Annotated in this window: 53 protein-coding genes, 1 other RNA gene and 1 pseudogene (1 of these 55 only partly in view); 17 read left to right on the top strand and 38 right to left on the bottom strand. The window is 69.8% G+C overall.

Going from position 1 to position 55,632, the window contains the following annotated elements:
• A protein-coding gene (locus tag PIJ49_RS10350; RefSeq protein ID WP_066654048.1) for a proteasome assembly chaperone family protein crosses the window boundary here: on the bottom strand, window positions 1-763 show its 5' portion. It extends 170 nt beyond the left edge of the window; the window shows 763 of its 933 coding nt (coding positions 1-763); it begins with the start codon at window positions 761-763; its stop codon lies beyond the left edge, outside the window.
• A 75-nt stretch (window positions 764-838) separates the two neighbouring features.
• Between PIJ49_RS10350 and PIJ49_RS10345 the strand changes: the two genes are divergently transcribed.
• The 3 genes from PIJ49_RS10345 to sucB all read left to right on the top strand — a co-directional run bounded on the left by PIJ49_RS10345 (window position 839) and on the right by sucB (window position 5,399).
• The gene (locus PIJ49_RS10345) at window positions 839-2,320 is read left to right on the top strand and encodes a leucyl aminopeptidase (protein WP_251161043.1); all 1,482 of its coding nucleotides are present in this window, start codon (window positions 839-841) and stop codon (window positions 2,318-2,320) included.
• A 153-nt stretch (window positions 2,321-2,473) separates the two neighbouring features.
• Window positions 2,474-3,847: a dihydrolipoyl dehydrogenase gene (lpdA, locus tag PIJ49_RS10340; RefSeq protein WP_271826543.1), complete on the top strand. Its 1,374-nt coding sequence runs from the start codon at window positions 2,474-2,476 to the stop codon at window positions 3,845-3,847.
• 73 nt (window positions 3,848-3,920) lie between these two features.
• Window positions 3,921-5,399 carry a 2-oxoglutarate dehydrogenase, E2 component, dihydrolipoamide succinyltransferase gene (gene sucB / locus PIJ49_RS10335; RefSeq protein ID WP_271826542.1) on the top strand — a complete coding sequence of 493 codons (1,479 nt, stop codon included), beginning with the start codon at window positions 3,921-3,923 and terminating at the stop codon, window positions 5,397-5,399.
• A 152-nt stretch (window positions 5,400-5,551) separates the two neighbouring features.
• On the opposite strand, the gene PIJ49_RS10330 is transcribed toward sucB, so the two are convergent.
• On the bottom strand, window positions 5,552-6,490 hold the full coding sequence (locus PIJ49_RS10330; protein ID WP_271826541.1) for a hypothetical protein: 939 nt from the start codon (window positions 6,488-6,490) through the stop codon (window positions 5,552-5,554).
• A gap of 127 nt (window positions 6,491-6,617) precedes the next feature.
• On the opposite strand from PIJ49_RS10330, the gene PIJ49_RS10325 reads away from it, so the two are divergent.
• Entirely contained in the window at window positions 6,618-7,331 is a 714-nt protein-coding gene (locus PIJ49_RS10325; protein WP_058728606.1) for a DUF4191 family protein, read from the top strand.
• Window positions 7,332-7,694: 363 nt separating this feature from the next.
• On the opposite strand, the gene PIJ49_RS10320 is transcribed toward PIJ49_RS10325, so the two are convergent.
• On the bottom strand, window positions 7,695-8,165 hold the full coding sequence (locus PIJ49_RS10320) for an RDD family protein (RefSeq protein WP_271826540.1): 471 nt from the start codon (window positions 8,163-8,165) through the stop codon (window positions 7,695-7,697).
• Between the two features lie 141 nt (window positions 8,166-8,306).
• Between PIJ49_RS10320 and glnA (PIJ49_RS10315) the strand changes: the two genes are divergently transcribed.
• Window positions 8,307-9,731 (top strand): type I glutamate--ammonia ligase, encoded by a 1,425-nt coding sequence (gene glnA / locus PIJ49_RS10315; RefSeq protein ID WP_111225920.1) that lies wholly within the window; start codon window positions 8,307-8,309, stop codon window positions 9,729-9,731.
• Window positions 9,732-10,076: 345 nt separating this feature from the next.
• Here the strand turns inward: glnA (PIJ49_RS10315) and PIJ49_RS10310 are convergent, their stop codons facing one another.
• From PIJ49_RS10310 to PIJ49_RS10285, 6 genes are all read right to left on the bottom strand, one after another.
• Window positions 10,077-11,501 carry a UDP-glucose dehydrogenase family protein gene (locus PIJ49_RS10310; RefSeq protein ID WP_271826539.1) on the bottom strand — a complete coding sequence of 475 codons (1,425 nt, stop codon included), beginning with the start codon at window positions 11,499-11,501 and terminating at the stop codon, window positions 10,077-10,079.
• On the bottom strand, window positions 11,498-13,072 hold the full coding sequence (locus PIJ49_RS10305; protein WP_271826538.1) for a glycoside hydrolase family 26 protein: 1,575 nt from the start codon (window positions 13,070-13,072) through the stop codon (window positions 11,498-11,500). Before PIJ49_RS10305 ends, PIJ49_RS10310 begins: the two co-directional genes overlap by 4 nt.
• Entirely contained in the window at window positions 13,065-14,666 is a 1,602-nt protein-coding gene (locus PIJ49_RS10300; protein WP_271826537.1) for a glycosyltransferase family 2 protein, read from the bottom strand. The genes PIJ49_RS10305 and PIJ49_RS10300 overlap by 8 nt, the downstream gene beginning before the upstream one ends.
• A gap of 503 nt (window positions 14,667-15,169) precedes the next feature.
• Window positions 15,170-18,142, bottom strand: coding sequence for a bifunctional [glutamine synthetase] adenylyltransferase/[glutamine synthetase]-adenylyl-L-tyrosine phosphorylase (locus tag PIJ49_RS10295; protein WP_271826536.1), 2,973 nt, complete (start codon window positions 18,140-18,142; stop codon window positions 15,170-15,172).
• Between the two features lie 21 nt (window positions 18,143-18,163).
• Window positions 18,164-19,501 carry a type I glutamate--ammonia ligase gene (gene glnA, locus PIJ49_RS10290; RefSeq protein ID WP_066654028.1) on the bottom strand — a complete coding sequence of 446 codons (1,338 nt, stop codon included), beginning with the start codon at window positions 19,499-19,501 and terminating at the stop codon, window positions 18,164-18,166.
• Between the two features lie 36 nt (window positions 19,502-19,537).
• A complete protein-coding gene (locus PIJ49_RS10285) occupies window positions 19,538-19,717 on the bottom strand; it encodes an SPOR domain-containing protein (RefSeq protein ID WP_066654026.1) in 180 nt (59 codons plus the stop codon).
• A gap of 633 nt (window positions 19,718-20,350) precedes the next feature.
• Between PIJ49_RS10285 and map the strand changes: the two genes are divergently transcribed.
• The 3 genes from map to rnpB all read left to right on the top strand — a co-directional run bounded on the left by map (window position 20,351) and on the right by rnpB (window position 22,594).
• Window positions 20,351-21,214 (top strand): type I methionyl aminopeptidase, encoded by an 864-nt coding sequence (gene map, locus PIJ49_RS10280; RefSeq protein WP_066658125.1) that lies wholly within the window; start codon window positions 20,351-20,353, stop codon window positions 21,212-21,214.
• A gap of 28 nt (window positions 21,215-21,242) precedes the next feature.
• Window positions 21,243-21,992: a polyphosphate--glucose phosphotransferase gene (ppgK, locus tag PIJ49_RS10275; protein ID WP_066654024.1), complete on the top strand. Its 750-nt coding sequence runs from the start codon at window positions 21,243-21,245 to the stop codon at window positions 21,990-21,992.
• A 247-nt stretch (window positions 21,993-22,239) separates the two neighbouring features.
• Window positions 22,240-22,594, top strand: an RNA gene (gene rnpB, locus PIJ49_RS10270) — RNase P RNA component class A.
• Between the two features lie 100 nt (window positions 22,595-22,694).
• On the opposite strand, the gene PIJ49_RS10265 is transcribed toward rnpB, so the two are convergent.
• The 10 genes from PIJ49_RS10265 to PIJ49_RS10220 form a co-directional block, all read right to left on the bottom strand.
• A complete protein-coding gene (locus tag PIJ49_RS10265; protein ID WP_066654022.1) occupies window positions 22,695-23,429 on the bottom strand; it encodes a zinc ribbon domain-containing protein in 735 nt (244 codons plus the stop codon).
• Entirely contained in the window at window positions 23,426-24,337 is a 912-nt protein-coding gene (locus tag PIJ49_RS10260; RefSeq protein WP_271826535.1) for a Nif3-like dinuclear metal center hexameric protein, read from the bottom strand. Before PIJ49_RS10260 ends, PIJ49_RS10265 begins: the two co-directional genes overlap by 4 nt.
• Before the next feature lie 39 nt (window positions 24,338-24,376).
• Entirely contained in the window at window positions 24,377-25,513 is a 1,137-nt protein-coding gene (locus tag PIJ49_RS10255; protein ID WP_271826534.1) for a hypothetical protein, read from the bottom strand.
• Between the two features lie 106 nt (window positions 25,514-25,619).
• Window positions 25,620-26,204: an RBBP9/YdeN family alpha/beta hydrolase gene (locus PIJ49_RS10250; protein WP_251154983.1), complete on the bottom strand. Its 585-nt coding sequence runs from the start codon at window positions 26,202-26,204 to the stop codon at window positions 25,620-25,622.
• A 58-nt stretch (window positions 26,205-26,262) separates the two neighbouring features.
• Entirely contained in the window at window positions 26,263-27,228 is a 966-nt protein-coding gene (locus PIJ49_RS10245; protein ID WP_209682893.1) for a helix-turn-helix transcriptional regulator, read from the bottom strand.
• A gap of 142 nt (window positions 27,229-27,370) precedes the next feature.
• Complete coding sequence (locus PIJ49_RS10240) at window positions 27,371-27,784, bottom strand: ATP-binding protein (protein WP_066654013.1); 414 nt, start codon at window positions 27,782-27,784, stop codon at window positions 27,371-27,373.
• Complete coding sequence (locus tag PIJ49_RS10235) at window positions 27,781-28,119, bottom strand: STAS domain-containing protein (protein ID WP_066654011.1); 339 nt, start codon at window positions 28,117-28,119, stop codon at window positions 27,781-27,783. The genes PIJ49_RS10240 and PIJ49_RS10235 overlap by 4 nt, the downstream gene beginning before the upstream one ends.
• A gap of 57 nt (window positions 28,120-28,176) precedes the next feature.
• Window positions 28,177-29,391, bottom strand: a complete 1,215-nt coding sequence (locus PIJ49_RS10230; protein WP_251154982.1) for a multidrug effflux MFS transporter — start codon at window positions 29,389-29,391, stop codon at window positions 28,177-28,179.
• A gap of 128 nt (window positions 29,392-29,519) precedes the next feature.
• A complete protein-coding gene (locus PIJ49_RS10225; RefSeq protein ID WP_271826532.1) occupies window positions 29,520-32,171 on the bottom strand; it encodes a phosphoenolpyruvate carboxylase in 2,652 nt (883 codons plus the stop codon).
• Between the two features lie 233 nt (window positions 32,172-32,404).
• On the bottom strand, window positions 32,405-33,082 hold the full coding sequence (locus tag PIJ49_RS10220; RefSeq protein ID WP_251154980.1) for a biliverdin-producing heme oxygenase: 678 nt from the start codon (window positions 33,080-33,082) through the stop codon (window positions 32,405-32,407).
• A gap of 57 nt (window positions 33,083-33,139) precedes the next feature.
• Here PIJ49_RS10220 and PIJ49_RS10215 point away from each other — a divergent pair, with 57 nt between their 5' ends.
• Window positions 33,140-34,084, top strand: a complete 945-nt coding sequence (locus PIJ49_RS10215) for a siderophore-interacting protein (protein WP_271826531.1) — start codon at window positions 33,140-33,142, stop codon at window positions 34,082-34,084.
• 128 nt (window positions 34,085-34,212) lie between these two features.
• Entirely contained in the window at window positions 34,213-34,494 is a 282-nt protein-coding gene (locus tag PIJ49_RS10210) for a hypothetical protein (protein WP_271826530.1), read from the top strand.
• A 109-nt stretch (window positions 34,495-34,603) separates the two neighbouring features.
• Here the strand turns inward: PIJ49_RS10210 and PIJ49_RS10205 are convergent, their stop codons facing one another.
• The 10 genes and pseudogenes from PIJ49_RS10205 to PIJ49_RS10160 all read right to left on the bottom strand — a co-directional run.
• A complete protein-coding gene (locus PIJ49_RS10205; RefSeq protein ID WP_271826529.1) occupies window positions 34,604-35,260 on the bottom strand; it encodes a hypothetical protein in 657 nt (218 codons plus the stop codon).
• Window positions 35,257-35,862 (bottom strand): recombinase family protein, encoded by a 606-nt coding sequence (locus tag PIJ49_RS10200; protein ID WP_271826528.1) that lies wholly within the window; start codon window positions 35,860-35,862, stop codon window positions 35,257-35,259. The genes PIJ49_RS10205 and PIJ49_RS10200 overlap by 4 nt, the downstream gene beginning before the upstream one ends.
• The gene (locus tag PIJ49_RS10195) at window positions 35,862-36,662 is read right to left on the bottom strand and encodes a nucleotidyl transferase AbiEii/AbiGii toxin family protein (protein ID WP_271826527.1); all 801 of its coding nucleotides are present in this window, start codon (window positions 36,660-36,662) and stop codon (window positions 35,862-35,864) included. The genes PIJ49_RS10200 and PIJ49_RS10195 overlap by 1 nt, the downstream gene beginning before the upstream one ends.
• 2 nt (window positions 36,663-36,664) lie before the next feature.
• Complete coding sequence (locus PIJ49_RS10190; protein WP_271826526.1) at window positions 36,665-36,979, bottom strand: hypothetical protein; 315 nt, start codon at window positions 36,977-36,979, stop codon at window positions 36,665-36,667.
• The gene (locus PIJ49_RS10185; RefSeq protein WP_271826525.1) at window positions 36,976-37,770 is read right to left on the bottom strand and encodes a Fic/DOC family protein; all 795 of its coding nucleotides are present in this window, start codon (window positions 37,768-37,770) and stop codon (window positions 36,976-36,978) included. The genes PIJ49_RS10190 and PIJ49_RS10185 overlap by 4 nt, the downstream gene beginning before the upstream one ends.
• Window positions 37,767-38,324: a hypothetical protein gene (locus tag PIJ49_RS10180; RefSeq protein WP_271826524.1), complete on the bottom strand. Its 558-nt coding sequence runs from the start codon at window positions 38,322-38,324 to the stop codon at window positions 37,767-37,769. The genes PIJ49_RS10185 and PIJ49_RS10180 overlap by 4 nt, the downstream gene beginning before the upstream one ends.
• Window positions 38,321-38,545, bottom strand: a complete 225-nt coding sequence (locus tag PIJ49_RS10175) for an antitoxin VbhA family protein (protein WP_271826523.1) — start codon at window positions 38,543-38,545, stop codon at window positions 38,321-38,323. The genes PIJ49_RS10180 and PIJ49_RS10175 overlap by 4 nt, the downstream gene beginning before the upstream one ends.
• A 230-nt stretch (window positions 38,546-38,775) precedes the next feature.
• Entirely contained in the window at window positions 38,776-39,270 is a 495-nt protein-coding gene (locus PIJ49_RS10170; protein ID WP_271826522.1) for a hypothetical protein, read from the bottom strand.
• Window positions 39,267-39,860, bottom strand: coding sequence for a recombinase family protein (locus tag PIJ49_RS10165; protein WP_271826521.1), 594 nt, complete (start codon window positions 39,858-39,860; stop codon window positions 39,267-39,269). Before PIJ49_RS10165 ends, PIJ49_RS10170 begins: the two co-directional genes overlap by 4 nt.
• 244 nt (window positions 39,861-40,104) lie before the next feature.
• Window positions 40,105-40,368 (bottom strand): annotated as a pseudogene (locus tag PIJ49_RS10160) (hypothetical protein); the annotation flags it as partial.
• Between the two features lie 318 nt (window positions 40,369-40,686).
• On the opposite strand from PIJ49_RS10160, the gene PIJ49_RS10155 reads away from it, so the two are divergent.
• Entirely contained in the window at window positions 40,687-41,157 is a 471-nt protein-coding gene (locus PIJ49_RS10155; protein ID WP_271826519.1) for a hypothetical protein, read from the top strand.
• Window positions 41,158-41,778: 621 nt separating this feature from the next.
• Here the strand turns inward: PIJ49_RS10155 and PIJ49_RS10150 are convergent.
• Window positions 41,779-45,948 (bottom strand): hypothetical protein, encoded by a 4,170-nt coding sequence (locus tag PIJ49_RS10150; protein WP_271826518.1) that lies wholly within the window; start codon window positions 45,946-45,948, stop codon window positions 41,779-41,781.
• 392 nt (window positions 45,949-46,340) lie between these two features.
• Window positions 46,341-47,291 carry an alpha/beta fold hydrolase gene (locus PIJ49_RS10145; protein ID WP_271826517.1) on the bottom strand — a complete coding sequence of 317 codons (951 nt, stop codon included), beginning with the start codon at window positions 47,289-47,291 and terminating at the stop codon, window positions 46,341-46,343.
• 122 nt (window positions 47,292-47,413) lie between these two features.
• Between PIJ49_RS10145 and PIJ49_RS10140 the strand changes: the two genes are divergently transcribed.
• Both PIJ49_RS10140 and PIJ49_RS10135 read left to right on the top strand, forming a co-directional pair.
• Window positions 47,414-47,785 (top strand): PadR family transcriptional regulator, encoded by a 372-nt coding sequence (locus tag PIJ49_RS10140; protein WP_271826516.1) that lies wholly within the window; start codon window positions 47,414-47,416, stop codon window positions 47,783-47,785.
• The gene (locus tag PIJ49_RS10135) at window positions 47,782-48,753 is read left to right on the top strand and encodes a hypothetical protein (RefSeq protein ID WP_271826515.1); all 972 of its coding nucleotides are present in this window, start codon (window positions 47,782-47,784) and stop codon (window positions 48,751-48,753) included. The genes PIJ49_RS10140 and PIJ49_RS10135 overlap by 4 nt, the downstream gene beginning before the upstream one ends.
• 85 nt (window positions 48,754-48,838) lie before the next feature.
• Here PIJ49_RS10135 and PIJ49_RS10130 read toward each other — a convergent pair whose 3' ends face one another.
• Both PIJ49_RS10130 and PIJ49_RS10125 read right to left on the bottom strand, forming a co-directional pair.
• Window positions 48,839-49,882 (bottom strand): zeta toxin family protein, encoded by a 1,044-nt coding sequence (locus tag PIJ49_RS10130; RefSeq protein ID WP_271826514.1) that lies wholly within the window; start codon window positions 49,880-49,882, stop codon window positions 48,839-48,841.
• Window positions 49,882-50,382, bottom strand: coding sequence for a hypothetical protein (locus PIJ49_RS10125; protein WP_271826513.1), 501 nt, complete (start codon window positions 50,380-50,382; stop codon window positions 49,882-49,884). The genes PIJ49_RS10130 and PIJ49_RS10125 overlap by 1 nt, the downstream gene beginning before the upstream one ends.
• Before the next feature lie 345 nt (window positions 50,383-50,727).
• On the opposite strand from PIJ49_RS10125, the gene PIJ49_RS10120 reads away from it, so the two are divergent.
• Genes PIJ49_RS10120 through PIJ49_RS10110 form a run of 3 tightly spaced genes read left to right on the top strand, consistent with a single transcriptional unit; the run spans window position 50,728 to window position 52,677 of the window.
• Window positions 50,728-50,967: a hypothetical protein gene (locus PIJ49_RS10120; RefSeq protein WP_271826512.1), complete on the top strand. Its 240-nt coding sequence runs from the start codon at window positions 50,728-50,730 to the stop codon at window positions 50,965-50,967.
• Entirely contained in the window at window positions 50,968-51,642 is a 675-nt protein-coding gene (locus PIJ49_RS10115; RefSeq protein ID WP_271826511.1) for a GNAT family N-acetyltransferase, read from the top strand.
• Between the two features lie 60 nt (window positions 51,643-51,702).
• Window positions 51,703-52,677 carry an HNH endonuclease gene (locus PIJ49_RS10110; protein WP_271826510.1) on the top strand — a complete coding sequence of 325 codons (975 nt, stop codon included), beginning with the start codon at window positions 51,703-51,705 and terminating at the stop codon, window positions 52,675-52,677.
• Between the two features lie 122 nt (window positions 52,678-52,799).
• Here PIJ49_RS10110 and PIJ49_RS10105 read toward each other — a convergent pair whose 3' ends face one another.
• The 5 genes from PIJ49_RS10105 to PIJ49_RS10085 form a co-directional block, all read right to left on the bottom strand.
• Window positions 52,800-53,108, bottom strand: coding sequence for a hypothetical protein (locus tag PIJ49_RS10105; protein WP_271826509.1), 309 nt, complete (start codon window positions 53,106-53,108; stop codon window positions 52,800-52,802).
• 169 nt (window positions 53,109-53,277) lie between these two features.
• Window positions 53,278-53,562, bottom strand: coding sequence for a hypothetical protein (locus tag PIJ49_RS10100; RefSeq protein WP_271826508.1), 285 nt, complete (start codon window positions 53,560-53,562; stop codon window positions 53,278-53,280).
• On the bottom strand, window positions 53,559-53,930 hold the full coding sequence (locus tag PIJ49_RS10095; RefSeq protein WP_271826507.1) for a hypothetical protein: 372 nt from the start codon (window positions 53,928-53,930) through the stop codon (window positions 53,559-53,561). Before PIJ49_RS10095 ends, PIJ49_RS10100 begins: the two co-directional genes overlap by 4 nt.
• Window positions 53,927-54,295, bottom strand: a complete 369-nt coding sequence (locus PIJ49_RS10090; protein ID WP_271826506.1) for a hypothetical protein — start codon at window positions 54,293-54,295, stop codon at window positions 53,927-53,929. Before PIJ49_RS10090 ends, PIJ49_RS10095 begins: the two co-directional genes overlap by 4 nt.
• A 62-nt stretch (window positions 54,296-54,357) precedes the next feature.
• Window positions 54,358-54,723, bottom strand: a complete 366-nt coding sequence (locus PIJ49_RS10085; protein WP_271826505.1) for a single-stranded DNA-binding protein — start codon at window positions 54,721-54,723, stop codon at window positions 54,358-54,360.
• A gap of 101 nt (window positions 54,724-54,824) precedes the next feature.
• Between PIJ49_RS10085 and PIJ49_RS10080 the strand changes: the two genes are divergently transcribed.
• Entirely contained in the window at window positions 54,825-55,406 is a 582-nt protein-coding gene (locus PIJ49_RS10080; RefSeq protein ID WP_442874628.1) for a GIY-YIG nuclease family protein, read from the top strand.
• Window positions 55,407-55,632: the final 226 nt, after the last annotated feature.

The following is a 55,632-nucleotide window of genomic DNA, read 5'->3' as shown; positions in this document are numbered from 1 at the left end:
GCTGGAGCTCGGGGTTGCCCGCGACCTGCTCCTCGACGCGTGTGCGGAACTCGCGGTCGGACGCACGCAGCGCGTCGGTCGGGAAGATCAGACCGGTGGCCGCCGCGATGCTCGACAGTGCGGTGACCGCCGCGTCGGGGAACTCGGTGTCGCCGAGGTAGTGCGGGACCAGCAGGACGAGCCCGGTGACCGATGCACCCAGCTGCGTCAGCCGGTGCTCGACCAGGTGCAGGACGTTCGCGGGCGCCTGCGTCTCCGGCTTCCACACGCTCAGCTGCTCGACCAGGTCCGCGCGGGTCCCCGACACCGTCAGGCTGATCGGACGGGTGTGGGGGACGGGCATGGGGATCGACTGGACCCACGTCGTGTCCGCGACCTGCAGGCGGTCGGCGAGGCCGGTGACGGCGTCGACGAACCGGTTCCACTGGAAGTCCGGCTCGTACCCGGTGAGGAACAGGAACGGCTGCCCGAGCTCGTCGCGCACCAGGTGCAGCGCCAGGCGCGGCGGTTCGACGGCCGTGATGTGGTCGTGCTCGAAGGTGATGACCGGCCGGCGGGCGCGCCAGTCGAGCAGGACGTCCGGGTCGAACTCCGCGACGAGCTCGTGGTCGAGGCCGTCGAGGATCGACGTGGCCACCTGCGCGACGGCGGACCCCGCGTCGACGAAGCCGGTCAGGCCCGCGACCAGGTGCAGCCCGGCCGGGACGGTCGGCGCGCCGTCGGGAGCGGAGTACAGGTCCTCGGGGTGGTTCACCGTCCCCATGCTAGGCGGCACCCCCGACCGACCCCTGCGCCGGCCCGACGCTCTCGGCGAACACGTGCTGGCTAGGCTGGGCGCATGGTCCGACCGACGCTCTCCACCACCACCTCGACCCCCTCCGACGTCGACGCCGACGTCCTCGTGCTCGGCGTCCGCTCGGGCACCGACGGCGGTGCCCCCACGATCGCTCCGAGCGCTGCCGGCGCCCTGGACGCGCTCGCCGACCTCGACCTCGGCTCCGTCGGTGTGACGGGTGCGAAGGACCAGCTGGTCCGCCTCCCCGGTACCGGCGTCGCCGCGGCCGGGATCGCACTCGTCGGCCTCGGTGCCACGGTCGACGCGGCGTCCGTCCGCGCGGCCGCCGGCAGCGCGGTCCGCCAGCTCCCCCAGGCGGCGTCGATCGCGCTGGCGCTGCCGACCGACTCGGCCGAGCTCGTCGACGCCGCGCTCGAGGGTGCGGCGCTCGGCTCCTACGCCTTCACCCGGCACAAGGGCACCGGTACGACGGCTCCGGCCCGGGGCGACCAGCGCATCGCGGTCGTCGCGCCGGCCGACACCGCCGCCGACGCCACCGTCCGGCCCGCGATCGTCGCCGACGCGGCAGCACTCGTCCGTGACCTCGTGAACACCGCCGCCGGCGACCTCGGCCCGGCGGACGTCGCCGACGTCGCCGTCGCGCAGGCCGAGGGCCTCCCCCTCACCGTCGAGGTCCTCGACGAGCAGCAGCTCGAGGAGCAGGGCTTCGGGGGCATCCTCGGGGTCGGCCGCGGCTCCGAGCGTCCCCCGCGCCTGGTCGTCGTCCGCTACGAGCCGTCGTCGGCGTCCAAGCACCTCGCACTGGTCGGCAAGGGCATCACCTTCGACTCCGGCGGCCTCTCGCTGAAGCCCGCCGCGTCGATGCTCGGCATGAAGACCGACATGACCGGCGCCGCCACCGTGCTCGCCGCGACGATCGCCGCCGCGCGCCTCGGCCTCGACACGAAGGTCACCGCCTGGCTGTGCCTCGCCGAGAACATGCCGTCCGGCTCCGCGACGCGCCCCGGCGACGTGCTCACCCTGAAGAACGGGAAGACCGTCGAGGTCACGAACACCGACGCCGAGGGCCGACTCGTCCTCGGCGACGGCATGGTCGCCGCCTCGCTCGAGCAGCCCGACGCCCTCGTCGACGTCGCGACGCTCACCGGCGCACAGGTCGTCGCCCTCGGCGACCGGACCACCGGCCTGATGGGCAGCGACGACCTGGTCGCACGGGTCCGCGCGGTCGCCGACGCCGTCGCCGAGCCGATCTGGCCGATGCCCCTGCCCGAGGAGCTCGACGCGCGACTCGCCAGCGACGTCGCCGACATGGTCAACGCGACCGTGGGCAACCCGGCCGGTGGGATGCTCCTCGCCGGCAAGTTCCTCGAGCGGTTCGTGGGCGACGGCGTGCCGTGGGCGCACCTCGACATCGCGGGCCCCTCGGAGCACAAGGGCGGCGGGTACGGCTGGCTCGGCAAGGGCGCGACCGGCGTCATGGTCCGGACGCTCATCGGGCTCGCAGAAGAGCTCCAGTCCAGGTAGTAGGTTGGTGTCCGGCGGGCTGCGCACCGACGCGCGTCCGCCGGAACCAGCGGGACGGGACCGGAACCATGCGGTCCGACCGTCGGACGCCGCCGCCGCGGTGTCCAGTGGGGTCCGACCGGGATCCCGACACGCACGAGGGAGTTGCACCAGGTGACGGAACAGACTTACGACGTCGTGGTCCTCGGTGGCGGCAGTGGTGGCTACGCCGCTGCGCTCCGGGCCGCCGAGCTCGGCATGAGCGTCGCGCTCATCGAGGGAGACAAGCTCGGGGGGACCTGCCTGCACCGCGGCTGCATCCCGACCAAGGCGCTGCTGCACGCCGCCGAGGTCGCCGACGCCACCCGCGACGCGGAGAAGTACGGCGTCATCGCCGAGTTCGCCGGTGTCGAGGTGCCGAAGGTCATCGACTACCAGCAGGGCGTCATCAACTCGAAGTACAAGGGCCTGCAGGGCCTGGTCAAGGCGCGCGGCATCACCGTCGTCGAGGGCTGGGGCCGTCTGACCTCGCAGAACACCGTGCAGGTCGGCGACCAGACCGTCACCGGCAAGAACGTCGTGCTCGCCACGGGTTCGTACTCGAAGTCCCTGCCGGGCCTCGAGATCGGCGGCCGCGTGATCACGTCCGAGACCGCGCTGAAGATGGACTACGTCCCGAACAAGGTCGTCATCCTCGGTGGTGGCGTCATCGGCGTCGAGTTCGCCAGCGTGTGGAAGTCGTTCGGCGCCGACGTCACGATCGTCGAGGGCCTGCCCCACCTCGTCCCCGCCGAGGACGAGTCGATGTCCAAGCAGCTCGAGCGCGCCTTCCGCAAGCGCGGCATCGAGTTCTCGCTCGGCGTGCGCTTCGACCACGTCGACCAGCACGAGAACGGCGTCGTCGTGACGCTCGAGGACGGCAAGACCTACGAGGGCGACGTGCTCCTCGTCGCGGTCGGCCGTGGCCCGCTCACGCAGAACATGGGCTTCGACGAGGTCGGCGTCGCGATGGACCGCGGGTTCGTCACGACCGACGAGCGCCTCGCCACCAACCTGCCGAACGTCTACGCCGTCGGCGACATCGTCCCCGGCCTGCAGCTCGCGCACCGCGGCTTCCAGCAGGGGATCTTCGTGGCCGAGGAGATCGCGGGCCTGAAGCCCGTCGTCATCTCCGACACGAACATCCCGAAGGTGACCTACTCCGACCCCGAGGTCGCCTCGGTCGGACTCTCCCAGGCCAAGGCCGAGGAGGAGTACGGCAAGGACAAGGTCGACTTCTACGAGTACAACCTCGCGGGCAACGGTCGCAGCCACATCATCGGGACCTCCGGCGCCGTCAAGGTCGTCCGGGTCGTCGACGGCCCGGTCGTCGGTGTCTCGATGATCGGCGCGCGCGTCGGCGAGCTCATCGGTGAGGCCCAGCTCGCGGTGAACTGGGAGGCGCACCCGGAGGACGTCGCACCGCTCGTCCACGCCCACCCGACGCAGAACGAGGCCCTGGGCGAGGCCTTCCTCCACCTCGCGGGCAAGCCGCTGCACGCGCTGTGACGACCACGTCCACCGTGCACACCGAGACAATGACAACCACCACCACAGCAACCCGCGAACAGGAGCCCACCCGATGAGCGAATCCGTCAACCTCCCGGCGCTCGGCGAGAGCGTCACCGAGGGCACGGTCACCCGATGGCTGAAGAACGTCGGTGACCGCGTCGAGGTCGACGAGCCGCTGCTCGAGGTCTCGACCGACAAGGTCGACACCGAGATCCCGTCGCCGATCGCCGGCGTCGTCGAGGAGATCCTCGTCCAGGAGGACGAGACCGTCGAGGTCGGCACCGCGCTGGTGAAGATCGGCGACGGCTCCGGATCGGACTCCGGTTCGTCGGACGACCAGGGTGCGGACCAGGACGCCGCAGCCGCCGAGGAGAGCGAGCCCGAGACGGCTCCGAGCACCGAGCAGGGCGAGGAGCAGAAGGCTCCGGAGCCGCAGCAGGCCGAGCCGGCGCCCGGTGGCCAGACGCAGCCCGCCGCCCCGCAGGCACCGTCGGCTCCGCCCGTCCCGCAGGCCGCTCCGGTCCCGCCGCCCGCCGCCGTGCCGGCAGCGGTCCCCGCGCCCGCCGCGGCTCCGGCTCCGGCCGCAGCCGGTTCCACCGCGTCGGCGTCGGTGCCGAACCCGAACCAGGACGCGTCGGCCTCCGGCTACGTCACCCCGCTGGTGCGCAAGCTCGCCAACGAGCAGGGCGTCGACCTGTCGACGGTCTCCGGCTCCGGGGTCGGTGGCCGCATCCGCAAGGAGGACGTGCTCGCCGCCGCCGCGAAGGCGTCGTCCGCCGGTTCGTCGGCTCCGGCCGCCGCGGCGTCCGGCCCGTTCGTGGCCGAGACCTCGCCGCTCCGCGGCACGCGCGAGAAGATGACGCGCCTCCGCAAGGTGGTCGCCGAGCGCGCCGTGCAGTCGATGACCTCGACCGCACAGCTCACCAGCGTCGTCGAGGTCGACGTCACGAAGGTCGCGCAGTTCCGCGACGCGAACAAGGCCGAGTTCCTCGAGAAGACCGGTTCGAAGCTCAGCTTCATGCCGTTCTTCGCCCTCGCGGCGTCCGAGGCGCTCAAGGCCCACCCGAAGATCAACTCCACGGTCGAGGGCGACGAGATCGTCTACCCGGACCACGAGAACGTCTCGATCGCGGTGGACACCGAGCGCGGCCTGCTCACCCCGGTGATCAAGGACGCGTCGGGACTCTCGCTCGCCGACTTCTCGAAGGCGATCGCGGACCTGGCCGAGCGCACGCGCAACAACCAGCTCAAGCCGGACGAGCTCGCGGGTGGCACCTTCACGCTGACCAACACCGGTTCGCGCGGCGCGCTGTTCGACACCCCCGTGGTGTTCCTGCCGCAGTCCGCGATCCTCGGCACGGGCATCGTCACCAAGCGTCCGGCGGTCGTGAAGGTCGACGGGCAGGAGGCGATCGCCGTCCGTTCGTTCGTCTACCTCGCACTGTCGTACGACCACCGGATCATCGACGGCGCCGACGCGTCGCGGTACCTCGTCGCGGTGAAGAACCGCCTCGAGGAGGGCAACTTCGGCCCGAACCTCGGCTACTGAGTCGTCGCTCCGATCCGCACCGGACGGCCCCGGTCCCCTCGTGGGACCGGGGCCGTCCGGCGTTCCACCGGGAGCGGCGGAGCCGGCCCGGTGCGTCGCGGGCCGGGGCCGTCCGGCGATCCTGCGGCCGCGGACGCGGACGCGGGGCACGGTCAGCGCAGACCGGTCGCTGCGGTCACGAGACCACCCGCGACCACCGTGCCGACGAGGACGTGCCGGACCGGCACTCGGCGCTCCCGTCCCAGGGGGATCCCCCGCTCGACCAGGTCACGCACCACCCGGGCAACCGGGTCGATCGCGTCCGTGGTGTCGTCCGGCAGACGCCCGACGCCGACGTGCTCCTCGTCGGGGAAGGCCAGGCCCGGTCTGCTCCAGCGCACTGGCCGGGGTGGCGCGGCTCCGACGACGAGGTCGAGCGCGTCCGAGATCGTCCGAGCGTCCCCGTCCCGCGCGGCGTCGAGGACCGGGTCGAGCGTGCTGCGGACGGCTGACCGCGCGTCGACACGGTCCCACACGGAACGGGCGGCGGTGACGAGCTGGCGGGCGCCGTCGAGGTCACGGGGAGACGGGATCGGGTGCGCCGGCGGCGTGCACGCGACCCGCGAGGAGGCTGCTGCTGCCTCGGCCCGAGCGGCCGCCGTCGCCCGGGAGAGGACCCCGGCGGCAGGGGCCGTCGCCCGGGCGTCCGCACCGGGATCGGCCGACGGGCGTTCCGTGCAGGCGACCGACGCCCCGGGAGGACGGTCGGCGACGACGATCGCTCCTGCTTCGTCGACGCGCACGGCGTCGAAGGGGACGGCTCCGAGCACGACCGCGCCCGATCGTGCCCGCGCAGCGAGTTCGAGCAGGGGCACCGTCAGGGTGACCGCCACACCCTCGGTCGGCGTGCCGAGTACGTCCAGGGCGTCCTCGAGCGCGCGGGTCGACGGGTGCAGGACCTCGGCGACGAGGTGGCCCTGCGGGCACCTGCCGACCCGGGTCACCGGAACGAGGTGCGGGCCGGCGCCGGCGGCGCGGTCGGCGACCCACCTCGAGAAGTCGGCGGGGTCCTGTGCACCGCACCACCGTCTGCTGCCCGCTGTCGTCGTCATGGTGACGAGCTTCACGGACGCCGGACGGGCCTCCCGGCCGGCGTGCGGTACCTGTGGACGGCGACGTTCGCCCACAGCCTGGGCACCAGCGGTCTGCGAGCGATGGTCGAGGCCGTATCCTGGTCGCATGGCACGCAGCACTCCCCAAGCAACGACGGCGAAGGAGCCGGGTCGTCTCAAGCAGATGTACCAGGTCTTCACCATGACCCGTCGGGCCGACCCGAAGTCCGTCTGGTGGTTCCTGCTGGCGTTCGTCGGCCCCGTCGTCGCGGGTGTCCTGCTCGCACTGCTCCTGCCGGGCCAGAACTGGCTCGCGATCACGCTGTGGATCGTGGCCGGCGTGCTGCTCGGTGTGCTGCTCTTCCTCATCGTCCTCGGTCGGCTCGCGGAGCGTGCCGCCTACTCGCAGATCGCCGGACAGCCGGGCGCCGTCGGCGCCGTGCTCTCGAACTCGCTCCGCCGCCAGTGGCGTTCGAGCGAGATGCCCGTCGCCGTGCACGGCCGGTCGCAGGCCGCCGTCTACCGCGCGGTCGGCACCCCGGGTGTGGTCCTCATCACCGAGGGGCAGCGGGGCAACCTCAAGCGCCAGGTCGACGAGGAGCGCCGCAAGGTCCAGCGCATCGTCCCGAACGTCCCCGTGCACGTGGTCCACGTCGACGACGACGAGGACGGCGTGACGCTGCACAAGCTCCCGCGGGCGATGAACAAGTACAAGAAGGCGCTCAACCGCAACGAGGTCCTGGCGGTCGCGAACCGTCTGGACTCCCTCACGCACAGCCCGGCGGCTGCGATCCCCAAGGGCATGGACCCGATGCGTGCGCGCGCCGGGCGTCCGCGCTGATCGTCTCCCCCGCGCTCCGAGCGACGACGCCCCCGACCGTGCCAGGTCGGGGGCGTCGCTGCGTGCGAGGCGCGTGCTCCTCGTGACTGTGGTCTCGTCGGAGCGACGACCTTGCCGGTGGTGCTGCCAGGCAGAACGACACCGCCGCAGTCGTCCGACAGCGATCTCGTCGTTCTCCCCCCGCCGCCGGGCGACCGCGGGCTGAACGACACCGCCGCTGTCGTGCGACAGCGATCTCGTCGCTCCGCCCGTACCCGCCGGCAACCCGCGGGCAGAACGACACCGCCGCTGTCGTACGACGTCGACGATGTCGTCTGGCGTCGTTCGCAGGCCACCGGGCCCGCGCGCGTCCGGCCGCGCAGGTCAGCGCCGAACGAGCACCGTCCCCGCGATGCGGTCGTGCGCACCACGGCTGTCACGGTCGATGATGAGCGCCGGGACGACCAGGCAGAGCAGCACGGTGCGGACGATGGGTCGCCACACGCCGACGTAGCCGCCGCGGATCGGGACGACCCGCAGGCCGACGCACACGTGACCGAAGGAGCCCGACAGCGTGCAGATGAACAGGACCTGCAGCACCGCGAAGATCGCGAGCTGGATCCACGTGTGCGCGATGTCGCCGGATCCCTCGAGCGGCGACCACACGCCGGTCACGTACGCCACGAGGTCGGCCAGGATGCCGTCGATGAGCAGCCCGACGACCCGGCGACCGATGCGGCCGACGCTGCGCGGCCCGTCCTCGGGGAGCCCGAGGTCCTTGCCCGGCCACCCGTCCGGGTGCTCTCCACCGGGGTGTGCGGACGACGCCGAGGGCGGGGTGGTGCTGCGGGCCATGCTCCAAGGGTAGGCGACTCCGTGCCCGTAACACGCACGAAACAATGCAGTCATGTCCGGGAAACCCGGTGTCAATAGCCTCGTCGGAGGGTGCACCCGCGGCACCTCCGACATCACCTACCCCCCAGGAGATCGACACACATGTTCAGCGATTCCTCCGAGGTGCTCGCCTTCATCAAGGACACGGACGTCAAGTTCCTCGACATCCGCTTCACGGACCTGCCCGGTGTCCAGCAGCACTTCAACATCCCGGCGTCGACGGTCGACGAGGACTTCTTCTCGGTCGGACAGCTCTTCGACGGCTCCTCGATCCGCGGCTTCGCGTCGATCCACGAGTCGGACATGCAGCTCATCCCGGACGTGACGACGGCGTACATCGACCAGTTCCGCGCCGAGCGCACGCTGATCATGATCTTCGACATCTACAACCCGCGGAACGGCGAGATCTACGGCCGCGACCCGCGCCAGGTGGCGAAGAAGGCCGAGAAGTACCTCGCGTCGACGGGCATCGCGGACACCGCGTTCTTCGCGCCCGAGGCCGAGTTCTACATCTTCGACGACGTCCGCTACTCGGTGACCCAGAACAAGTCGTTCTACTCGGTCGACTCGGAAGAGGGCGCCTGGAACACCGGCCGCGAGGAAGAGGGCGGCAACCTCGCCAACAAGACCCCCTACAAGGGCGGGTACTTCCCGGTCTCCCCCGTCGACAAGACGGCCGACCTGCGCGACGACATCACGCTCAAGCTGATCGAGGCGGGCTTCGAGCTCGAGCGGTCGCACCACGAGGTTGGCACCGGCGGCCAGCAGGAGATCAACTACAAGTTCGACACGATGGTCCACGCGGCGGACGACATCCTGAAGTTCAAGTACATCGTCAAGAACACGGCCGACCAGTGGGGCAAGGTCGCCACGTTCATGCCGAAGCCGCTGTTCGGCGACAACGGTTCGGGCATGCACACCCACCAGTCGCTCTGGAGCGACGGCAAGCCGCTGTTCTACGACGAGAACGGCTACGGCGGCCTCTCGGACGTCGCGCGCTGGTACATCGGTGGCATCCTGAAGCACGCCCCGGCGCTGCTCGCCTTCACGAACCCGTCGATCAACTCCTACCACCGTCTGGTCAAGGGGTTCGAGGCTCCGGTCAACCTGGTGTACTCGGCCGGCAACCGCTCCGCCGCGATCCGCATCCCGATCACGGGCACGAACCCGAAGGCGAAGCGCATCGAGTTCCGCGCGCCGGACGCCTCGGGCAACCCGTACCTCGCCTTCGCGGCGCAGCTGATGGCGGGCCTCGACGGCATCCAGAACCGCATCGAGCCGCACGAGCCGGTCGACAAGGACCTCTACGAGCTCCCCCCGGAGGAGGCCAAGGGCATCCCGCAGGTGCCGGGCTCCCTCGACGAGGCGCTCGAGGCCCTCGAGGCGGACCACGAGTTCCTCACGAAGGGCAACGTCTTCACCGAGGACCTCATCCAGACCTGGATCGACTACAAGCGTGAGAACGAGATCCTCCCGCTCGCGCAGCGTCCGCACCCGTTCGAGTACGAGCTGTACTTCGGCGTCTGATCTGCGCTGACACCACGAAGGCCCCGCACCGGTTCCGGTGCGGGGCCTTCTGCGTGCGGGGCGCGTCGTGCCGTCGTGGTGACCGCCTGGAGGCCCGGTGCCGGTCCGGCGGACCGACACCGGGCCTCCAGACAGTCGCCTGCTGTGCGCCCGTTCCTTCCCATGACGCGCGCGATGGCGGGCGGGAACGGGCGTACCTGGTCGGAACGAACCACCTGGTACGCCCGGAAGGACCAGCCACGCCCGGAAGGACCAGGTACGCCCGGAAGGGCGAGGCACGCCCGGACGCACAGGAGCGGGGTCCCTGCCGCCCCCGGCACGGACCCCGCTCCTGCGCGGTGACGACTAGCGCGCTGCGGCCAGCACGTCGTTCGACCCCGCCGCCACGCTCACGGCCGAGCTCGCGACCGGTGTGGGCCGCCCCAGGGAGCGGACGGACCACCCGGCCTCGACCCAGTCGGCGACCGGGAGGCAGTTGCGGGCGTCGATGACGGTGCGACGGCCGACGATGCCGCCGAGCGACACCGGCGACGCCTGCACGATCTCGTCCCACTCCGTCAGGACGAGCACCACGTCGGCACCCTCGACCGCGTCCTCCTTCGTCCCCGCGTAGGACAGCGTCGGGAAGGAGCGACGAGCGGTCTCGTTGGCCTCCGGGTCCCACAGCGTGACCTGCGCGCCGCGGAGGTGCAGCGCCGCAGCGACGTTGAGCGCCGGCGAGTCCCGGACGTCGTCGGTGAGCGGCTTGAACGCAGCCCCGACCACGGCCACGCGACGGTTCAGCACGGAACCCCCGAGCGCCTCGATCGTCATGTCGATGACCCGCTCGCGCTGTCCCATGTTGATCTCGTCGACCTGCTGCATCAGTCCGACGACCCGACCGGCGCCGATCTCGTTCGCACGGTGCATGAGCGCACGGATGTCCTTCGGCAGGCAGCCGCCGCCGAAGCCGAGCCCGGCGTTCAGGAACTTGCGCCCGATGCGGACGTCGTGCCCGAGGGCGTCGGCGAGCGTGGTGACGTCGGCACCGGTGATGGCGCACATCTCGGAGATCGCGTTGATGAAGGAGATCTTCGTCGCGAGGAACGCGTTCGCGCTGACCTTCACGAGCTCGGCGGTCGCGAGGTCCGTCGTGATGACCGGCGTGCCCTCGGCGATCGGTGCCGCGTAGACCTCGCGGATCACCGCGTCCGCCGCCGCCGACGCGCCGCCCCAGACCAGACGGTCGGGGTGCAAGGTGTCGTCGACGGCCTTGCCCTCGCGGAGGAACTCCGGGTTCCAGACGAGCTCCGCCTGGATGCCGGACGGGCTGAACTCGCGGACGATCCCGCGCAGTCGCTCCGCCGTCCCGACGGGCACCGTGGACTTGCCGACGATGAGCCCCGGGTGGGTGAGGTGCTCCGCGACACCGCGGGTGGCGGCCTCGACGTAGGTCAGGTTCGCAGCGTGCGACCCGGCCTTCTGCGGCGTGCCGACGCAGACGAAGTGGACGTCCGCGGCGGCGACGGCCTCGGCCAGGTCGGCGGTGAACCGGAGCTTCCCGGTGGCGACGTGCTTCGTGATGAGCTCGGGCAGGCCGGGCTCGTAGAACGGCACCTCGCCGGCGGACAGGGCGGCGAGCTTCGCGGGGTCGACGTCCACGCCGATGGTCTCGAAGCCCATCTCGGCCATGGCGGCTGCGTGGGTGGCGCCGAGGTATCCGGTGCCGATGACACTGATGACGGGAGCCGGCCGCACGTCGGCGGCGTCGGTCTTCTTCTGAGCGGTCACTGCTTGACCTCCTGCAGGTCGTAGTCGGTGTCGGTGCGGGCGATGCCCTCGGCGAAGGTCGCCAGGCTGTCGGCGCGGGAGTCGAGGCGCCAGTCGTTCGTGGTGCGGGCGCCGTCGACGATGGTGGTGGCCACCTGGCTGAAGTACGCGAAGCCGATGACGTCACGGTTGGCGGGGTCGGCGAGGGCGTCGAAGAGCGAGTCGATCCACTGCGACTTCTGGCTGTCCGAGACGCTGCCGCCGGTCTCGGTGGCGCCGATCTCGTTGAGCAGGACGTGCTTGCCCGGCGCGACCTGCCGGAGCTGCGCGAGGGTCGCTCCGAAGGTGTTCTGGAACGTGGGCTGCTCGGTGGCCGTGCGGTAGTAGCCGCTCATGCCGACCCAGTCGACGTAGTCGGCGCCCGGGTAGTACTGCCGCATGTAGTCGAGCGTCTGGTACTTCGGGTTGCCGAGCTTGTCGATGCGCGACGGCGACCAGTTCCAGATGACGTAGTCGTTCGCTCCGTTGGCCTGGAAGACGTCGTGCACGTGCTGCCACATGGCGACGTACGACCCCGGTGCGTTCTGCTGCTTCGACCCCTCGGACCAGTTGTACCACTGGCCGTTCATCTCGTGGTCGAGGCGGATGACGACGGGCATCCCGTTCGCCTTCAGCGCCCTCGCGTAGGACGCGAGGTAGTCGTCGAACTTCCCGGAGACGATGTCCTGGTTCGTGTAGCCCTCGACGTACGGCTGGTCGTTCCCGGTCTTCGCGGGCACGGTCTCCCACGTCATCATCGGCAGGCGGCCGTTCGCCCACGACCGCTGGACGGCGCTGGCATTGAAGTCCTGGTCGAACCCCTGGAAGTAGCCCACCATGTTCGTGGCCCGGCCGACCTCCTGCGAGACGCGGTCGTACTCGGCCCAGTTGAAGGGCGACTGCGTCGTGTAGAGCCCGTACCAGCGGGACTGCTGACCGAGGATCTGCGCCTTGGTCGGGGTCGTGATCGGTTCGGACGCGACCGGGTCCTTCGACGGGCCCGCGGTCCCGCCGGTGCCGCCGGTCCCGCCCTTCCCGTCGGAGGCGCCCGAACCGGAGCCGGAGCCCCCGCCCGAGCCGGCGCCGGAGTCGGAGGCGCCGGCGGCGGTCCCCGCAGCGCTCCCGCTCGGACCGGACCCGCCGGAGGAACCCGCCGGCCCCGACCCGCCGGCGGACGCCTTGCCGCCGCTCGTCGCAGCGCCGAGGTCGGACTGCAGCGAGGCGATCTGCGCCTTCAGGCGGGTGATCTCCTCGGCCCGCGACCCGGCCTGCGCTCCCGAGGAGTCGAGCTTGCCCTCGAGCTTCCAGATGGTCTGCTGCGCCGCGTCGAGCTTCGCGCTGAGTTCGGCGGCGGTGGGCTGCTTCGCCTTCGGCGGGGTGACGCCGAGGGCGGTCTGCACCGCGCTCGACACCGGGCCGGCCGGCGACACCCACACGGTCCAGGTGATCAGGCCGAGCACCAGGACGATCGCGACCGTACCGATCGCGGTGCGACGGGCGTGCTTGCTCGACTGGGCCCACCACGTGCTGGTGGAACGGATGAGGTCAGACAATGAGGAACGCCTCCAGTGCGAGGATCGCGAACCCGATGAGGTACGGGATCGCGGCGTACGGGTTGCGACGGCGGGCCTTCGCCGACGCCGGACGGACAGGCGCGGCGGGGGCCGCAGCCGCCGCCGCCGATCGCCGGGTGGCGAGGACCGTCGCGGTCGAGTTGGTCGTGGCGTCGGCACCGAAGAGCTCGTCGAACGCGCGGTCGGCCGCGGTCTGGTCGCCGACGTCGACCCGGGACCGGGCGACGTCGGTGCGGTCCGCCGGTGGCAGCCCGGCGTCGACCGGGCTGACCGGCGTGCCGGTGGCGGTCGGCTGGACGGCGGCCGCAGGGTCCTCCTCCATCGGACCACCGGCGTACGCCCCGGCGCGGGTCCCCCACCCGGACGCGTGCGCCAGGCGGAAGAAGCCGATGAGCCGGATCGGCATGAGGAAGAACGTCGACACGATGATGAACATCGGCAGCCGGAAGAAGTCGCTCGGCTTCTCGGCGAGGTGGCGCATCTGGCGGACCGCCATGCTCAGCACGCTGGAGACGACCATGAGCCCGGCGACGTAGACGAAGCCCGTCGAGAAGCCGTACTGCTGCAGGATGCCCTGGTACAGGTTCTCGCCCTGCCCGGTCACCGCGCGGTAGATCCAGCCGGCGATCACGCCGAAGAGCATGAACGGCAGGATGATGTCGGTGAGGAAGAACACCGCCAGGATCGGCGCGTGACCGAGCATCCACGGGAGCATGCGCAGCGTGTTGTACTGCGAGCCGCGGGCCCAGCGCAGTTGCTGCTTGAACAGCTTCTTCACCTGCAGCGGTGCGTCCGTGTAGACCAGCGACGTGTACTGGTAGACGGTCCGGTAGCCCTCCTTGAGGGTCAGGTTCGTCAGGGTGCGGTCGTCGGACACCTCGAGGAAGACACCCATGAACTCCTCGTGCATGAACCGGTCCATGACACGGGCGAGGATGTTCCGGCGGAAGGCGATGGTGCGCCCGGGCAGGCACCCGATCTGGCCGAGCACGCTCTGCGCCGGCATCGAGTAGAGCGCCCGCGAGTTCTCGAGCCAGTCGGCCCACCGGGTGATCCACGAGCGCGTCGGCTCGAGGATGCGCTGGCGGGTGGTGACCCCGCCGACGGACTCGTCGGCGAAGGGCTTGAGCAGCTCGGAGAGCGTCCCCGGGGTCCACACCGTGTCCGAGTCGACGAGCACGGTGATGTCGCCCGTCGACATCTCGGTGCCGACCTTGACGGCGTTGCGCTTGCCCGGGATCGGCGTGTGGGTCCAGCGGACGAGCGGGGCGAACTCGTCGCAGACCTGCTCCAGCGCCTCGTTCCTCGCGCCGTTGATGACGACGATGATCTCGCCCGGCCCCTGCTCGACCATGCGGCCGATCACGTCACGGAAGAGGTCGATCGGCTCGTCGACGACGGGGACGACCACGCTGGTCGTCCCGACGAAGGTGCCGGTGTAGGGGCGGTAGCGGGCGGACAGGACGACCTTGAGCAGCCAGAGCAACCAGATCACCGCGGAGTACACGGCGAACAGGTAGAACTCGGGGTGCCCTTCGACCATCTGCCGGATCTGCAGAATGAAGGTGAACATCGATCCCTGCTTCAACGTTCGAGGTGGGGATTCCGCTTCATCGAGGAACCGTGGGCGGTTCGGGTGAGCCCATTGAGGCAGAAGCTGGGTGCCACCGCAACGCGACCCCTGTCCGGGGGTGTTTCCAGGAGGTCACGGGGTACAACGCAGTCCCCCTCGCGGCAGACCGCGGCTGTCCGCACTGCTGCTGACAGCAGGAATGTGGACCGGTCCACCGCCGTCCGGAGCGCAACAGCAGCCGATGACGGCCCGGGAGGCGGGGCTACTCAGTGTAGGAAACCCCAGGTCGGAGGGCACGTACCCCCGTCCGGGGGGTGCCTGGTCGGGGCCGCTGCTGCCCCGGTCCGCAGCCCCCGATCACGGTCCGGTCACGACGGGTGGGCCCGTGCCGGTCGGGGTACAGCGCGGCAGCCGTCGGGGGACGGCGGACGACATCAGGAATTCATCGACGACGACGTGTCACGTTCCCCCGCGGACGTCGGTCCGGGCGTGTCGCCCCACCCTCAGGCGCCGTAGAACTCCCGCTCGAAGACCTGGCGAGCGCGCCGTGTGACGCCGAGGTAGTCGTCCTCGAGCCGGGACGCCGATCCGGGCGGGTACTCCATCAGGCGCGCGATGCCCTCGAGCTGCACCCGGTCGACGGGCAGCACGTCGGTCGTCTTCCCGGACCAGAGCACGAGGGCGCTCCGGGTGCGGGACGCGAAGCGCCAGGCGGCGCCGAGGCGGTCGGCGTCCTCCGCCGCGACGAGTCCGGCGGCGGTGGCGGCGTCGAGCGCCTCGAGCGTCGAGGTGGTCCGGAGCCCGGGCACCGTCGTCGCGTGCTGCAGCTGCAGCAGCTGCACGAACCACTCCACGTCGCTGAGGGACCCGCGGCCGAGCTTCAGGTGCCGCGCTGGGTCGGCTCCGCGTGGCAGCCGCTCGGACTCGACGCGGGCCTTGATGCGCCGGACCTCGCGGACCGCCTGCTCGTCGATGTGCTCCGGGTACCGGGTCCGGTCCGCCAGGTGCTCGAAGTCCCGCAGGAGTCCGTCGTCGCCGACGGCACCACGGGCCCGGAGGAGCGCCTGCGCCTCCCACGTCAACGACCACCGGGCGTAGTACGCGCCGTACGATTCGAGCGTCCGCACCACCGGTCCGTTCTTCCCCTCCGGACGCAGGTCGATGTCGAGCTCGAACGGGTGGATGGCGTCGTCGGTCAGCCGCGACAGCTCACGGACGATGCGCTGCGCCGCCCGCGAGGCCTGCTCCGACTCGAGGCCCTCCGGCGCCCGGTACACGTAGAGCACGTCGGCGTCGGACCCGAAGCCGAGCTCCCGGCCACCGAAGCGTCCCATCGCGACGATGCCGAACGCGAGGCCCTCGGGAGCGTCCCGCCGCGCGAGGGTGAGCGCTCCGGTCAGGGTCGCCTCGGAGACGTCGGACAGCGCCGGACCGAGTGCGTCCACGTCGAGGTGGCCCAGCACTGCGGCCATGCCGAGCCGGAGCGTCTCGCGACGTCGGGCGGACCGGACGAGGGCGGCGGCACCGTCGACGTCGTCACCGTGTCGGGCGGTCGTCGCGGCGTGTTCGGCGAGCAGGGACGCCAGCGGTCGGGGCCGGAGGAGCGTCTCCGGTTCGTCGAGCCACGCGACCGCTTCGGGGAAGCGCTCGAGCAACCCGGCGAGGAACGCCGACTCGGACAGCACGGTCGTCAGGGAGTGCGCGGCGCCCGACGAGTCGCGGAGCATGCGGAGGAACCAGCTCGACTCCCCCAGCGTGTCGCTGAGGCGCCGGAACGCCAGGAGCGCCCGGTCCGGAGCCGGCCCCTCGGCCATCCACCGCAGGAGCACGGGGAGCAGGTTGCGCTGTATCGCGGCCCGCCGGCTCGTGCCCTGCGTGAGCGCGCGGATGTGGCCGAGCGCGCCCGAGGGGTCCGCGAAGCCGATCGCGCCGAGGCGGTCGGCCGCCTGGTCGTTCGTCAGGACGATGTCACCGTCGGTCGCGGCCACCGCCGAGAGCAGCGGTCGGTAGAAGAGCCGCTCGTGGAGCCCGCGGACCTCGAGCTTCACGCCGCGCCACCGCTGCTCCAGCGCCGCCGCCGAGGTCGCGAGCCCGGTCGAGCGTGCGAGCACCCGGAGCTCGTCCTCGTCGGAGGGCATGAGGTGCGTGCGCTGCAGTCGTCGGAGCTGGATGCGGTGCTCGAGGAGGCGCAGCAGGGCGTAGTCGGGGCCGAAGCGTGCGGCCTCGGGTCGGCCCACGTACCCGGCGGCGGCCAGGGCGTCCATCGCCTCGAGCGTCGAGCGGACCCGCACGGTGTCGTCGTCGCGGCCGTGCACGAGCTGCAGGAGCTGCACGGTGAACTCGACGTCGCGCAGCCCGCCCGGCCCGAGCTTGATCTGCCGGTCGACCTCGTCGTCCGGGATGTGCTCGGTGACGCGTTCCCGCATCCGCTGCACCGACTCGACGAACCCGGGCCGGCCGGCGGAACTCCAGACGAACGGGGCGACCGCTGCGGCGTAGCGCTCCCCCAGGTCCCGACTGCCGGCGATCGGCCGCGCCTTGAGCAGCGCCTGGAACTCCCACCCCTTCGCCCAGCGCTCGTAGTACGCCACGTGCGAGTCGAGCGTCCGGACGAGCGCGCCGTCCTTGCCCTCCGGCCGCAGGTTGGCGTCGACCTCCCACAGTGCCGGTTCGGCCGCGAGGTCGGTGATGGCGTGCGTCGCCGCGATCGCCAGCCGCGTCGCGATGAGGACGGCGCGGTCGGTTCCGACGCCGGAGCCGGCCTCGTCGTCACGGGTCGACTCGGTGACGAAGATGACGTCGACGTCGCTGACGTAGTTGAGCTCGCGTGCGCCGGCCTTCCCCATGCCGATCACGGCGAGCGGGGTCGCCTCGACGTCGGCGGCGGGGAACGGGACCTCGCGCCGGGCGACGGCGACCGCCGCCTCGAGCGCCGCGGCGGCCAGGTCGGCGAGCCCCGCGGCGACCGCCGGGAACGCCTCGGTCGGGGCGGGGTGCAGCACGTCGAACAGGGCGATCTGCGCCAGGTGCCGCCGGTAGCGCACCCGCAGCCGGAGGCGGGCGTCCTCACCGGTGGCGTCCGCGACCGCGTCGGCCAGCGACTCCGTGTACGCCTCCTGCGACCACGGCGGGGTGACCGGCTCGAGCAGCAGCGCGATCTCCGCCGGACGACGGTGGAGGAACTCCCCGAGCCCCGTCGACGCACCGAGCAACCGGACGAGCCGCTCGGTGGCCGCCCGGTCAGCCAGGACCGGCCGCAGCTCGTCCGGCGCACGCTCGAGGAGCCGCTCGAGCAGCCGGAGCGCACCGTCGGGATCGGCCGTGGACTCCCACAGGGCCGGGGCGTCGGCGACCGGCACCCGTAGGTCGGGGCCGAACCGGGCCTCCAGGCCGGCGATCCGCTCCAGGCTCTCCGACAGCTCCGCGAAGCCCAGGCGGGCCATCTCGGAACGGGACGTCTTCGTCCGACCGGTCATGGGTGGCGCACCGGGCGGCTGCTAGAGCGCGCCGAGGTTCGTGCGGAGCTCGAACGGCGTGACCTGGTCGCGGTAGGCCTTCCACTCCTGCCGCTTGTTGAGCAGCACGAAGTTGAAGACCTGCTCGCCCAGGGTCTCGGCGACGAGCTCCGAGTCCTCCATCAGACCGAGCGCGTGGTCGAGGCTGGCCGGGAGCTGCTTGTAGCCGAGGGCCTTGCGCTCGGCGTCGGACAGGCTCCAGACGTTGTCCTCGGCCTCCGGCGGGAGCTCGTAGCCCTCGTCGATGCCCTTGAGGCCCGCCGCGAGGAGCAGCGAGTACGCCAGGTACGGGTTCGCGGCGGAGTCGATGCCGCGGTACTCGACGCGGGCGGACTGGCCCTTGTTCGGCTTGTACAGCGGCACGCGGACCAGGGCCGAACGGTTGTTGTGGCCCCAGGTCACGAAGGACGGGGCCTCGTCACCGCCCCACAGGCGCTTGTACGAGTTGACGAACTGGTTCGTCACGGCGGTGATCTCCGGCGCGTGCCGCAGCACACCGGCGATGAAGTGCTTCGCGGTCTGCGACAGCTGGTACTCGCCGCCGGCCTCGTAGAAGGCGTTCTGGTCGCCCTCGAAGAGCGAGACGTGCGTGTGCATGCCGGAGCCGGGCTGCCCCGACAGCGGCTTCGGCATGAAGGTCGCGTAGACGCCCTGCTCGATCGCGACCTCCTTCACCACCGTGCGGAAGGTCATGATGTTGTCCGCCATCGTCAGCGCGTCGGCGTAGCGGAGGTCGATCTCGTTCTGCCCGGGGCCCGCCTCGTGGTGGGAGAACTCCACCGAGATGCCGAGGTCCTCGAGCATGCGCACCGAGCGGCGGCGGAAGTCGTGGGCGCTGCCGCCGGGGACGTTGTCGAAGTAGCCGGCCTGGTCGACGGGCTGCGGGCCGCCGTCCGCCCAGTCGCGGCTCTTCAGCAGGTAGAACTCGATCTCGGGGTGCGTGTAGAAGGTGAACCCACGGTCGCTCGCCTTCGCCAGCGTCCGCTTCAGCACGTTGCGAGGGTCGGCGACGGCGGGCTGGCCGTCGGGCGTCGTGATGTCGCAGAACATCCGCGCCGTCGGGTCGACCTCGCCCCGCCAGGGCAGGATCTGGAACGTCGAGGGGTCCGGGTGCGCCAGGACGTCGGCCTCGTAGGAGCGCGTGAGGCCCTCGATCGCGGAGCCGTCGAACCCGATGCCCTCCGCGAAGGCCCCCTCGACCTCGGCCGGGGCGATCGCGACGGACTTCAGCGTGCCGATGACGTCGGTGAACCAGAGTCGGATGAACTTGATGCCCCGCTCCTCGATGGTGCGGAGCACGAAGTCCGTCTGCTTGTCCATGGACGCCCTTTCCGTGGTGCTGCTGGGGCTCCCAGCCTATTGGTCCGCGTCGTCCCAGCGCTCGTTGTTCGCCTTGATGCGGTCCAGGGCGTGTTGCGCGTCCTCGCGGGTGTCGAACGGGCCGATGCGGTCGCGCTGCGGCGACTGCGGGCCCTGCTCCACCTCGTGCGTCTTCTCGTTGAACCACCACTGGGACTCGATGCGTTCGTCGCTCATGGCGCCACCGTACCCACGGCGGTCGGGCGGTGCCCGCGCGCGACGGGTGCGGGGTCGGACCGCGCTCGCGCGCGGCGCGCGGCGGGTGCGCAGCCGAGTCTCGGGCTGCGCGACAGTCTTCGCGCACCGGGGCGCGCGATCGGTCGCTCAGCTCGAGACTCGCGGGGTCGCGGACCGGGGACGGTCGCGGGGCCCGGCCGGGCGGTGGCGGCGACCGGCCTGGAGGCTCGGTGCCGGTCCGGCGGGCCGGCACCGCTCCTCCAGGCCGTCGCGTCGGGCGCGGGGCGCTGGGCGGGCGGTCCTGAGGGCGGGTTCGAGCCGGGGCGTCGCCGGTGCCCCGCGCGGCGCCGCGAGACGCCGGCGTCACCGCCGGACGCCCTCGGCACCGCGAGACGCCGCCGGATCTCGCGGCGTCTCGGCACGGACGGGGCGTCTCGCACCGACGCCGGTGTCTCGCGCACGTGTCGGTCGGCGCGGCGTCTCGGCACCGGCGAGGGCGGCTCGGCACCGGCGAGGCGTGTCACGCACGTGCCGCGTCTCGCGCACGTGCGGGGCGTCTCGCGCGGCCGCAGTCGTCTCGGCGCCGGCGTGCGGCGGGACGGCGGCCTGCCGCACCCGGTTAGAGTGGTCGGCATGCCCCGGGACGAACACGGACACCTGACCGCCGGCCGGATCTCCCCCCAGCGCCCCGTGCCGAAGGACATCGAGCGTCCCGAGTACGTCGGGCGCGTCGAGCCCCACGAGCACGGACTCGGTGACACGTACACGCCGGACGAGGTCGAGCTGATCCGGGCCGCGGGACGCATCGCCTCGCAGGCCATCGACGCCGTCGGGGACGCCATCCGCCCCGGGGTCACCACCGACGAGCTCGACCGGATCGGCCACGAGTTCGTCGTGTCCCACGGGGCCTACCCCTCCACGCTCGGCTACCGCGGGTACCCCAAGTCGCTCTGCTCGAGCCTGAACGAGGTCATCTGCCACGGCATCCCGGACGACACCGTGCTGCAGGAGGGTGACCTGGTCAACATCGACATCACCGCCTACAAGGACGGCATGCACGGCGACACGAACCGCACGTTCGTCGTCGGGCAGGCGTCGCAGGAGGTGCAGGACCTGGTCGACCGCACCCGCACCGCGCTCGAGCGCGGGATCAAGGCCGTGGCCCCCGGACGGCAGGTCAACGTCATCGGACGAGCGATCGAGGCCTACGCGAAGCGCTTCGGCTACGGCGTCGTCCGTGACTACACCGGTCACGGCGTCGGTCGTGCCTTCCACTCCGGGCTGATCATCCCCCACTACGACGCGCCGCGCTTCGACGACGTCATGGAGCCGGGCATGGTGTTCACCATCGAGCCCATGCTCACGCTCGGCGGCATCGAGGCCGACATCTGGTCGGACGACTGGACCGTCAGCACCCGCGACAAGTCCTGGACCGCACAGTTCGAACACACCCTCGTCGTCACCGAGCGCGGCGCGGAACTCCTCACCGTCTCCTGACGGACACTCTCGAAAGGCACCGCTTCTCATGACCTCCCTCGCAGTCGGCGTCGACATCGGCGGTACGGGCATCAAGGGCGCGATCGTCGACGTCGCCACCGGCGAGCTCACGACCGACCGGATCAAGAAGGCCACCCCCGAGGGCGGCAAGCCGCACGACATCGTCGCGGTCGCGAAGTCGATCCTCGACGAACTCGCTCCGGCGGCGGACGTGCCCGTCGGGGTCTGCTTCCCCGCGATCGTCCGTGACGGCAAGACCATGTCGGCTGCGAACGTGTCGAAGAAGTGGATCGGCTTCGAGGCCGAGGCGCTCTTCGAGAAGGAGCTCGGTCGCTCCATCCACTTCGTCAACGACGCCGACGCCGCCGGGTTCGCCGAGCAGCAGTTCGGCGCCGCGAAGGGCAAGGACGGGCTCGTGGTCGTCACGACCCTGGGCACCGGGATCGGCACGGCGCTGATCAACGACGGCGTGCTCATCGTCAACTCCGAGCTCGGCCACCTGGAGATCGACGGGCACGACGCCGAGACGAAGGCCTCGTTCGCGGCCAAGGAGCGGGACGAGCTGTCCTGGAAGCACTGGGCGAAGCGCCTGCAGAAGTACTACTCGACGCTCGAGGCCCTGCTCTCCCCCGAGCTCTTCGTCGTCGGCGGCGGCGTGTCGAAGCACCACGAGGAGTTCCTGCCGCTGCTCGACCTGCAGGCGGACATCATCCCCGCGACCCTCCGGAACAACGCCGGCATCATCGGGGCAGCGACCCTGGCGGCGCGTAGCAAGTAGGCGGCGCTGCCGACAGCGCTGCTCCTGCCCGTCCGCCGGCGGCCGGCTCCGGCTGTCCGGCGAGCGGGCAGGACATGCCGCGCGTGCTCCGACGAACGGGTGCGATCGGTCGGGTGTCAGCGTCGAGCGTGACAGATCTGGCCCGCTCGGCGAACGACGGCGGGGCACGAGGAGGCCGGACGCCGGGACCGTCGGCAGCAGGCGGGCGCGGGACGGGGGTCGGCAGCGGTAGACTCGGGGGTGCGAACGGGTCGGTGAGACGGTCGCGTCACTCCCCCGGGAGTGCCGAGGAACGTCCGGGCTCCACAGAGCAGGGCGGTGGGTAACACCCACCCGGAGCAATCCGCGAGACAGTGCCACAGAAAGCAGACCGCCGGCGGCGACGTCGGTAAGGGTGAAACGGTGGTGTAAGAGACCACCAGGGGTCCGGGTGACCGGATCCGCTCGGTAAACCTCGCCCGGAGCAAGGTCAGACAGAGGACGACGAGGCTGCTCGCTGAGTCCTCGGGTGGACCGCTGGAGGCCGGCGGCAACGTCGGTCCGAGAGAGATGGCCGTCACCGCGAGAGCGGGACAGAACCCGGCGTACGGCCGGCCCGTTCGCACACACGACACCACGAGCGCGCCCCGCGCGTCCCCACCGACGACGGACGGGAGGCTCGTGGCGGTGTCGCCACGAGCCTCCCGTCCGGTGGTCCCGCGTCTACAGGCCGGACTCGGCCGTGCGCACCAGGATCGCGTCGCTGTCGGGGCAGAGCACGACGTCGTCGGGCGCGGCCCGACGGATGTCCTGCAGGTCCGAGTTCGTGAGGGTCACGCCCGAGGCGGTCGAGACCCCGCCCTGCAGCAGCGACGCACCGAAGCCGTAGCGGGCACGCTGCCGGTCGTACAGCGCCAGCAGGTCCGCGGGCACCTTCGTGGCGACGGCCGCACGGCTCTGGACCGCCGACTCGCGGTCGGCCTCGGCACGGGCGATCTCGGAGTCACGTTCCGCGACCAGCGTGGCACGGTCCGCCTCGACCCCGGCGAGCTTCGCCTCGATGTCCCCGACGCGAGCGCGGTGCACGTCGAGCTGCTCCATCACCTCGAGCTCGGCGGTCTCCAGGTCGCCGATGCGGCGACGGAGGGACTCCATCTCGCTCTCGAGCCCGGCGGCGTCCTTCGCGCTGGAGACGTTCTGCAGCATCGTCGTGTCGCGCTCGATGCGGGCCTGCGCCGTCGCGGTGTCCGACTCGAGGCGTGTGCGTTCCCGTTCGGCGTCCTCGACCTGGCCGGTCGCGGCGGCGAGTTCGGCGCGCAACGAGGCGGCGGTCGTGCCGAGCTCCGTGAGACGGTCGCCCTTCTGCAGGGCGGTGATGCGGTGCGACAGACGGGTCACGTCGTTGTCGAGGCGCTGGAGGTCGAGGAGGACGACCTGGTCCTCGGGTGCTGCCTTCACGGTCGGTCTCCTTCGGGGGCGGGGGTGGGAGCGGCGGTGCCGGTCGAGCCGGAGCCGTCCGCAGCGATCGGTCCGGGTGTCGGCTCGGCCGCGGGCAGGACGGCGAAGTCCCAGGGGTCGGTGCGCAGGTCGCTGACGGTCACGCGGACGCCGGCGAGTCGTCGGAGCTGCTCGGCGGCGACGTCGAGCCAGAGCCACTCGGTCGCCCAGTGCGAGGTGTCCACCAGCGCCGGGCCGTCGACGAGCAGGGCCTGCTCGCGGAACTCCGAGGCGGGGTGGTGCCGGAGGTCGCTCGTGACGTAGACGTCGGCGGTGCGGACCGCGGCGTTGCCGAGGTAGGCGTCGCCGGCCCCGGCGCACAGCGCGACCGTGCGGACGGGCCGGTCGAAGTCGCCCGAGACCCGGACCCCGGTCGCCGTCGGCGGCAGGAGGTCGACGAGCTGCCGGGCGAGCGCGCCCAGGGTGGTCCCGTGCGGCAGGACCCCGACACGACCGATGCCGGTGCCGGTGCCGGGATCGGCGCCCGGCTCGAGCGGCCGCTGCTCGGAGAGGCCCAGCCGGTCCGCGAGCACGGCCGAGGTACCGGTCGTCACGACGTCGGCGTTCGTGTGCGCGGCCAGCAGGGCGGTCCCGCCCCGCACGAGTGTCGCGAGGACCCGTCCCTTGGCGGTCGTCTCGTCGATCGTGGTGACGCCGCGGAGCAGGAGCGGGTGGTGGGTGAGGAGCAGGTCGGCACCCACGGCGACCGCCTCGTCCGCCGTGGCCGGCACGGCGTCGACGGCGAGGTGGACGTGCTCGACCGGCTGGTCCGGGTGCCCGGAGACGAGCCCCACGGCATCCCAGGACTCGGCGCCGGCGGAGGGCCACAGGTCCTCGATCACGGCCTGGAGTTCGCGGAGCGTCGGCATCCCGTCAGTCTACCGAGCCGCAGGCGGGGTCCGGATCGCTCAGCGGCGGCCGAACAGGGACCGCAGACGTGCCACGAGGCGCGCCCACCAGCCGGGTCCGGTGCTGTCCGTCGTCGGCGCGTGCTCGTCGTCGTGGCTCGCCGTGGTCTCGCTCGCGGGCAGGGCCACCGCCTCGGGCAGCACGACCGGCGTGCTCGCCGTCGCACCGGTGTGCGCGGTCAGCGCGGCCGCGAAGGCAGCCCGGTCGATGACGGTGGGCCCGGTGGCCGGCTGGACGAGCGGAGCGGGCCGGGTCGCGGCCGACAGGGGCGAGCCGACCGGGAGGCCCAGCACCGGCCGGACCGGCAGCTCGCGGCCCGGGGTGGTCGCCGCAGCGTCGACGGCACCCGAGCCCGTGGTCGCGAGGACCCCGGTCGTGGTCGGTGCGGTCGTGGCCCGCTGGACGGGTCGCGTCGGGGTCGCGACGTCGGTCCGGGGTGCGGCGGCGCGCGGGGCGGCTGCTGCACGCACCGGCGTCGGCACCGGTGCTGTGGCGGCGCGTCGGGCGGCGGCACGATCACGGCGCGCGACCTCGTCCGCTGCGTCGGCGAGCAGGTCCGCGAAGACGGCGCGGGCGAACGCACGCGCGGCGTCGACCTCGGCGTCGTCGAGGTGGGCGACGGTGGCCTCCCAGGCGGCGAGGCGCGCGAGGTCCTCGTCGCGGCGGCGGACCTCGTCCTCGAGCAGCACGATGCGGTCGATCGTGGTGCGGCCGCTCGTGGCGGAGACCTCGACCGCCAGGTCCTCGATGCGCAGGGCGATCCGGGCGGGCGGCTCGGGGAACGACGGGGCGCAGGCCGCGACGTGCCGTGCACGGTCTCGACGACGGAAGGCGGTGGGCTCCGAGTGCTCGGCGGCGGGCGCGGCAGCGGCGGGTACGAGCGCGGGTGCGGGTTCGTCCGACGCCGACCCGGGCTCGGGCTCGGGCTCGGCAGCAGCCGCACCAGGGCCGACGGGCACGGCGGGCTCGGCGACGGCGTCCGTGGTCACCGGGCGCTGCACCGGACCCGTGACCGGCGGCACCACGAGGTCCGCCAGGTACGGCGTACGGGTGGCCGGGACGTCTCGGAGCCACTCCTCGAGCTCGCGACCGAACGGGTCGACGAGGGGGGTGCGCGCACCGGGCTGGGTCTCCATGTGACGCAGGATAGATATCACGTGCGCCGGATGCGGGGAGATCCGCGGTGTGTCGCGCATCCCGCACTCTCGGACGTGACGTACCGGGTCGGAGATGAGCGGCGTGTCAGGGCCTCGGGAGCGACTCCGCGAAGTCGTCGAGCAGGCGCCGACCCTCGTCCCAGGCACCGACACCGCTCGCGACGTTCACGTGCTGCCGGTCCCCCACCCGGACCACCCGGGACCCGAGCGTGCCGGCGAACGCGACGGCTCGGTCGACGGAGCAGTACGGGTCGTCGTCGCTGACCACGAGCACGGTCGGTACCGCGACGGGTCGGCGCGGAGCGCGGAAGCCGGCAGCCTCGGCGGGGAACACCGGCGCCCCGGGGTCCGGGGGTGCCACCAGGAACGCGCCGACGACCCGCTCGTGAGCGCCGTCGACGACGTGCTCTGCCAACCAGTCGGCCACCGCCAGGACGCCCAGGCTGTGCGCGACGAGCACCGGCGGCCGGGAGCAGGCGTCGACGGCCTCGGTGATCGCCCGGCTCCAGTCGCCGGGCTCCGGGTCCGACCAGGACCTCGGTGCGATGCGTACCGCACCGTCGGCGCGCTCGTCCTGCCAGCGGGACTGCCAGTGCTCGGGGTCAGACCCCCAGATGCCCGGGACGACGACCCAGGGGTGCCGGTCCGCCGGGCGCAGCTGCTCCTCCATCCGGGCAGCGTAGCGGGCATCCGGGCAGCGGAGCGGGCAGCCCTGGCGGCGACGGCCGTCAGCTGTGCAGGGTGTCGCGCGGGTACTCGCCGAACCGCGCCGAGTAGGCAGCCGAGAACCGACCGAGGTGCGCGAAGCCCCACCGGACCGCGACCGCGGCGACCGTGAGCTCCCCCGGGGTGCCCCGGTGGAGCTCCTCGCGCACGCGGTCCATCCGGATGCCACGGAGCATGGCGTTCGGGGCGGTCCCGACCTGCCGCTGGAACGCCTGCTGCAGCCCGCGGACGCTGAGTCCGACGTGTTCGGCCACGTCGGTGGTCGTGATCGGGGTGTGCGCGTAGGCGTGCATGTACTCGACCGCTTCGCGGACCCGGCTCGTCGCACCCTGCGGCATCGGGACCTCGGGCGCGATCTGCTCGTGCGGGAAGGTCCGCAGCATCGCGAGTGCGGTCTCGCGTGCGGTCTCGGCCATGACGAGCGGTGAGGGAGCCGCGGGGCCGAGGACGACCTGCGCGGCCCGTCGGACCTGTGCGTTCCACACCCGCAGGTCCTCGGCGTGCGGTCTCGCGGTGTGGTCGAAGACGATCGCGCCCGCCTGCCCGCCGTGCTCCTCCGCCGCGATGCCCTCGAGGAACCTCCGGTCGAAGTGCACGAGGTTCTGCCGGACGTCCTCGACCTCGAAGACGAAGGGCCGACCTGCCGGGAACACGAGCGCGTGCCCGGGAGCGAAGGACGCCTCGTCCCGACCGACGTCGACCGTGCCTCCGCCGTCGGTCGCCCACATGACGGCGTAGTCGTCGCCGGAGGACGCCTCACCCGTCGCGTGCGCGTCGAAGTGGGTCGACCGGAACGACATCGACGCGTCACCGACCGCCTTGAAGCGGTACCCGAACGACCGCGCGGTGTGGCGCGCAGCGAAGTGCGCGCCGTCGTACGCGTCCGAGAAGAGCTGGAGCGCCGCGCCGAGGTCGGTCCCCACGGCTTCGTAGCGCATCCGGGTGTCAGCGCGCGTCTCGGTCGTCACCGGACCGAGCGTGACACGACATCGCCGGTCCCGCATGCGCACCGTCCCGGGGTGCGCGGACCGGCTCCTCCCGTGCGGGAAACGGATGATGCGCGGGCCGGACGCGGAGACCGGTCAGCGGCGACCGGTCAGCGGCGGCCGGTCAGCGGCGGCCGCGCCGGACGACCCATCGGTTCCGGTCGTCGACCCGCTCGTAGCGCAGGTCGTCGACGACCATCTGCACGAGCGCGAGCCCGCGGCCGCCCTCGGCCAGCGCGTCCGGCAGGTGCGCCGCCGACGGGTCGACCAGGACCGGCACACCGTCGTCGGACAGCGACACCGTGACCTCGTCCGGGCCGACGTCCATCCGGAGCGAGCAGGACACCGGACGACCGCCGGCTCCGTGCTCGATGACGTTCGAGGCGAGCTCGACGAGGGCGAGTTCGAGCGCCATGCGGTCCTCGAGGGACAGCTCGGGCTCGTGTGCCCACACCGAGGACAGGAACGTGTGCACCGCCGTGACGTCGTCGGGCGGGCAGGCGAGGTCGAGGACGTGCTCGCCGGTGGCCACGGTCATGCCCAGTTCGTCACCGCGGCGTCCCCGTCCGGGTACGTCCGCAGGATCTTGTCGATGTTGGAGAGCTTGAGCACCATCTGCACCTGCTCGGAGGGGGCGGCGAGCCGCAGGTCTCCCCCGGCCTGGCGCGCGGTCTTCAGGCAGCCGACCAGGGCGCCCAGTCCGGACGAGTCCATGAATTCGACGCCGGAGAGCTCGACGACGAGACGCGAGCGTCCGCCCTCGACGACCTTCGCCACGGTCTCGCGGAAGGCTCCCGCGCTCACCATGTTGAGTCGTCCGCTGCACTCCAGCACGGCGGTGTCGTCTGTCGCCTCGTGTACGACGATGTCCATGCAGGGGCCTCCTCGGTTCGGTGCGGGTGCACCCTGCAACCTACCGGGTGTGAGCCGTCAGGCGGTACGGCCTCGCCGCGTCGCGAGGACCTGGACGACGACGGCGGCCGCCATGAGCGTCGCCATCACGGCGCCCATCGCGGTCGCGGTCCCGCCGAGCGCACCCGCGAGCGGCGTCCCGAGCCCGCCGAGTCCGAAGGTGAGACCGCCCTGCAGTGCGGCCGCGGTCCCCGGGTGGGCAGCGCCGACGTGCTGCGTCCGGGTCATGGCCGCGGGCAGCACGAACCCCCAGGCCCCGGTGACCACCGCGAGCCCGCACCAGACCGGCACGGGTCCCGCTCCGGCGAGGGCGGCGACCAGGACGACCGCGCTGCCGAGGGTCCCCGTGGCGAGCCCCGCGGTCAGCAGGGAGTCCTCGGAGAACCGGCCGACGACGCGGCGGAACACGAGCGTCGTGACGACCATCACCGAGGCGTTCGTCGCGAACACGAGCGTGTAACGCTGCTCCGAGAAGCCGTACTGCTGCTGGAACACGAACGAGCTCGTCGCGATGTAGGCGAAGAAGCCGATAGTCGAGAGCACCCCGGTCAGGACGTAGGCCCGGAAGCGCCCGATCGCGAGCAGGTCCCGGATGCGACGCCCGTTCGCCCGGAAGCCGGTCCCGCCCCGGGCGGCCGGCGGGAGGGTCTCACCGAAGCGCAGGACGACCGTGACGGCGAACGCCACCCCGAGCACGGCGAGGACGACGAACATCAGGCGCCAGGACCCGACGGTGAGCACGGCGCCGCCGGCCAGCGGTGCGACGACCGGCCCGACGGCGTTGATCGCGGCCAGGGTGCCGAACACCGTCGCCGCCCGTGGCCCCGAGGCCGTGTCGGAGACCATCGCACGACCGGCGACGGCTCCGGCCGCACCGGCGAGTCCCTGCAGCACGCGGGCGGCCACCAGGGTGCCCGCGTCCGGTGCGAGCGCACAGCCGACGGACGCCAGCGCGAAGCCGACGGTCCCGACGAGGAGCAGCGGTCGCCGTCCGGTGCCGTCGCTCACGGGCCCGGCGAGGAGCTGGCCGACCGCGAACGCGACGAGGAAGGCCGTGAGCGACAGCTGCACGACCCCGGGCGTGGTGTCGAGGTCGCGGGCGATCGTCGGGAGCGCCGGGATGTACATGTCGGTGGCGAAGGGCGAGACGCCGACGATCAGTGCCAGTGGGACGATCGGCGGCAGCCGGGTCGTCGCGGTCGTCGGTCCGGTCCCCGCGCGCTCCGTCGTCACCGACGCCACGCTACGCCTGCGCGGACCGATCCGCGACGGCCGTCGGGCACCACGCTGACCCGTGACGGACGGGAGGCGCGGTGCCCGCCGGCACCGCGCCTCCCGTCCGTGACGCGGTCGTGGGCGGATCAGCCCGTGTTCTGCAGACCGGCCGCGACCCCGTTGACGGTGAGCAGGAGCAGGCGGTGGTCGCCGTCCGTCGGGTCGGTGCTGCCGGAGGTCCGGATCGCCCGCAGGGCGCGCAGCTGCAGGTGCGACAGCGCGTCGACGTACGGGCTGCGCAGCCGCACGGCACGCGCGAGCACCGGACGGTCCTCGAGCACGTCGCTCCCGCCGGAGACCCGCAGCACCCAGTCGCGGGTGCGGAGCATCTCGTCGAGCACCTTGGCGGCCAGGTCGTCGCGGTCGGCGAGCTCGAGGTAGCGGCGGGCGATCTGCTCGTCGGTCTTCGCGAGCGACATCTCGACGTTCTTGATCATCGCGCCGAACAGCGGCCACTCCGCGTACGCGGCGCGCAGGGCATCGACGTCGCCGACGGCCTCGAGCGCGGAGCCGAGGCCGTACCACCCGGCGAGGTTGATGCGTGCCTGCGTCCACGAGAACACCCACGGGATCGCTCGGAGGTCCTCGAGCGACTCCACGCTCAGGCCGCGTCGGGCCGGGCGGGAGCCGAGCGGCAGGAGTCCGATCTCCTCCATCGGGGTGACGCGGGCGAACCACGGCGCGAAGCCGTCCGCCTTGACCAGGTCGTAGAACGCGCGGCGCGAGACGTCGTCGAGCTGCTGCGCGAGGTCGGCGAAGCGGGTCGCCGCGACGGCCGTGCGCTCCTCGTTCGACGGCGACGACGCGAACAGCGTCGCCGAGGCCATCTGCTCGAGGTGCCGTGCCGCGATGTCCTGGTCGCCGTACTGGGCGAAGATGACCTCGCCCTGCTCGGTGAGCTTGAGTCGCCCGTCGATCGACCCCGGCGGCTGTGCGAGGACCGCCTCGTTCGCCGGGCCACCACCGCGGCCGAGCGATCCGCCGCGGCCGTGGAACAGCGTCAGCTCGACGTCCTGCTCGCGCGCCCAGTCGGCGATCCGTGCCTGTGCGTCGTAGAGCGCCAGGTTCGCCGAGACCGGGCCGACGTCCTTCGACGAGTCGGAGTAGCCGAGCATGACCTCGAGCCGACGCCCGGTCGCCGCGAGCCGCCGCTGGAAGGGCTCGGTGCGCACGGCCTCGTCGAGGATGTCGAGGCTCGCGTGCAGGTCGGCGAACGTCTCGAACAACGGGATGACGTCGAGCACCGGGGCCGCGTCACCGCAGGCGGCACGGGCGAGCTCGTGCACGTTCGCCAGGTCGGCGGCCGACTGCGTGAAGGAGACGATGTAGCGGTGCGCGGCACGGACGCCGTAGCGCTGCTGCAGGTCCGCGACGGTGCGGAACACCGCGAGGACCTCCTCCGTGGTCTCGCTCAGCTCGCCGCCGGCCCGGATCTCCGCCAGGGCGTTCCGGTGCACCTGCGAGTGCTGACGGACCTCGAGCTCGGCGAGGTGGAACCCGAAGGTCTCGACCTGCCAGACGAGGTTCTGCAGGTCGCCGTTCGCGGTCCGGACGGCACCGGCGGCGACGAGCGACGCCTGGATCACCCGGAGGTCGGCGAGCAGTTCCTCGGGGTCGCCGTACGCCAGGCCCTCCTGGCCGCGGCGCGTCGCGCGGATGCGGGCGGCGACGAAGAGCAGTGCGCGACGGTGCGTCTCGTTCGGGGCACGGACGCCGATCCGCTCGGCGATGCCCGGGTCGAGCTGCTCCTGCGCTGCGACGAGGGCCTGCAGTCCGGCGTCCGCGGGGGTCTCGGCGGCGTCGAGCGTCAGTGCCGAGCCGATGCGGGTGGCTGCGCGGGAGAGGCCGAGCAGGATGTGCTCGGCGGCGATGTCGGCGGCCTGCTTGGTGACGCCGGCGGTGACGTGCGGGTTGCCGTCGCGGTCGCCGCCGATCCAGGTGCCGAAGCGCACGAAGGCCGGTGCGGTCACCGGGACCCGACCGGCGTCGTCGCCGAGCAGCCGGTCGTCGAGCAGGCGGTAGACCTGCGGAACGATCTCGAACAGGGTCTGGTCGAACACGCTCATCGCAGTGCGGACCTCGTCGAGCGGGGTCGGCCGGGTCGTGCGCAGCGGTGAGGTGCGCAGGAGCGTGGTGATCTCCTCGAGCAGCCGCCGCTCGTTCTCGGCGCGGGCGGTGGCGTTGCGGGAGCGGTCGCGCTCGTCGATGAGGTCGGTGATGCGCCGGACGGCCGTGGTGACCGCGCGACGGCGGGCCTCGGTCGGGTGGGCGGTGAGCACCGGGTGGAACCGCAGGTCGGCCAGGCGCGCGGCGGCCTCGTCGGCGCCGACCTGCTCGACGAGCGAGGCGTACGTCGCGGGGAACGAGTCGCCGGGCAGGCCGCCGTCGTCGCCCCGGGCACGGAGGACGCGCACGCGGTGGTGCTCCTCGGCCAGGTTCGTCAGGTGGAAGTACGTCGTGAACGCCTGGGCGACGGCCTCGGCCCGCTCGGCGGACATGCCGGCCACGATCGCCTCGGCACGGGCGGCGCCCTCGGCGTCGGAGCCCTCGTAGGCGTCGATGACGGCGGCGCGCAGGCTCTCGACGTCGTGCAGCAGCTCGTCACCCCCGGTCTCCCGCAGCACCCGCCCGAGCAGGTTGCCGAGGTACCGGACGTCCGCGCGCAGGTCGCTGTCGACCGCGCCGCTGACGTCGTCCCGTGCGCGCCCGTGGCGCGTCGATCCGTCGATCGCCGTCATGGGTTCCTCTCACGTTGCGCCGGGACCGCGTCCCGGGTCCCCAGCACTGTACCGGCGGACGCGGGCACGTGACGACGACCGTCCGGACGGACCGCGGACCGCCCAGGGCACGGCCCGCCAGCGCGCCGACGGACGCAGCGGCGGGCGCAGCGGCGGTCGCGGCGGCGGTCGCGGCGGCGGTCGATCTGCCCCGTCGTCACCGGATCCCGCTCAGGCGGGGAGCACCGGCACGGTCAGGCGGGGAGCAGCGGCACGGTCCGGCCGTCGCCCGCCGTCGGGCGACGCACCGAGGCCACGAGCGCCCGGTCGAGGCCCGCGGCCAGCTCCACCTCGGCGAGCACCGCCTCGCGCTCGGCGTCCGACCACGGGGCCGCGTCGAGCTGGGCCCGGTAGGTGTCCTCGAAGGCGGCGGGGTCGGCCACCTGGTCGAAGATCGTGAAGAGCACGCCGTTCGTGTCGAACCCGAACCGGTCCTCGAGCATCCGGGCCAGGGTGGGGCCGCCCGTCAGGTCCCCGAGGTACCGCGTGTAGTGGTGCGCGACGAACGCCCCGGGCGAGGTCGCCGCGACGGCGCACAGGCGACGGACGTACGCGGTGGTCGCCGCGGTCGGACAGCAGAGCTCGGACCAGTCCGGACCGACGAGGTACTCGAGGTCGGCGCGGATCGCGGGCATCCGGGTGAGCTGCGTCGTGACGAACGGTGCGGCGACCGGGTGGTCCGCCATCCGCTCGGCGGCACGCTCGAGGGCGTCGTACACGACGGCGTACTGGCCGAGCAGGTCGGCGTAGTCGGCGACGTCGCACTCCCCCGCGAGCAGGTCGTGGGCACCGCCGATCCACACGGCCGGGTCCGCAGCGGTGCGGGAGCGCCGGCGCAGGAGCTCGGAGAACGGCGTCACGGTCGGACTCATGAGGTGAGGCTAACCTCAGTAGCTGGCAAGGTCGAGCACCGGAAGAGGAATCCCAGGATGAGTCCCAAGCGCACCCAGCACGTCTTCGTCGTCGACCGCACGGAGCACCTGTCCCCGCACATGGTGCGCGTCCACCTCGGTGGTCCGGCCTTCCGGGACTTCGTCGACGGGGCCGACCCGGACCGCCTCGCCGCCACGGACAAGTACGTCAAGCTCCTGCTCGCGCCGCCGTCGAGCGGCCTGACCCCGCCGTACGACCTCGAGGCGCTGCGCGAGACCCTGCCGAAGCACCAGCGGCCGGCGCGCCGCACCTACACGGTCCGGTCCGTCGACCACATCGCAGAGACCATCGCGATCGACTTCGTGCTGCACGACGACCACGGGCACGACGACCACGGGCGAGACGACCACCGGCCCGAGGACGGGCCCGGCGACCGGGGCCTCGCCGGCCCGTGGGCCGCCGCCGCACAGCCCGGCGACCTGCTCGCCCTGTCCGGGCCCGGCGGCGGGTACGCGCCGTCGACGGACCCGACCGTCACCCACGTACTCCTCGGCGACGACAGCGCGCTGCCCGCGATCGGCGCGGCCCTCGCCGCGATGCCCCACGACGCCCGCGGCGTCGCGCTCGTCGAGGTCGGCGGCGCAGCCGACGAGCAGCCGCTCGAGCACCCGGACGGGGTCGACCTGCGGTGGCTGCACCGCGACGCCACCGGCGCCGAGCCGGGCGCGCTGCTGGTGGCCGCCGCTCGGGCGCTGCCCCGTGCCTCCCGACCGGTGCAGGTCTTCGCGCACGGCGAGCGGACCGCGGTGAAGGCGCTCCGCCGCGTGCTGCAGGACGAGTGGGGCCTCGAGAAGGCGGAGATGTCCCTGTCCGCGTACTGGGCGCTCGGACGGGCCGAGGACCGGTTCCAGGAGGAGAAGCGCGAGCCGGTCGGCGTGATCTTCGGCGTCGTTGAGGTGCCGGCAATGGTCCTGCCCGTGGCCGTACTCGGTCGTGGGTAGACGTCGCGGAGACGGGCCTGCTCCGAGGCCGCGCCCGCGTTCACACCGCCATGACGAACGCCGTGTCGACGGCCGCAGTGTACGAAGGACATCCTGAGACGGCAGCGCTCGTCGCCGAAGGGAAGTCCGTGTACGACACCGCGCGATCGACACCAGGAGCAAGCGTCGACCTCCGGACGTTCGACGAGGTCCTCGACGCCGCGGTCCCGAACCGAGCGCAGCAGGCAGCGGAGCCGGGCAACGCCCGCGACCGCATCCGTGCGAACTTCGCAGCGCAGCAGTCGGCTTCCTTCCCGCAGTCGGCGGCCACGCAACTCAGCGCGTCCGCGGGTCAGGGTCAGCCTGCCCCGACGTTTCGTTCCGGCCGCGGCTTCGGTGCCCCGGGGCGGGACTCCGGCGTGGAGCGCTGACCGTCCCCAGTAGGTGCCCGCCCCGTGCGAGCGAACGGCCCCCGCCGGTTCTCCGGTGGGGGCCGTTCTGTGCGCCGACACCAGGGGTGCCAACGGGGCGAGTCGGAGCCTACGCCGCTCCGGTCGGAGCGTCGGTGCCAGGGTGCACGAGGGCTTGGTCCTTGTCCTCGAACTCTCCCCGGATCTGCGCGGCGCGGGTCCACTCGGTAGCCGTCAGGCGGGCGCTGTTGTCGACGGTCTTCCACATAGCGGGGTTGGCAATCCACGCCTGAACATGTGCCCGTCGGATGGCAACCAGCTCGTCGCGGACTCTGTAGTCGCTCGGCTTGTTCTCGTGAGGGGCTTTCGTTGTCAGGAGCTCGACAAACGCGACCAGATCGCGCCCGTTGTCGGCGTGAAACGCCGCAGCGGCAGCGTCGACTTCGGCCTTCTGCTCGTCAGCGCTTCCGGCGGCTGACTGGGCCTTCCGTCCCACCACGACGCCACCGTCGACGGAGATCCTTCCCACGGGGTCACGGATCTCTTCAATGAGCTGATCGGACCAGCGCATGACGGCGGTACCGAAGGTGACGCGGGACTGCAGCGAGTCGGCATCGTGCTCGCGATTCGCGATGCGCGATGCAATTCGGTTGCTGCTCACTGCAACTGCGACGGCTCCGATGCCGACGGCGAGGGTGCCGACGGCTGCAAGGGAACCGACGATCGCGGGGACGCCGATGTCGGCGAGCCACTGGTACGACCAGGTGGGCGCCCAGTCGGCACTCATGCTGCCCCTGCGACGGGTTCGAGTGCGATGCGGGCTTCCTCGTCAACGCGTTCGAACGCGCGGAGGACGCTCGACCGGCCGACGCCGAGCGTGGTGGCGATCGCTCCAGGCTTCTTGCCGTCCTCGCGCATGCGGAGGGCTTCGGCGATGCGCTCCGGGGTCATCACGGTGGGCCGGCCGCCGACGCGGCCCTCGGCCCGCGCACGGGCGAGGCCGTCCCGGGTGTTCTGCCGGATGGTGTCGACGCGGAGCTGCGCGAACACGGCGACCATGCCGTAGAGCGCACGCCCCATCGGAGTCGTCGTGTCGATCTCCGGTTCCGTCAGGGAGCGGAGGTTCAGGCCCCGCTCCCCCAAGTCGTTCACGACCTCGATCAGGTGACCGGTAGAGCCGGCGATGCGGTCGAGTCGGTACACGACGATGGTGTCCCCGTCACGGGCGTAGTCGAGGCAGGCCAACCACTGCGGTCGGCTGCGCTTGCGTGACGACTCGCCATGGTCGATGAACACCCGGTCGCAGCCGGCGGCCTCGAGGGCGGCTTGCTGCGTGCCGGGGTCTTGTTCGTGCGTCGAGACGCGGGCGTACCCGATGGTGTGCGTCATCATCGCTCCATTCCGGTGTCGCGGCCACGCTCGGTGTCGCCGTGGTGGCGCTGCGCGGGGTTCTCGGCGCCGTTGCCGATCGTGTCCTTGGCGGAGGACGGGTACGACGCGCTGAGCCGCTGACGAGCCCTCTGAGCGTCACTCTCCGGCGGTGGGCTGTCGAGCTCGCGGGCCCAGGCGCGCATGCGGTCCTGGACGGCGGCGAGGTCGTCGGCGTCGTACTCGTAGTCCTGCACGTCAACGGGTCGGATGCGGTCGACGCGCTCGAGCTGCTGGACGAACATGACCCGGTCGAACCCGGGGTCATGTTCTGCTGCGCTGGTCAACAGCTCGTCGTCAGTGAACCGCCCGGACCGGCGAATTGCGTCGACGTCGAGGTAATCGCGAGCCTCCCCACGGCTGTAGAGCGCACCGACCTTGTTCGCGACCGCATCGTCCAGCGCGAGCACGGGACCGACCTCAAGGGTGACGGGATCGTGCGCACGCCAGTCCACGCCCATGTCGACGTCGAACCGGTACCCGTCCGCGGTGACGACGTCGAGGCGCGCGTACTGATCCGCTCGCCGGGCGACGTCGACGGTGTACCCGTTGTCGCGGAGGGCGGCCACGCCGGCGTCGAGGCCTTCGGTGAACAGGGCCGGCGCGATGTTCGTGGTGAACAGGTCGACGTCTTCGGTGGGTCGTGCGATGACGCCGTGCTCGCGGATGGCGCCGGAGCCGGCGAGGGCGAAGCCCTGCGCGCGCATCGCGTCGAGCATGATGCTGGTCGCGGTGCGTTGGTGTTCCTCGGAGCTGGTCATGGCTAGGCGGCCGCCAGCTCGGGGAACTTCGACTCCCACGCGGCTGCGCAGCGGGCTGGGAGCACCAGGTCGCGCCACACCTGCAGGAGCGTCGGCGCGTGCAGTGTCGACTCCTGCACGGGGGGCGTACCCTCGCGGACGATGTTCCGGTACGCCTTGATCAGCGTGTCATGGTCGGACAGGTCGAACTCTCGTTGCGGACCCCAGTAGACGGTGATCGGCAGCGTCAGGACGCCGTCGGCGGGCCCGTGCAGGGCCGCCAGGCTTGAGGGGGTGTCGTACGGGATGACGTCGGCGAATCGGACGCGGTCGCTCATCGTTCGTAGCCCTTCTGCTCGGTCTGGTCGGTCTGGGCGGCCGCCGGCTTGACGTCGGGGCCGGCGGCGTAGCGGGCGGCGCGGAGCGCGTCGACCGCGGCTGTCGGGTAGGACGCGGATGCGTCCTTGGTCGCGGTGAGCTCGCTGACGGGCTCGCGGGGCGGTGGGCCGTCGCGTTCGACGGCCATCATCTTGAACACGGGTACGAGCGCCTGCAAATTCGGGACGGCCTCGGTGATCGGCGGCGTCGCCGCCGCGGACGCCTGGTTCCACCGCTCCGGGGACACAGCGCCGAAGTCAAGCGAGAAGCGCGACGTCTCGGCGAGCTGGGTCATCAGGATCTTCGACGTACGGCCGTTGCCCTCGCGGAACGGGTGCGCCTGGTTGACCAGGGCGAACACCTTCGCGGCGCCGACCGCGAACTCCTGCTTGTCCGCGTTCGGCCAGTCGACGGCGTCAACCATCCGGCGGGCGTGCTTGAGGTAGATGTCGATGTCACCCGTGCGGGCGAACCCCTTCCCCTGCTTCGCCATGTTCACGTTGCGGTACTCGCCGGCCCACTCGTCGACGTTCTGGAACAGGTGCCGGTGGACGGCCTTCACGTGGTCGGCGTCGAACGTGCGGGGGATCTCGACGCGGCCGGTCAGGATCTCGGCCTGGCGTGCTGCCGTTTCGCGGTATTCCCGCTGGGTCAGCTTGTCGCCCTCGAGGGCGCCGTAGCCGTAGAGGTTCTTGAGCACGTACCCGTGGGGCTCGGTCATGTACGAGTCCCACGTGTCGAAAGTGGTCATAGCGCTGCGAGGGTCCGGAGTGCCTTCGTGCAGCGGACGGAACGATCGAGGATCTGCGGTGCGGTGCAAGGCAGGCCCTCTTTGGCGATAGCGGCGCAGGCAGCGATGCCCGCAGGGTCATCCTCCTCTTGGTACGACGCGTAGTAACCGAGTGTGCCGCATTCGACGGGCAGGATGATCGAGGGGTCCACGGACCAGATGCCCCAGGCACGGTGACGGCCATTGTCAAGCTCCGAGGCCCACGGGTCTGCGGTGATTGCGTTCGCGCTCCAAAACAGAGACGCCACCGTGCGCCGTTCATCGGTGGTCAGCTGCGTGACGTCGAAGGCCACGGCGAGCTCCGCGGTGTCATCGCTCGAGTCGTACCCACGCCACTGTCCAAGACGGAACGCCTCCGTCAGGGGTCGAGCGGCGGCAGCGACGAGATCCCAGCGAATCGGGTGCTCATCCCACCGTCCGGTGGCAGGGTTCTCGCCCCATTGCACGTCTTCGCGTCCGGCGAACCAGTAGCGGTCGGGATGGCGGATCCAGAGTCCGGCCTGCTCCAGCTTCACCGGTTGGCGCCGTCGATTGCGGCCGCTGTGCGGCGCTCGTATTCGGAGTTGTCGATCGCGCCGGTCACTAGATCGACCAGGTCGACGATGTCGCGTCGGTTCGGTGTCCACCCTTCGTGCCAACTCGAGGCGAGTGTCTGCAGGACGGCCTCTCGGTCGGTAGCGCTCAGCGGCGCGAACAGGTCCGGGTACTCGGCTTCGAGCTCGAGTCGGTTTGCCATGGGCCCCCCTCGATCGTGGTCAATCCAGCCTATCGAGAAAGTGCCCGAAAACGGTGTCCGTTACCAGATGGAGGCCTTAGTTTCGGACAGGCATTTCGGGCAGTTCCCGGTCGGCGTGTTGGTCCGGAGGTTTCGAACGCCCGGAAACGGTAGTTGCGATCAGCGGCACACGACCGCGGTCTTCGAACTTTGGCTGGGATCGCTTGCGCGACGCTGTGCCTGCTCGCCACTCATCGCCGACGAAGCCATGGAAACCGCGGTTGTGGCGAAGCTGCCACTGATGCCGTCTCCGATCTACGCTCCACAAGAACCTGCTCGTAAGCGCCAAGCCAGACGACTGCTTGCGCATGGTCCCGGTTGCCGATCATCGCGCGCCGCGCCGACGGCATCGCAAGTACGACCGCGATCGCGCCTAGCGCGGCGCACACGATTGCGAATGCTGCAGTTCCGACCCAACCCGAACCGCGATTCGGCGCCGCAGACGGTGAAGCCGTTGGGATCCGCGAGAGCATCACAGCGAGGATCGCGACGGTTGCCCCTTCGAGCGTGAGCAAAAGCGTTGTTTCCCGGTCGGCAGCTCGGGACCGCAACTCAGCAAGGACCAGCAGCTGCACCGCGTCGTCCTCCGCGGCGAAGGCGTCGAGCTCAGTGCGGGTGACTTCGATGTGCTTGTGGAGGTGCTTGGCAACCTCGGGCCGATCCTTGAGTGCCGCCCGCTTCCTCATCGGGCATCGTCTGACTGCAGGATGCGGATGCGCCGGTAGAGGGTCGCGCGGGACATGCCAAGGTCACGGGCGACTTGAGAGGCTGACTCACCGGCGTCTAGGAGCCGGATGGCAGCGCGGACCTGACTGTCGGTGAACACTGCACGTCGCCCTCCGAGGTCCTGGCCGGCGGCGCGACGCTTGGTGACCGAGTCGCGGACTCGTTCGCGTTTGATCTCGAGCTCCATCTGCGCGAGCGCCGCCATGACGGAGAACACCATGGATCCCATCGGAGTCGACGTATCAACATCGCCACCCCCGAGGTTTAGAACGCGAAGCCCTGCGCCCCGGTCTCGGAGCTGAGCCGCGAAGCTGAGCATGTCGATCGTGGACCTGCCGAGCCGATCAAGCGTGGTGACTACCAGCGCGTCACCCTCGTGCAGAGCATTGAGCGCCCGGTCGAACGCAGGACGCGAAGCATGAGCTCCGGACACACCGTGGTCGACGTAAAGGTCATCTCGACGGACGCCGGCGGCGAGGAGGTCCTGTTCTTGCCGGTCAGTGTCCTGTTGCCGGGTCGACACTCGTGCATAGCCGATCAACTTCACCATGACACCCCTGTCTCGCAACCGACCTTCATGACAGCGATCCTGCCCGATACTCAAGACACATGGTTGCGAGACTCGCGGTCCCGTGAGATCCCGCCGCGCAAGCGCCTGCGGAAGCGGTGTCGATGAGACGTCTCGCAGCCGTAGGGTTAGGAGCCGCGCACCGAGCCTCGCCGCGATCGGACCCTCTGGGTGAGTGCGTGTAGTCGGTCGCGGAACAAGAAGTTGATCGCTCCAAAAATGGCGACTACGACAGCCATTGCCATTGCCATTGCAGCGAGCGGGACTTCGAGTGCTTGCCGTCCTTCGTCGACGCGATCATCTGCTGCGCACCGTTGTAGGTGAAGGTCCGGCCGGGTGCCTTGGTGAGGTTGCCGGTGCCGTCGTACTCGTACCCGGTGGCGGTGATCTGTCCGACCGTGTTGTAGGACAGCTGCGCGTCGCCCTTCACCGTATTCGTTCCGACGTCGCGGGCGGTGGCGCCGGTGCGGTTGCCGTTGTCGTCATAGGTGAACGTCCGGTTCGTCGGGTCTGCACCACCGAGGTGAGCCGGTCATTCTCTGCGTCGTCGTCCGCGGACCCGTAGGAGGTGACGGTGCACTCGCAGTACGATGCCCGCCCCCCCCTGGTAAGCATCAACCGGACAATGACAGCCGGTTCCCACTGCACTAGAGTGCGCGTTCCATCACGAAGTCTCAGCATCCTCCGGTATGACTTGAGACCGCAAGCCGTAGAGCTATTCCCATGCTTCGTCAACACCACCATCAATCCACTCCGCGGCGGAAGAGTAGATGTGAGTAATAATCTAGCCCATTACGATATCGAGCCGGTGGACACGCTGTCATTTAGGCGCGCTTTACTGATTGCAGCCGCGTTAATTACTGGGGTATTAGCGATACTCGGCTGGCCCTTTCCACAGATCGATAGCCGCTACGGCCCAGCCACCGGCGCCTGGGATAAAACCGTAGCCGCAATGCATGATTGGCTTGCTCACGATGGCTGGCGCCAATCCGGATCTTCTTGGCTGTGGGGCGGAGTCGCTGTAACCGCAGCCCTAGGAGCACTTTCACTCAACTCGAAAAAGAAGTATCGATCAGCATGGACACCATTGCTGAATTTCGCTCCTGGCTTGTTACTAGTGATCGCCGGCCCCGCGATTCAGATTGCCACAGGCGCACCGTGGTCGAATTACTCTTCAGCCGGGGTCAGCACCACAATGCTGGTCATAGCCAGCCTCTTTCTTGTGGCCACTTTGATAATGCTCGTATTCAGCTACCACTCCGATAAAAAAAGAGAATGATGGTCGAAGCCGGTTTTTAGATCGCGATAACTAGGAGTTGCACACAAAGGGGAAATGAGGATGAGCAGCATCAGCCTGGCGGAGATCCCGCCCATCCTCGAGTACATCATTCAACTCGAGCTATGTTGTTGAGCTATCTTCTCCTAGACCAGGAGACGGCCACACCGCAAAGCACGTAAAGACCAAACAAGCCTGCGATGATAGCCCAAATCAGGAAATCTGAGTTATTGGGTGCGAGTAGGGCAAAAATTGCAAGTACTATAGCCGCCACTCCGAGAATGGTTGGCAGGATGAGGTTTCCCTTCATCTGGAACATCAAAACTCTCCTGTCGTTGCGTTGGAAACCAGGGATCCGACCGCGAAACATCCGGTGGTGCCCACAACTCCGACACCACCTGTAGCTCCTACGAGAATACCTTCACAGGTGGCGCCAGCGATGGCGCCTGTCACCCCGCCCACAAATTTCTTCGCGGCAGCCTCGGAGTTACCTTGAGCTGCGTAGTACCCCCCCTCGACGAGATCACCGACGAAGCCTGCCTTGCCAAAAGCATCAGCCCAAGGTCCCCAGGCCGATCTTCCCAACGGATCGGTCCCGTTTACCGGATCAGCACCTGCGAAGGCCTAGCGATTTGCATTTGCTGGGTCGAGAGGTGCGTCGAGGGTGTCACGTTCAAGCCATCCGCCGGTGACGCTGGACTGCCAGCGGTAGCCGAACTTGGTGAGGCCGTTATCGGTGCTGCTTGAGCGGAGCCCGGCCTTGAACCCGTAGGGGTTCTGCTTCCACTGGGTGCTGCTGTCACCGAACAAAACAGTTTCCTTGCCGTACGGGTCGTAGCGAACCGTGTAGGCCTTCGCACCCTTGTCGGTTATCGCCGCGATAGGGTTCCCGATCCCGTCGACGACCCACATGCTCGTGGCCCCATCGGAGGTGCGCAGGTTCAGCGGCCTGTCGTTGGTCGGATCCGTCAGGACGGACGCGGTTCCGCTACCGGCGACGGTGCGGCCCGTCACGACGGGGACGCCGTTGCTGTCCGTGATGCCATACGTGTACTGGTACGCCTGGCCGCCGTCGGTGGCCTGGGAGAGCAGCTTGTTCATGTCCGCGCCGGCGTACGTGTACCGAGTGGTCTTGCCGTCCTTCGTGGACGTGGTCATCTGCTGTGCGCCGTTGTAGGTGAACGTTTGGCCCGGTGCCTTGGTGAGGTTGCCGGTGCCGTCGTACTCGTACCCGGTCGTGGTGATCTGTCCGACCGAGTTGTAGGACAGCTGTGTGTCGCTCTTCACCGTGTTCGTTCCGACTTCGCGGGCGGTGGCGCGGGTCCGGTTGCCGTTGTCGTCATAGGTGAACGTCCAGTTTGTCGGGTCAGCGCCACCGGTCTGCTTGACGGAGGTCAGGCGGTCGGTTTCCGCATCGTCGTCGCCCTTGTACCCGTAGGTAATCACCTGGCCGGACGCTGCCTCGCCGGTGGTGTTGTCCTTCGACCACTGCAACTTGTCGCGGTCCTTCGCCGTGTCCGCGTCGCAGCTGCCACCAGGAGTGGTGCCGGCGACATAGCAGTACGTGACGTCGACGATCGGCTTGGACCGGTCCTCGTCACCCCATGCTTGAATGCGGGTGATCTTGCCGGACTTGTCGTACTCGACGTGCTGACGTGCCTCCCACGTCTCAGGATCCTTCGTGCTGTCCGCGTTCGGGACCGCGTTCATCCACGTGTCAGTGCGGCGGCCGCTGTTCGAGTCGGTCTTGTACAGCTGCTTCGCCGTGCCAGCACCCGACGGGTACGTGGTGGCGGTCAGGGCGCCGGAGGAGTCGTAGTCGTGCGTGACGGTGCCCTGCCCGTCGGTGACCTTGGCAGTGTTGCCGGCGAGGTCGTAGCCGTAGCTGACCTGCCCGCCGCCAGCGGTGTTGGACGTTGCGATCAGGCGGTTCCGCTGGTCGTAGCTGTTGGTGATCGTGCCGCCGGCGGAGACCTGGCTGGTCTGATTTCCGTTGCCGTCGTAGGTGCTCGTCACCGTCTGGGTGCCGTCGCTGAACGAGGTACTGGTCAGCCGGTCGTTCTTGTCGTACCCGAAGGTGGTCGTGTTGCCGCGGCCGTCGGTCTCGGTCTTCACCCGACCGAACTCGTCGTACGTGTACTCCTTGCTGCCGATCGAGCTGCCCGTGGGGGCGGTGATCTTCGTCAGCTGCTTGTTCGTGTAGTCGTACTTTGTCGGGTTCGCCGTGTTCCCGGGCGCGGTGGCCTGCCGGACAGTTCCGTCGTCGTTGTAGTCGAGCTTCGCCTTTGCGCCGGCGGGGCCGGACTGGGAGGAGGTCTGGTTGCCGTAGTCGTCGTACTCCATGCTCGTGCTCGAGGACGAGCTGCTGGTGACCTTCGACGGCAGGTAGGTCGCCGCGGGAGAGGTCGATCCGTAGTCAGCGGACGAGGTCGAACCGGATCCGGACTGCGAGGACGTCAGCGACTGGCCGCTGTTCTTGTCGTACTTGTTCGAGCTCGTCCCGGTGCTCTCCGCACCGGTGGCGCCGACCTGCGAGGACGCGACGCCGTTGTTGGCGGAGTTGTACGTCTTCGACCGCTCGCGGTTCATCGGGTCGACGGTTTTGGTGACTAGGTCGTTGCTGTTCAGCGTGTACTCGGTGTGCTTGGCGTTCGCGACCGTCGCTGACTGGTTTGACCGGGGGTCGGCGACCTGGGTGACGGTGTCGCTGACGTACGAGAACCGGGTCACAGCAGTACCGGGGGAGCCAGCGGTGCTGTTCGACTGGGTGACCTTCGTGACACGGTCGGAGGAGTCGTAGGTGAAGCTCGTCACACCACCTTCGGGTGCGGTGATCGAGGTGAGGTCCCCGTTGGTGTACCCGAACGTGGTCTGCTTGCCGGTCGCGTCCGTGTAGGTGGTGATGTCACCATCGGCGTTCTTCGCCCACGCGATCGACCGCGTCGAGGTGCCGCTGGTCTGAGTGAAGGTTTGCACGCCGTTCGCGTACGTCGAGCTCAGGGTCTTCGCCCCGACGACGCCGGCGGTGGACTGGATATTGTTCAGACGGAACGCGTCCGACTCCACATAGTTGAAGCCGATCGTGTTCTTGACCTTGTTGCGGTCGTCGATCGAGGTGGGCTGCCCGGCGAGGTTGAAGTGGATTACCTGGTTCGTGGTCCACCCCTTCAGCTGGTATTCATCGTTGCTGTCCAGCGTGCGAGTGAGAGTCTGCTGCAAGCCGGCGGGCGTGGTGAAGGAGCCTTGTCCGGAACGCTTGAACTGCCACGCCGTGCCGACCCCGTCGGTGTACACCACGCCGAGCGCGTTCGCAGTGAGGTCCCCGGCACCGGCGAGGCCGAAGTTCCACCGGTTCGCGTCCATCGTGTTCGTATTTGCTTCGCGGGTCGATCGCGAGTTGTAGGCCGCACCGATCGGCGTCGACGACGTCGCACCCGGCAGCGACAGCGCCGCAGTAGACACCATCAGGTTGCCAGTGCCGACATCGACTGATGCCGACGTCTGGTCGGTGATCGGGAACGGCAGCCGCGTCGCGGACTTCCGCTGACCGGTCAGGTTCGTCTCTGCAGGACCGCCGGGCAGTGAGTTGTAGGTGCCCTGCAGGTCGACGGTGAAGTCCAGGGTCCCGGCGCCCTGGTTCTGGATTCGGATCTTCCCGTTCGTGCCCACACCGATGATCACTGTCGTCGTGACGATGGAGCCGGCCGGGCTGTATAGCTGCGAGATACCCGGTTGAGAGGCACCATCAGCCCACACCCGAGCAGATGCGTCACGGGACGACTCGTTGATGGCGGTGAGTGTCACCGCCACGGCCGACAACCCCGCCTCGACGGTCGGCACACCGGCTCGTGCGCCCGCAACCTGCACCGCGACGGAAGAACCGGACGGCACACTAGCGCCCGTGCGGGTGTCTGCTAGACGCCCGGTCTGCGGGGTGAACCCTCCACCGGGGTTGCTCGGCATGAAGTAGCCCTGCACCGTCGCCGTGATGTCGAGGTCGGCGCCCGCGCTCGAGTTATCGATCGTCAGTTTGCCCTCAGATCCAAGCGCGACCTGTGCGGACACTCCTGTGTCGATCTTCTCCGGCGAGTACGACAGGCGTCCGCTGCTGCCGTTACCGTCCGAAGGGAACACGCGGATCGACCCATTCCCGCCGCTGGTATTGCGGATGACTACGCTCATCTGCGCTGCAGCCGCACCAGCCGGGACGCCGAAGTCGCCTGCGACCTTGAACGTGATCTGCTTGCCGGCCCCGAGCGTCGCCTTCCGGATGTTCGTTCCGGTTCGGGTGTCGGCCACGAGCCGCGGCTTGATTGGGACGTACCCGCCAGCGCTGACTCCGTTCTTTGCCGACGTGTAGTAACCGGTGACATCGATGGTCACGCGGGTCTGTGCGGTCTGGGTCTTGATCTGCACCGACCCGTTCTCACCCACCGCGAGAAGCGACGAATCCGCTGCGTTCCCGCTGACGCCGGCACCGTAGATCATCAGCAGCGCATCCGGTGTCGACGTGTCCGGGCGTCCAACGAACAGGCCCTGCCCGTTCACGTCGTTGACCTGGATCATCATCGTGACCGCGCCGATATCCGACGCGGGCAGACCGTCGACGCCGGCGATCTTGATCGTCTTCCAGCTGTTCGCTGCCGTTGTCCCGCTGTAGACGCGCGCGTTGCCACGCATCGGGACGAACTGCCCGCCAGTACCGGTCACCTCTGCCTGCGCCGGCGCTGGCGGACTCACCACCGCCAGCAGCGACCCGAACAACGCACCGATCACCACGAGCGCCAACAGCACCCACCGAGACCGAACAGCAGACAACGACGACGTCGCGAACACGCGGAAGAACCCCTTGTAACGGCCGCCACGAGTGCAGCAGTCCCCGTGACCACGCCGTGCAACCGCTAGTTACCGTAGGGAACCGTCCGCGGCGGCACGCCGCGCGCAGCACCCCCACATAAGGGGGTCGCACAGACCATTCAGCAACCGATACGACGGGCCACCCTGTAGCAACCTCGGCGCCCAGAAACGGTCGTTTGCGGGCACTCGCAGTGCCTCACATAGCAAGCCCTCAATGAGACGACCAGCGGACCCCCTATATGAGACAGGACGCAAGCTGCTGCCGACACCACCGCCGGTGATGCGCAACCAGTCCACTAGCCGACCGGCTACCGGGCGCGTCCTTCGGTTCAGGCGCCCGCTGCGATTCGGTCGAGCGATTGTGTCAGTTCGGCGCTTTGCTGGGATCCGCCGTGCCCCTCGTCCTCCGCGATGGTGAGCGTGCTCTGCGGTAGACCCTGGTGAAGCCGCCAGGGTGTCACTGCCGGGCCGCTGATGTCTCGTCGGCCGTGTACGAGGGTGGTGGGGATGTGTCGAATGCGGTTCAGTCTGGCGAGGATCGCCTCATCTCCAGGCATGAAGGCGTCGTTGCTCCAGTAGTGCGTCACGAGCCGGGCGAACTCCTCGCGGCGATCGGGACCGATGTGGCCTTCGTTCCGGAGCTCAGGGTGATCTAAGGAGACGTGGACGTTCTCCCACCGGTCCCAGGCCGCAGCTGCTGCTTCGCGAGTCGATGCGTCCGAGGATGTCAGGAGACGGGCATACGCGTCGACGATCCGCTCGCCGGAACGTCGTTGACTTGCGTGGTCGAACTCGTCCCATTCGGCCGGGAATAGCCGACCGACGCCCTCCGTGATCCACTCGACCTCGTTCCGGCTAGTCGTCGTGACGGCCATTAGTGCAAGTGCACGGACACGTTGCGGATGCTGTTGCGCGTACGCCAACGCGAGCGTAGTTCCCCAGGAGATCCCGGAGACAACCCAGGTGACGATGCCGAGGGTTCGGCGGACGGTCTCAATGTCGTCGATGAGCTGCTGAGTGTTCTGTCGATCCATCCCACCGGTCAGTCCGCCTGCTGCACGGCTTTTTCCGGTACCGCGTTGGTCGATCCCAATCAGTCGGTACCGAGCGGGGTCGAAGTGAGTGCGGTACCAGCCGCTGCCGAGTGATCCTCCGGGCCCGCCATGAAGCCAGAGGGCAGCCACGCCGTCTGGATTGCCTGACTCTTCACAGTAGATCGAGGCATCTCCGTCCACGTCGACGGCGCTGGTCCGATAGGGCTCGTACCGGTCGTAAGTCACCGCTCCACGCTATCGACGACCGCACCGACCGTCGTCCTGTACGACGATCGGCTAACGGGACGGCGCAAGGTGCGTATGAACTACGCTCCCGCATACTCTGATGGTATGAGTATCATGGCGGCATGAGTAGCAGTGAGATGCGAGAGCCGACACTGCTGGTGCTTACGGCACTGGCGGGGGGCCGAGCGCACGGGTATGCCCTGATCGCGGAGGCGGAGTCCATCTCGGACGGCCGCGTTCGGTTGAAGGTCGGCACGTTGTACGCGGTCCTCGACCGTCTTCTCGATCAGGGGTTGGTGCAGGAAGCCGGGGAGGAAGTCGTCGATGGTCGCCTGCGGAAGTACTTCGAGATGACGCCCGCGGGTGGAGGCGCTCTCGAGAGCGAGGTCCGTCGACTCGAAGCGAACGCGAGCGCGGCGCGCCGGCGCCTGCAGGGCTTCCAGACCGGGCACGTCACCGGTTCAGCGTTCATCGCACGTGGGGGCGTCGCATGACCAGCACGAGCCTGGAAGAGCAGTACCGGGCAGCGGTGCGCTGGTACCCGCCGAGGTGGCGACGCCGATTCGGCGAGGCGATGGTCGGGGTCCTCCTCGATGTCGCGGACGGTGAAGGCCGAACCGCTCCGGCCACCGGCGAGCTCGTCGACCTTCGCGGGCGAGGGCTGGCGGAGTGGATCAACGTCGTGTGCGCGCAGGACGTGCGGGCGCTAGTGGCGTCCATCTCGGTCGGAGCTGCCGCCGCGTTCACGTTGACGTACTTCTTCTTCGTCTCATGGCCGCAAGGCTTCGACAGGGGCACGGTCCCCGAGAACGTTCCGCTGTTCGGGCCGTTCCTGAATGCCGCGCCGCTGTTCATTGCGCCTGTGCTGCTCATGTTCGTCGCGGCCGTCGCCGGATCGCGGGTACTGACCCATGCGATTGCGGTGGTCGCGCTGCTTGGAGTGGTCAGCGCGGCGTTGGTTCGCTCGGCAACGGGGAACTGGAACGGACCTGGCTCAACCACCGTCGTGTTCGTCGCGTTGCTGGTCATCTTCGCCTCCATCGGCGATCCACGCCGCAGACTCCCAAGCCTCGCCGCGTTCGGTCTCGTCGGGATCGCGTCGGCGCTCCTCGGTTTCCTGCGACTCCCCACCGCGCGTCCGTGGGAGACACAGTTCGTCGGGGACGCCGGCTGGTGGAGCATCGCGCTCGCTCCCTGGGTGCTGGCATCAGCTGGAGGAATCGTCCTCGTCAGCGTCCTCGTCCTACTCGCTCAGCGACGGACGGTCTTGGCTGCGGCGATCGCCGTTGCCTGGCTCCCGTGGGCGGCCGCAGCGACTGTGACACTGAAAGTGTTCGCCGGCGAGGAAGCCGACTCGTTCGTGATAGCCATCGGCTCGGTCGCACTCTGCCTCTTCGTGTTGCAGCAAGTGCGCACGAGAACGATCCGGCGAGGCACAGGAGACGCGCCCACACGAGCTTGAAGCCACCGACTTCAGTAGACCGTCCGATGATCGATCGCCCAAGGAATCCCCCGAACGGAGAGAGTGGCCGGGGACTTCCTCGTCGTCACCGTTCGGGGCCGCTGTCGTGGCTGGGCCGACTGTCGCGGGGACGCATGCGCCCGAGCTCGGAGCGCAGTGCATCGGTGGCCGACTTCGGGTAGGAGTTCTCGGTCGCGGTGACGCGGCGGAGGTCCTTGCCGGTGTTCTCGCGTCGGTACTCCGACTCGAGCTTCGGTGCTCCCGTCACCGGGTCGACGCGATGCTCCTCGTACTGCAGGACGACGACTTCACTGCGCGCAAGCTCACGCGACACTGCGCGGCAGGTCGAGTCGTTTCCGGATTCCGGGTATAGGGAGGCGGGAAGCGACTCCGGAACCCATCGGCCGCCGAGGGGGTGACCGTTTCCTGCGACGGCGGCCTCATAGCCGACTCGCCAGCGATCCTGCGTGCGCTGGATGGAGAGCGCTTCGGGGACCTCGACCTCAACGAGCGTGACTTCGTAGCCACCGCGGCGAAGCTGCTCGCCGATTGCCTGAGCGTTGGCCGCACCGGAGAGCACTGTGTCGATGACGACGTTCTCGCCGGCCGCGACCGCGGTTCGGCGAGCTGCTTGGGCGAGGATGGATGACTCTTCGTGGACGAGTGAGGCGAGCTCGAGCGGGTAGAACGCTTCGCCGGCGTCCCGTAGTGCTTTCACCTCGGGCGGCACGATGAACCGGTCATAGGAGCCGTCTGCAAGGGCCTGCTCGAGTAGGCGTTCCTTGAAGTAGTCCGCGTCGATGACCCGCCACGATTCAGCGGGGATCTCCGTCTTCGCGATGACGGACGGCAGGACTGTGCTCTTTCCCGCGCCCGGAGGGCCAGCGAGGATGATTGCACGCTTCCCCGTATCGACGTTCGGCGCTGCGTCGCGGTGCTGCTGCAGGATCGCGTTGTGCAGTCGTCGGCGTCCCGGCGTTGCGATGAGCGTGCCGCTCACCGTGCGGAACCATTCGGGATTCGCTGTGGTTGCGGTCGCTGCTTTCGCGTGGAGGCTGCCGCCGTCCACGCTCATCGCCCTGAGGTGTTGCCGGTGGGCCTCGATGGTGTCGGGGTCAGGTGCCGGCATCACGCGTTGTTGGCGATGTACCGGTCGAAGATGGCCTCGTACATGTCGTCGGTGATGATCCCTTGGCTGTTCGCGAACTCGACGTCGGTCCAGGTGCCGGGGCCCGGCTCCCACGCGTCATCGTAGGGGTCGGGACGGTTGGCCTCGCGGTACGGCCACCGACCGAGCTCGTCGATGGTCTGTGCTTCGTCGAGTTCACCGACCGCGTAGCGTTCGGCGATCTCGAGTGGAGTGGCGCCGCTGAATCCGTCTGGTGCGTCGATGTCTGCAGTACCAGCGATCTGGGACACGCGCGCTTGGCTGATGCCGAGCTGCGCGCCGAGTCGGGTCTGCGACGCGCCTCCGCGTACTGCAAGGCGGATGAGCCGGTCCCTGTCCAAGTTCGCGAGTCGGGCACGGTACTTGACCACCAGCAAGGCGTGGAAGAGGTCTTCGGGGTCGGCTTCCGACCCGTTCGCTCGCAGTCCGGCGAGGACGTTCTGTTGAGCCAGTTTCGTCATAGGTCGTGCCTCCTATAACTCAGTTTATACCCTCGTGCGGTGCTCTAGACACTTCGGACGAGAGTGCGTTCTGCCCCCTCGTGCACGGCATGCCACAAACGGTCGTTTACAGGCACGACGCGCCCGGCCGCTCAGCCCGTCGGAGCGCCGGGCTACTTTCACGGCGACCACGTGACCGATTCGGCGCCCAGCGCTGTAGATACCGGAGTGAGGTTCTGCCTTTGTCGCCCGTATGACTCAGTACCGATGCACTGCTCCGCCGGTGGAGACCTCGCGGCATACACCCTGTGCTGCACACCTCCGTGCGGCGTCCCAGAGTCAGTACCTCTCACTTGGAGCCCACCCGTGACCATCCTCTCCGTCCTCTTGAGCGCCGGCGTCCTTGCCGCACTCACACCGCTCGTCGCACTCGGTGTGTTCACGTATTGGGGACATGTCGCCGTGAAGAACGCCGGGACCCAGGCGGAGCGTGCGTCGCTCGCCAGGGAGTTCGCGCTGCGCGTGCTCGACGTCGGCCGGTGGAAGTGGCGGAAGAAGGACGACGGGGCGGCACCCCCAGGTGGCGACGACCGGCAGGATGGGTGAGTGAACTTCGACATCTACGAGGACAGCGCTGATGCTGTGCGTACGAGGACCTGGAAGTACCTCGACCGGGTCCTGCCCCACAGAGGGATGTTCCCCATGCAGCCCGTCGAGCGCGAACGTGAGGCTGCGGGGACGAACGCGACGGTGCTCCGTGCTGTGAACGACGGCGACACCGTCGGCGCGGTCTACATCGGTCCGAGCTGGGAAGAAGCAACCGATGCGAAGTCGAACGGCGCGAACGCCATGGCCGATCGCATCCTGCGCTCCGTCCGCTCTCTTCACGGGATCGGTGTTGACGCTGAGCACCGATCCGAGGGCATCGGGTCGGCTCTGCTCGAGGCGGCAGAGGCTCGTGTCGCGTCGGAGCCGGACGCGTGGCTCATCATCGGCGTGGCCCACGGGGCACCGGAGCTCGAGGGGTTCTACGAGCGCCACGGCTACGTACTTGGGGAGCCGTCCCGGTCGATGGTCCTCCGAGTCGGGAGCGACGTGATCGTGCTACCGCAGTCCGATCCGGAGCCGCGATGGTTTTACAAGCAGCTCACACGGGACGAGGCTGCAGGTAAACCCCCGGTACGCGCGTTTCATCCGACCCACCGCCAGCTCGCGATGATGCGCGCTGGTGCCGACCAGATCGCCGGCGATCAGCCGCGTACAGGCAACCTAGGGGTTTGAAAAGTGGCAACAGATACTGAGTACTTGGTCGGTCAGGACAATTCACGTTTGCGTTGGTCCTTGTATGACAATTACAAACGCGGATGCTACTTCTGCAAGCGGAAAATCATTTTCGCGTTCATTCAAATTGATCACATCATTCCGCGAAAGACGAGCGTCGCGGACGGTACAAAGATTTGGGCTCGCGTACGGCCAGGTGAGACTTACCCAGGCATTCATAACCTGGCGAACCTTGCACCCATATGCAGTGAGTGCAACGGCCTACAGAAAAAGAGTGATTATCTTTTACCCGATGGGGTCCTAACCCTTTACCTCGACGAGGCCAACGAAAAGATAACTGCTGTTGACGAGGAGATTGCTCGACTCAGAGACGTTCCCGAGATTGAGCTCGCTGCTCTGACAATCATCCAGGCAGACATCGAAAACAAGCACCAGGTCCAGGCGATAAGGCAGCAGGCTCAGGCGGTGCTCGAAACGATCGCCGCCACTGGCGTGAGCATGGAGTATCGCGAATTAGAACAGCTACCCCTCAACCTGGACGAAGGCTGGAACCAGGCCTGGCTCCTCTGGGAACAACAGGGTCGAGAGTTCGACGCAGCAATTCGCTTAGTCTGGCAAACCGGCGCAGTCGGCGCCATTGCTCGTCGAGCAGTCTATGAGGCATGGCCCGCGGCCGAAACTCTGCTTTACCAGCACTTCGGCGGTCGCACCGGTCGCACCAGCGAAACCGAAGCAAGCGATCTCCATGTTGACTTCGTTCGAATGGATGTGCGGCCTGCGAAATACATCAACGAGTTCGAGGGGTTCTCACTCGAGCTGCATGTTGCCTTACAGGCATCCGGCAATATCACGGTCCTGCAGCAGCGGATGGACGGCGATGGTCTTGAGGAGGACGACGTACGCGAGTGGGCATTCGACGGCGTCATGGAAGTGACCTATCGGTGGTACGACCACAATACTGACGATCATTTCAGCGCGAGATCCATCCGCTCGAAGCCGATCAAGGACGGCGGGTGGGAAAAGACCCTGCAGTAGTAACCTTCTGCAGGTATACCAAAGCCCCCAGCCAAACAATGGCTGGGGGCTTTGGTGCCGGTACCGGGAGAGAGTCGGTACCGACGGGCTCGACCGGGTCGGAGAGAGTGACCCGTCGAGCGCTATAGGGGGCGCGACGTCGCGATGTCGTTGGCGGCAGCGATCAGAGCGATGACCTGCCGTGCGGCCGACACGGGGTCGTCAGCGAAGACGTCGAACGCGACCGTGTCACCGCGGCCGGCTGCTGTGGCGTGCGGCTGCGAGCGATCGAGCAGGGCTGTTTCGATGCGGGCGTACGCCGTCTCCATGTCGTCCAGGGTGACGTCGCCGCCGGGCGGGTCCATGGGGTCGAGCTCGCGGATGCGCTGCAGCGCATCGGGAGTGTGAGCGAGGGCCTTCACTGCGCCGTCAAGGGTGCCGGTGACGAGCATGTGCGCCGCGACGGGGTTCTCGAGCGCCGCGACGAGATCTCGTTCGTGGTCAATGATGTCGGCCAGGGCGAAGCCATGGCCGGGTGAAGCGCGACGACGCGTTCCGCGACCTCGGCTGCGCGGTTGTGGAGGGCGGTCATGTTGACGGGGCCGAAGCCGGCGGTGTCGCTCATGCGGTGCCTTCCTGGCTGGTGGGGCTGGTGCCCCATCGCGCGGTGATGTCGAGGTCCGTCTCGTAGACGATCAGTCCGATGTACCGGTGCCGCTCCGCGCCCTCGATGCGTTGGGTCTGCCGCTCAAGGCCGGTGATCTGTCGGATGGCTTCGCCTTCCTGCCGGTGTTCCTCGGCGGAGTACTGGAATCGGGCGAGGGCATCGATGGCGCTGTTGCACCACTCGGTCGGCAGGCCCCAGGTGCGGGTCTGCATGCCGAAGAGTCGGTCGTCGGGGGTCATCGTGCGTCGCCCTGGTCGTCGGAACGGCGGCCGCGCTCGTTGTCGCGGTCGCGCAGCTCGCCGCGATCGACTCGCTGCTGCAGGCTCCGGAGGGTCGCGGCCATCCACACGGTCGCGGCTGCGATGAGGACCCAGACGATGAGTCCGAACGCGGACGGCCAGACGAGCGCAGAGGCGATGTTGAACACCATGCCGACGGACCAGATCGTCATGCCGATCCACACGGTGCGAAAGCTGATGTTCTCGCGGCGCATCCATCGGACGCTGCCGGCTGCGACGACGCCGCGGCGGAGTCCGAGCATGATCGGGACGACGCCGGCGATGACGAACACCGCTTGCGCCACGGAGACAGCGGCGGGGTAGCTCATGTGGTGCGGTCCGGTCGCTGGTGGGCGGACTGGCCGCGGAGCGCGGTCTGCGCCTGCTCGAGGCGGTCCCACACGAGCTCGAGCATGGTCGCGGCTTCGCCGAGGTGGTCCGCTGCCTTCGCGATCGCGAGGGCCGGGTCGGAGCCGTCGTCCTCGCGGACGTCGTACGCGTCGAGCGAGCGCACGAGGTTGCGGAGCGAGGTGGGGAGGCGGTCGCCGACGCCGGACTTGAGCTCGCCGAGGGCGGCGTAGACGTCCTGGCCCTTGATGTCGTCGAACTCGCTGGCGGCCTGCAGCGCGTCGAGCGCGGTGCACGCGTACGCGGATGCGCGCACGACGGTCGGGCGGTTGCCGTCGTCGGTCATGGGTTCATCCTCTCCCGTACCGGGGACGGAGGGGCGGCCAGCGCCACCCCTCCCCTGGCGCGCTACTGACCGTTGTCCTCGCGCTCGGCCTTGCGCACCTGCGCCACGGCGTAGCGGAGGTCAGGCCCGATCGAGAGGACTCGGAGGACCCGGCGGAACTGACGCTCGTTCCCTTCACCCCAGGACTCGGTGTGCTCGTCACCGACGACGATCACGGGCATGCCGGAGCGGAGGGTGGCCGCGGCGTCGTCGCCGAGGTCGAACCACGCCTCGACGTTGTGGCGGGTGGGGGTGTCGTCCTTCACGAACTCCCCGCGGACGTAGCGGCCGGTGTTCTCGCGGACGGTGATGCGGGTGACGGTGGCTTTGCCGGCCTGTGCGGTGGTGGGGTCCTCGGCGAGGTCCCCCAGGATCGAGCGAGTTGCCATGGTGTCGCTCCTTCACGGATCGAGGCAGACTGAGCGACCCCGCTCCGTGCGTCGGCCGGGAGGCCCGGTGCGCGTCGGTGGCGCACGCTAGCGTCCGCCGGGTGGTCACCCCTCCTGCCGTCCCCGCCTGCTGCGTCCCCGATTGCGACGCGCCGTCCGCGGACGGCTTCGCCGCCGTCCTGCCGCTCTGCGGCGGACACGTGACCCTGGTCGCCGAGGTCGCGGCGGAGCACGTCGGAACGGAGGACGCGCTGCCGGGCCCGTGCCCGGTCTGCGGGTCGCGCGTGGGCGTGCGCTGGCCGAGCGCCGTGCTGTGCGGGACGTGCGAGTGGCGGTGGGGCGACGTGCCGGACGGCGAACTGCCACCGCCGCGCGTCGACGTCGTCTACTACCTCCGGCAGCGCGACGACTTCGGCGACCGGGTGAAGATCGGCACGACCGCGAACCCGCGGCGACGGCTCGCAGCGGTGCCGCACCAGGAGCTCCTGGCGTTCGAACGCGGCGACCGGTCCGTCGAGCGACGACGGCACACGGCCTTCGCGGACGACCGGTTCCCGGGGACGGAGTGGTTCCGGACCACGCCCGCGCTGCTCGAGCACGTCGCACGGGTCGCCGCGGGCGTGGACGACCCGTGGTTGCTGCACGCCCGGTGGACGAGCGAGGCACTGGCGCTGCGCGGCTGAGGCCGGCTCCCGGTCCCTGCGCGGCTGGGACCGGCTCACGGTTCCTGCGCGGCTGGGACCGGCTCCCGATCCCTGCGCGGCAGGGCCGGCTTCCGGTCCCTGCGCGGACGTGTGCCGTGCGCGACGCGGGTCGTGGGGGGGGGGGGGGGGGGGGGGGGGGGGGGGGGGGGGGGGGGGGGGGGGGGGGGGGGGGGGGGGCGCGGGGCGGGGGGGGGGGGGGGGGGGG

Origin of the sequence: Curtobacterium uvaldense (genome assembly GCF_028307415.1) — a bacterium.
Lineage (GTDB): Bacteria > Actinomycetota > Actinomycetes > Actinomycetales > Microbacteriaceae > Curtobacterium.
The sequence above is the reverse complement of the archived record's forward strand: the minus strand, read 5'-3'. Positions and strand labels throughout refer to the sequence as shown.

Excerpts from the sequence above, each read along its gene's own strand:
- PIJ49_RS10345 (WP_251161043.1), top strand. The coding sequence starts at position 839 with ATGGTCCGACCGACGCTCTCCACCACCACCTCGACCCCCTCCGACGTC.
- sucB (WP_271826542.1), top strand. The coding sequence starts at position 3,921 with ATGAGCGAATCCGTCAACCTCCCGGCGCTCGGCGAGAGCGTCACCGAG.
- PIJ49_RS10330 (WP_271826541.1), bottom strand. The coding sequence starts at position 6,490 with ATGACGACGACAGCGGGCAGCAGACGGTGGTGCGGTGCACAGGACCCC.
- PIJ49_RS10325 (WP_058728606.1), top strand. The coding sequence starts at position 6,618 with ATGGCACGCAGCACTCCCCAAGCAACGACGGCGAAGGAGCCGGGTCGT.
- PIJ49_RS10320 (WP_271826540.1), bottom strand. The coding sequence starts at position 8,165 with ATGGCCCGCAGCACCACCCCGCCCTCGGCGTCGTCCGCACACCCCGGT.
- glnA (WP_111225920.1), top strand. The coding sequence starts at position 8,307 with ATGTTCAGCGATTCCTCCGAGGTGCTCGCCTTCATCAAGGACACGGAC.
- PIJ49_RS10300 (WP_271826537.1), bottom strand. The coding sequence starts at position 14,666 with ATGTTCACCTTCATTCTGCAGATCCGGCAGATGGTCGAAGGGCACCCC.
- PIJ49_RS10295 (WP_271826536.1), bottom strand. The coding sequence starts at position 18,142 with ATGACCGGTCGGACGAAGACGTCCCGTTCCGAGATGGCCCGCCTGGGC.
- glnA (WP_066654028.1), bottom strand. The coding sequence starts at position 19,501 with ATGGACAAGCAGACGGACTTCGTGCTCCGCACCATCGAGGAGCGGGGC.
- PIJ49_RS10285 (WP_066654026.1), bottom strand. The coding sequence starts at position 19,717 with ATGAGCGACGAACGCATCGAGTCCCAGTGGTGGTTCAACGAGAAGACG.
- map (WP_066658125.1), top strand. The coding sequence starts at position 20,351 with ATGCCCCGGGACGAACACGGACACCTGACCGCCGGCCGGATCTCCCCC.
- ppgK (WP_066654024.1), top strand. The coding sequence starts at position 21,243 with ATGACCTCCCTCGCAGTCGGCGTCGACATCGGCGGTACGGGCATCAAG.
- PIJ49_RS10260 (WP_271826535.1), bottom strand. The coding sequence starts at position 24,337 with ATGCCGACGCTCCGCGAACTCCAGGCCGTGATCGAGGACCTGTGGCCC.
- PIJ49_RS10255 (WP_271826534.1), bottom strand. The coding sequence starts at position 25,513 with ATGGAGACCCAGCCCGGTGCGCGCACCCCCCTCGTCGACCCGTTCGGT.
- PIJ49_RS10250 (WP_251154983.1), bottom strand. The coding sequence starts at position 26,204 with ATGGAGGAGCAGCTGCGCCCGGCGGACCGGCACCCCTGGGTCGTCGTC.
- PIJ49_RS10240 (WP_066654013.1), bottom strand. The coding sequence starts at position 27,784 with ATGACCGTGGCCACCGGCGAGCACGTCCTCGACCTCGCCTGCCCGCCC.
- PIJ49_RS10235 (WP_066654011.1), bottom strand. The coding sequence starts at position 28,119 with ATGGACATCGTCGTACACGAGGCGACAGACGACACCGCCGTGCTGGAG.
- PIJ49_RS10225 (WP_271826532.1), bottom strand. The coding sequence starts at position 32,171 with ATGACGGCGATCGACGGATCGACGCGCCACGGGCGCGCACGGGACGAC.
- PIJ49_RS10220 (WP_251154980.1), bottom strand. The coding sequence starts at position 33,082 with ATGAGTCCGACCGTGACGCCGTTCTCCGAGCTCCTGCGCCGGCGCTCC.
- PIJ49_RS10215 (WP_271826531.1), top strand. The coding sequence starts at position 33,140 with ATGAGTCCCAAGCGCACCCAGCACGTCTTCGTCGTCGACCGCACGGAG.
- PIJ49_RS10205 (WP_271826529.1), bottom strand. The coding sequence starts at position 35,260 with ATGAGTGCCGACTGGGCGCCCACCTGGTCGTACCAGTGGCTCGCCGAC.
- PIJ49_RS10200 (WP_271826528.1), bottom strand. The coding sequence starts at position 35,862 with ATGACGCACACCATCGGGTACGCCCGCGTCTCGACGCACGAACAAGAC.
- PIJ49_RS10195 (WP_271826527.1), bottom strand. The coding sequence starts at position 36,662 with ATGACCAGCTCCGAGGAACACCAACGCACCGCGACCAGCATCATGCTC.
- PIJ49_RS10190 (WP_271826526.1), bottom strand. The coding sequence starts at position 36,979 with ATGAGCGACCGCGTCCGATTCGCCGACGTCATCCCGTACGACACCCCC.
- PIJ49_RS10185 (WP_271826525.1), bottom strand. The coding sequence starts at position 37,770 with ATGACCACTTTCGACACGTGGGACTCGTACATGACCGAGCCCCACGGG.
- PIJ49_RS10175 (WP_271826523.1), bottom strand. The coding sequence starts at position 38,545 with ATGGCAAACCGACTCGAGCTCGAAGCCGAGTACCCGGACCTGTTCGCG.
- PIJ49_RS10170 (WP_271826522.1), bottom strand. The coding sequence starts at position 39,270 with ATGAGGAAGCGGGCGGCACTCAAGGATCGGCCCGAGGTTGCCAAGCAC.
- PIJ49_RS10165 (WP_271826521.1), bottom strand. The coding sequence starts at position 39,860 with ATGGTGAAGTTGATCGGCTATGCACGAGTGTCGACCCGGCAACAGGAC.
- PIJ49_RS10140 (WP_271826516.1), top strand. The coding sequence starts at position 47,414 with ATGAGTAGCAGTGAGATGCGAGAGCCGACACTGCTGGTGCTTACGGCA.
- PIJ49_RS10135 (WP_271826515.1), top strand. The coding sequence starts at position 47,782 with ATGACCAGCACGAGCCTGGAAGAGCAGTACCGGGCAGCGGTGCGCTGG.
- PIJ49_RS10130 (WP_271826514.1), bottom strand. The coding sequence starts at position 49,882 with ATGCCGGCACCTGACCCCGACACCATCGAGGCCCACCGGCAACACCTC.
- PIJ49_RS10125 (WP_271826513.1), bottom strand. The coding sequence starts at position 50,382 with ATGACGAAACTGGCTCAACAGAACGTCCTCGCCGGACTGCGAGCGAAC.
- PIJ49_RS10105 (WP_271826509.1), bottom strand. The coding sequence starts at position 53,108 with ATGCTCGTCACCGGCACCCTTGACGGCGCAGTGAAGGCCCTCGCTCAC.
- PIJ49_RS10100 (WP_271826508.1), bottom strand. The coding sequence starts at position 53,562 with ATGACCCCCGACGACCGACTCTTCGGCATGCAGACCCGCACCTGGGGC.
- PIJ49_RS10095 (WP_271826507.1), bottom strand. The coding sequence starts at position 53,930 with ATGAGCTACCCCGCCGCTGTCTCCGTGGCGCAAGCGGTGTTCGTCATC.
- PIJ49_RS10090 (WP_271826506.1), bottom strand. The coding sequence starts at position 54,295 with ATGACCGACGACGGCAACCGCCCGACCGTCGTGCGCGCATCCGCGTAC.
- PIJ49_RS10085 (WP_271826505.1), bottom strand. The coding sequence starts at position 54,723 with ATGGCAACTCGCTCGATCCTGGGGGACCTCGCCGAGGACCCCACCACC.